This window comes from Coleofasciculus sp. G3-WIS-01 (genome assembly GCF_040223135.1).
Classification (GTDB): domain Bacteria; phylum Cyanobacteriota; class Cyanobacteriia; order Cyanobacteriales; family Coleofasciculaceae; genus Coleofasciculus.
This window is the reverse complement of sequence record NZ_JAVJZI010000072.1, coordinates 57,672-113,008: the sequence shown is the minus strand read 5'-3', so window position 1 is coordinate 113,008 and position 55,337 is coordinate 57,672. Positions and strand designations below refer to the sequence as shown.

Genomic DNA, 55,337 nt, shown 5'->3' with positions numbered 1-55,337 from the left:
GACTTGTATTTACATTACCACAATAGTAGAACGTTATCCGAATTATTTGACTGGCGAATTTATTCGCTACCTAGACGGTTCGCTCGGTTTCATCTCCCAGCTAAAGAGCGTGGGAGCCTTCACCCATCGCTTGAACGGTAAACGTAGGGGCGCAAGGCTTGCGCCCTCACCCTTGTACATTTGCCCTCACCCTTGTACATAATCTTTTACCAATGTTCCTCGCGCTGAAGTTCCTGCCAAAAATAGCTAGGTTTTATCTTAGGCAAAAGCGGTAATCCTGTCCGTAAAGCGGCGATTTTTTCACCATGATCATAGAGACAGAATGCAAAATAAAACAACGCATAGTTTCTAGCAATGCGTCTTTGTAAGACGGCATCTTGTTGCAAATTGAGATAGGGAGGTATATCACCCCGATTGATGCTCGATAAATTTAGCGGTGCTGATTTAGCTATTCTGTTATAGATATCAAAATACGTTTGAGGTAAGTCTTTATAAGACTCTTCCCAAGTCCAATATTGACGGATTTCTTGAAGTAAAACTTCAGCTCTTGATTGAGCTATCTGGGGATTTTCCATATTAAAAATGATCGCTTCGGCGATTTCTTGACTATCGAATCCCGAAAGCAGTTTGCCACATCCAGGTTTGGCAAGAAGTTCTACCGCAATACCGACAGGAGTTGATATGATTGGAATACCACAAGCTCCCGCTTCTAGAAGGGTTAAGGGACCGCCTTCGATGCGTGACGTTATCGCATAGAGGTCGAGTTGATGATAGTATTTAGGGACATCTTCTCGTGGAACACTGACTTTATAGGAAACTTTACAACCTAGTTTTCTCAGAGCTGGGACGAAATTTTTCCAGCCGTAACCCATAATTAAAAAAGCGGGTTTGTAGCCCGATTCAACCATGATTTTTGTCGCTTCTAGTAGTAGCCGACTTCCTTTGCGATCGCTACGACTATTGGGACGTTGCGTTCCGAAAAACCCAATCACAAAATTATCACGGTTTTTTTGATTTAGAGTTGGATAAAATACTTTTGTATCTACTCCATTACAGACAATACTTGTGGTGGCTTTTTCGGGTTTTAGCTGTTGTACTTCTGATTCTAACCCTTTAGCAACGTAAAATATGTGATCAACTAACTCCAACTGTTTTGGTATTTCTTTAAAGTTCCAATGGTGATAGCTGGTTAGGATTGGACGTAGATCAGCCGCTTTTTTGATATGATCATACGAGAAGGATTGAACATCAATCATAAAATGAATCAAGTCCACGAATTTCAACATTTCGGGACAGGTATCAATCAGTTCGATAAGCTGATTCATGTATACCCAGAGGATTTCAATTCCTTGAGGTTCCAGAACCGAAAGAGCCTCTTGTGCTAAGATTTCTATGCTGCTGTAAGGCAAGTTGATAACAAAGAGAATTCTCATGGGCTTAAGTTAATAAAACAAAAACACTCTGTATTTTACCCTTGATGAGGATACAGTAGAGCTACTCACCCCTAGTCTTAATTAGAAATTTCGATGACAACTTAGGGAGTTGGATTAGGATAACGGCGATGAATAGCATCAATTTCTTTTAAAATTGCCTCATCTAGTTCAACATCAATACTGCTCAAATTTTCTTGTAATTGTTCGAGCTTTGTTGTGCCAATAATCGTAGTGGTGACAAACCAACGGGTTCTCACATACGCTAATGCCAGATGTACGGGTTTGATTCCATAGTTATGGGCTAAATTAGCATAACTCCGTCCCGCTTCTAGGAGATTAGGGTAATCATCAGGGCAATAAATTCCTTTAAATAAATCTAGCCGAGAATTTTTGGGAATTTCTGAGACATATTTCCCTGTTAAAATACCAAACCCTAAAGGATTATAAGCCAATAATCCTACATGATTAAACCGACACATTTCAGCTAACGTTGTATGAAACTTACGATTAATTAGGCTAAACCCATGCTGAATCGAAACGATTTTGGGTAAATTTAACTGTTGAGCAATATGACAAAATTCACAAACCCCCCACGGGGTTTCATTACTAATCCCTAAATAACGAATTTTACCCGCTTGAATTAGACGAGCAAAAACTTCTAATTGTTCTGCGATCGGTACGGTGTCCCTCTCCCGTTGAGGATCATAGTCAGGCTCCCCGAATAAAGGAACATAGCGATCGGGCCAATGGATCTGATACAAATCAATATAGTCAGTTTGTAAGCGTTTTAGACTACCTTCTACTGCTTCTGTCACATTAGCGTGATCGATACGATTTTGACCGTTTCTAATCCATGTTAACTGGGGATGAACTCCGGCTATTTTAGTGGCAATAATTAACTGAGCACGTTGTTGATGAATTAACCATTGACCAATATAGTCCTCGGTTATTCCAGGGGTTTCCATGGTATTCGGGAAAGGATAAGTTTCCGAGGTATCAATAAAATTGACTCCCTGAGAAACCGCATAATCTAATTGTTGGTGGGCTTCTTCTAGGGTATTTTGTTTTCCATAAGTCATCGTTCCCAAGCCAAGTTGAGATACCAGTAGGTCACTATCCCCTAGTTTGTTGTATTTCATTTTAATTTATGCAAAAGCTATATAATTTGGCAATGATTAAGTAATCGGAAATCATAGATGAATTTTAACAAGGTATTGGCTCGAAAACAAGGTATAGCCAGAAGCAGGTTTCGGCAAATTGTCACGACTCAGATCGGATTGCTATAGTGGTATAATAAAGGTGATCTTAGTTGGGATAAATTTTATGGCTGATCTCACCAATAAGGAAATCGTAGCGGGTTTTTTTGAAATCTACAATACTAAAGATTACGAAGCCATACATCAGTATTTTGCTCCAGATTACATCGATCATGGATTACCCCTTCAGAGTGTAGAAGCAGCGATTAAGATACTGAAACTTATCCACCAAAGTTTTCCCGATATTCACGTCGTTATTGATGAGCTGATTGAAGAAAACAATAAGGTTGTCTTTCGAGGACGCTTTAGTGCTACCCACTTAGGTGAATTTGTTGGTATTGAACCCACGGGAGAGAAAGTCGAGTTTGAAGCCTTAGAAATCTTCAAGATTGAAAATCAGAAAATTACCGAATCTTGGGGATATTGGCCCCTGTCAACCATTATTAATCAAATTCGTGGCGACTGATTACTTCTTAATTTCAGCACCTTTACCCGTTTTAGCGAAATAAATTCCTACTATAATTGTCAAAAAAGCGAAACAGTTAAGTACCCCCAATTTTTCAGCAAAGATAATCCAAGCTAATAGAGCTGTTACCACAGACTCTAACAAAAAAAATACGCTCAAAAAACTAACGGTAAAGTGTTTCATACTATAAATAGCTAAACCGTGACCAGTTGCTTCAGAAAGCGCTGCTAAACCAATCACAGCAACCCAACCCAAAGGAGAAATTGGCAAGATTTGCTTGTCAAAAATTAGTACCACTGGAAGCATAAAAACTGTACTTAATGAAGATCGCCACATCAAAATCGTTGCGGAATCAAAATGCTGACGGACTTTTTGACTAATCAAACCACCAATAGAGTAAAATATCGCCGAACAGACAGCAGCTATATCACCAATGAATTCCCCACCCGAAAACGATACATCTCTTGCTCCCAACGTAATTGTTCCCAACATTGCCAGACTTAAACCAGTTAAGAAACGACGATCAAAATAGTGACCTAAAAATAACCAACTCCCCAAAGTCGTGAAAACCGGAGTCATATTAGAAAGAACGGTTGCATTAGCTGCAGTCGTTTGGGTTAAAGACCAAGTCCAGATAAAACGTCCAGATAAATGAAGCGTTGCCACAATTACTAACAGAAATCCCCCTTGTTTAAAAAATTTCCAGGGTTGAAAGTTAGGTGCTGGGGATGTTAAATCGGTTGCGGATTCCGAATTTTGAGATTGAATTTTTTTGAAGCCATTCCATATTCCAAAAATAATGGTAACAATCCAAAGGCGATTAAATAATGTCGCATTAGAACTAATTTCGCTAACAGAAATTTTAATAAAAATAGCTGTAAACGATACGGCAAACAAAGCAACAAATAATAATAAAAAATTAATTGCCTGAGAAAAATTGGTTAATTTTAAATCTGATAATTTCAGTTGAAGTGTTCTCATTGATAGAATAAGAGTATTATTGTGCATATAAAAATTAAAATGTCAATAGTGCTTTGCCTCATGCGGATATTTATCAATAATCATTTGAGTCTGAAACCTGAGTAGATAAGTATAAATAATTTTCCTGTTTTTGGGGATTAAAAGTTTCTGTTTGTTTATCGGTACTATCATTTTTAAATACAAGGCGATCGCTGATCACATAGTTCAACGCAGCACCCAATAAACCACCAGCCAATGTATTGATTTTTGGATCAACATTGAAATAATCTAATAGCGGAAATAGAAAAAGAATTCGAGAAGCTATCACCGTTCCCGCCGCTACATGAAACAGGGGGATTTGCTTAAATAAAACATTTTTAATCGTCCATTCTCCTTCTGTCCATACCCAAAGGCGGTAAATGAAAAAACTCAATAACACAGACAGTTCAATTGAGACAGCATTGGCGACATTGTGGAGTAGAAGAGTATTCCATCCCCAATAGTCAATCAGTAGAAAAATTAAGATTAGATTAAATAAGGTTGTCACACCTCCGCCGATCATGAATTTAACAATTTTTGACGAAAATCCTGTTTCTGGCATTGATTACTCCACAGCCGACCTAATCAACTAAACATACCATTATTAATGAGAAATTTCAAGGCATTTTTACATGAGAGACGTTCTGGCTCGAAGCTTTCGTGTAGACAACAAAACCCGATAAATCTGGCACTTCAATCTTCTGAGTAAAATCGGGTAAATAATGAAGATAAAATTTACCGTACTCGCCTCTTTCCTCAGCCCAAGCTGGTATCGCTATCATGGTAAAATTTTCAGGGATATAAGCCAAAAAATCGTCTTTACTAATCGGATATCCAGCTAAATACCGATCAAACGGACCCGAATCAATATGATAGAGTTTATTTTCTGCCATGAGAACCGATAAGGGATGCCAAGGAAAATACACTTGACCCGGATTATTTTTAGAATAGTCATACACAACTTGATGAACATTATTGAAAAAATTAGGTAATGTTTTATAAATATTCTGAATGGGTAGATTTACATTATAGATTGTTAACATAATTACTAGAGCCACTAACCCTGTTTGACTGACACGTTGTAAAATTTCTCTGCCTGATTCTATGGAGAAAGTTGTGGCTTTTTGTAATAAAACTAAATTAGCCGTAAGCGTTAAAAAGTAAACCGTATACATTCCATTAGCATCTCCGCCAACTTTTACTCGACCCAATAAAGAAGTTGGAATAAAAAATAAACTGACCATGAAAAATAAAAGCCAAGGATTTTCTTTGATCCAATCTTTTATTTTCTGAAGGTCATTGGGTACAGTTAGTAAAATGCCAACGCCGACGATAACACCTTGTAAAAGACAATAGCCCGCTAATTCTTCTGCCGCTGATAAAATAACCGATAGTTTATTATCGCCGTCTTCCCAAGGTTGATGACTGGGAATGGTAATCATATTAAATAATAATCCTTGCGGATTAAAGGCAACGATTAAAATGCCAGAAATGACGACTCCGCTCGTGACTAAACAAGCCAAATACCGTTTAAAAGTTTTAGTGTCATAAGCCAGAATTATATAGAGTGGCAAAGAAATTAATATCGGGACAGCAATTTGCTTAGTCCACACCGCGAAAACAGCAAAAATGGCACTGATCAATAACTTGTATAAAGGAATTTCACTTTTGTTTTGTTCTTTGTAAATGATGATACAAGCTAAGGCGGAAAATCCTAAAGCTGGACAATCCGCACAAATCCTAAAAGCATCATAAGATAATGCTCTTATATCTGTTGTAAAAAAGAAAAAGGCAATTAAGGCGAGTATAGATAAGGATAACTTTTGCTTTTGCCAAGTTTCACTAACATATAACCAAATTACGGGAATAAAGAAAAATCCTAGTGACATTAATTTACCTAAAACAAGCGCCCATGTGGGAGAATTAGCGATTGTCGCAGGCAAATAAGCCAAAGCCAGTAATGGTCCATACATATCACTAATCAGGGGTCCAACACTATCTTCAGGATTATACAAATTGAATTTATATTTTCCAAAAAATGCCATAGTTAAACGATCCGCATTCCACTCAGGCTCTGACGATGTATATTGCCCTGGCGCAGCAAAAGTATCCAGAATAAAATGATCAACCAAGAGGATAAGGCAAAATAATCCAGATATTATGATTGTATAGAAAATTAATTTGTCTTGATAAAATTTGCTATTTTTTGAGTTTAACAACATAGGTATAAGGCTCTAACTAATTTCTTTGAGCTAAAAGCATGATTGATACCCCAAAGGGAAGAAATAAACGACGAATCAAATGGCGCTCAAAAGCAAATACGTTAATTAACAGTTGATTCATCAGCGTTGGTGGCATAACTAGCTCATCCTCGTTTTTATTGAACAACGTTAGCAGGAGTCGTCCTCCAGTAATTAAAGGAAAGAGGAAAAAATTAAAGTAACTACTGAAATGCAGACAATAACCCGCACAACGAACAACTTGCTGCAAATTCCGTCGCAGGTATCTACGCTTATGATGCAGGAGTTCATCCTGTCGAGTCCAAAGCCAAGGATAAGCTGGAACAGTAATTAACAACCAGCCAGAAGGTTTAAGTTTTTTAGATAACGCTTGCAACGATCCTGTATCGTCTTCCAAATGCTCCAAAACATCTAATAGTACAATCAGATCAAAGGTTTTATCAGGGAAGGGAATATCGTCAGGTAAGCAACCGGGTTGAATTTTGCCGAGTTTAAGATCACTGGCAAAAAGGCGTGCTGTTTCATCTAACTCCATCCCATAAACTTCACCATAGCGAGCAAGCATTTCTAAATTTCCTCCGGTTCCACATCCGACTTCAAAAATTTCTGCGGATTCGGGCAATTTTAATGTCTGGATTACTTGTTCGATAATCAACCGTCGTGCGACAAACCACCAATGTTTGTCTTGGAGTTCCATCATTTGCTGGTACATTTGAGCATCCATGGCTACATCTATCTCATTGGTATTGACGTTCTTATACTTTTGCTTTTCAGCACTTTGGTAAAACCGTGATGATCTTGAATTAAATAGAGGGGACGTTGTTTAACCTCTTCATGAACTCGTCCCAAATATTCCCCGATTATGCCTAACCCGATTAACTGTACACCACCGAGAAAGAGAACAACGACAATTAACGACATATAACCGGGTACGATAATTCCCACAATTAGGGTAAAAATAATCAGAAACGTGGCATACAAGAATGCAAAAACCGCCAATGAAAATCCCACATACGTCCAAATTTTTAGGGGAATGTTGCTAAACGAGATAATTCCATCTAGGGCAAAATTCCAAAGTTTCCAATAATTCCACGTGGTTTGTCCTTGGTAACGGGGTTGGCGATCATAGAGGATGGAGCATTGTTTGAAACCAACCCACGCAAATACACCTTTCATGAAACGAGTGCGTTCCGGCATCTGTTTCAATCCTTGGACAACCCGCCGATCTAATAAGCGAAAATCTCCCACATTGGCAGGAATATCCACATGACTTAACTTGCCTATCGTATAATAAAAAGCTTTAGCAGTTAAGCGTTTTAGCCAACTATCATCTAAGCGTAAATGACGCTTAGCATAAACGATATCATACCCCTCGCGCCACTTATTAATCAGTTCTTCAATAAGTTCTGGCGGATCTTGAAGATCAGCATCAATGGGGATAACGGCTTTTCCCTGAGAGTGATCAATCCCCGCTGTCAAGGCAACTTCTTTGCCAAAATTCCGGGAGAGACTGACGACTTTAATCGCTGGATTTCGCTGGTGATGAGCAATCAAATATTGTAGGGTATTATCCTGGCTGCCATCATCAACACAGATAATCTCATACGTCAGGTTGAGTCGATTGAGAACGGAAAAGAGCCGCTCAAATAGGTGGTCAATATTTGACTCTTCATTGTGAAAAGGCACGACAACGGATAATTCGACAGACTCTAAAGTTGATTCCATCGTCGCTCTAAACTCAGCCAAGGCATCGTCGGCTGATAGTATTGTTTGATCGGCAATTAATTTCTCATCTACCGTTAACACTATTTTGTGTTCTCCAGGAGGAATGATCACCGGAACTTTAATGGTTACGTCACAGTCTTTTGTTACCGTAGCAATTGTTTCAATTGTTATCATTGTCGTTTCACTATCGAAAAATTAAATGTTTTCTGTTCGTTATTTAAAACAAGCGATTGATTTGTTAAAACACCTGGTTTAAATAATTAATTTTAGCTTCATTATCGGGTTGGATTAAAGAATTATAGAGAACCCCGCGTTGAAAGGAATCAAGTGTTGACGGAGAAATAGGTTTAAATTCAAACAGTCGATTGCCAATCATTAACGGTTCAATTATGCGGACTAATTGACCATTTTTGGCTTCTAACAAAATAATATCATGACTATCAACAAGACGGGGGGGTTCCCATTGGAGAAAATAATCAAACGCCTTGTTTTTAGGACTGAAATCGAATTGACCTTGATTGATGATTAAGTCTTGCCAATTGGGCTTTAACCGATAAACTTTGGGATAAAGTGTGTACTTTCGCCAAAAGTACCATCTCGGCTGATCATCAGTTTTCGGTAATTCATCAAGACGCTCCCATGTTTTAGGAAATTTATAAATTTGCCTCAATGTCATCGGTACACCCCATTGAATAAACGAATGTAACTGTTTTCCTGTATTTAAAGGAGCATCCACTAAAATAATCGTGTTTGGCGTAATATCTGGACAAAGGTGAATCACGTCTGTCCAAAATGCTCGTTGATAGTCCCAACTGAGCTGATTTTCGTGCTGTACTGTTATGCAAAATCCGACTAATAAGGAGAAAAATACCGCTAACCCGCTATTAACGATAGTTTGAGTTATCTTATGTTTAGCTATATTAACGATTAGGTAACAAAACAAACCCACCAGAATAGCGGCTCCGATCGCGGCTGTCATATGTACCCGCGAATCCCGTCCATTAATTGCCGTGGCGGCACGGGTAAAATTTAAGGGATAAGCCAGAATTAACAAGGTTAGTCCCAAAATGGTTAATTTTTTAATCGGTAACAAAACTGTAATAGTTCCTTCCGTATAAAAATCCGGATCAGGTTTAGTTTTTAGGTTCGATAAAAGTAAAATAAACCCGATAAGAAATAAAGGGACAATGATTAATAATTCTCCGTTTAGGTTGAGCAACGTCTGAGCCGGACGATAGAAAAACATACTCAAACTGACAAACGGACCAATCAGCATTTGACGAACCGGAGTGCTAATCAAGGTGAGAAAATCTAGCTGTTCAATCCTAGATTCACCTGTTATCTTTCGTGCGATAACAATTACGCCTAACATCGCTGCCAAAATTAGGGTATGTCTGAGCATCTTCTGGAACAGAGTTCTATCCCACTTGTTTTTAAATAGGGGAGCCGTAATAAAAACGGGAAATACCGTTTCATAGCATAAAAGTGACGAAAAAATAAGTAAGTATGACAATAGTTTTTTGTGGGACAAATAGCTGAGAAAAGCCAGAAGTAAAAGGGTTAAAGAAGAATAGAGAGAGATATGAGTTAAATAAGCGTGAGTAGTTTCTGCTGGAAACAGGGTAAATCCTAGGGTTCCAGTTATCACAAAAATCGGTTGATTCCAAAGGGACTTAAGAAAAACACCCATTAAAATATTGTTAATTAAAATGACCCCATAATTAATCCAGTAAAGCCCATGGAAATCTCCAATGAATTTGCCTAATAAACCAACAGAAAACTCAATAATATAAAGAAGGGGACGGGCTTCGGTGGCATTGAAGTTGAAAATATGCCAGGTCATGAACTCACCAATTTCGTCCATATTCATGGACATTGGCTGAGCGATTAAAAAATAATCATCTTCATACAATCCCAGATTATTATAGTGCCAAAAGTGGGCAACAAAGGTGATCACAGCTAATCCTAAAATGTATCGGCTCCCTTGTTCTCTCCATGAAAATGACAATGACATAGATAGCTTGCTCCAAAATGTGTCTTGCATCGTTTACCAATACTTTTGAACCAAGTATTCTAAGCCAAACCGAGAGGAAAACATTAAGGATTTGGGTTCTTTGGCTCCAGGTAACCGCCCCTGTTCCAGCAGCGCTTCAGCTTCAGTTTTATTACCAATGCGAACCAATCGAGAATGTTCTTGCCATTGCCCAGACTGGAAATAGCGATCGCACATTTGGGTTTGGACGACGAAAACCAAGTCCACCTCTCCAGTTAGCGGATTTCCCGACATACCAATAAACTGAGTATTCCGCTCATCTAAAGTCATCGCCACGCCGACTTCTTCCCACAGCTCTCGTTGAGCATCTTGATAGAAGTTAATCTCCTCAACCCTGTCAGAAAATGTCGCCAAACCTGCCACAAAATTGAGAACACCGGGACAATCAACGTGAGCCGATCGCTCGCCAATATAGACAGTGCCATCCGTCGTCAGGGGGACAACGGCGACGCCAATTCCCCGGGCAAAATAAGCATAGGGATCGTGATACTTTTCTAGCCCTTGCTGCATCAGCTTTAGCGCCGCCAAGGGATGACGATCTAAATCCAAACGATAACGAGGATAGCTAGTCGGACCAACCTCTAGAGTGAAGATATCCTGATGGCGAAACCAAAATCCAGCGACTCCAGCGCCGGACCAACGCAGTTTGCGATCGTCATAGTCTCCCGGATGGGTGCCATCGGTGAGGATACCGGCGTGAATTTGGGGGTTAATCACCCTGTCGAGGTAGGCGTGAAAGCGAGTGTCAATGGCGTCATTATCGAGACTTTTGGGACCATGCCCTTCCCGCACCTGAATTCCCCTGACGCCTGTCACGTCATCGGGTTCAACGAAGTGAAGCACGTTGCGCTCAGCGATTAGCGCCTCCGCTAGGGCTTTCCCGTGAGGTAAATTAGCAACAGCCGCCACCACCTGATCTCGATACTCAAGATATTCAGAAGCTGGAGACTCAGCCAGGTTTTGCTCGTTCATAGTTCATAATGTTTCCCCAAGAGCGGGTTTAGTGTAGGGGCGGGTTTTACTACTATCATTTAGGGTTGCACCCAGATATGACTCGCGCCCGCCCCGACAAAGTTGTCGCCATAAGTTATCTGTCAAAAGAGCCCCTACATCCTTGACAACCAATGGGGTGGGTTACGCTTCGCTAACACACCCGACGGCTAGAGGTTGTGGGGAAGTCTTAAGCTGATAAAATTGACGAATTTGGGCAATGATGAACTCTTGCTCATCGTCAGTCAAACTGTATGCCGAAGGTAAAGAAATCCCTTGCTCATAGACGGATGTACTCACCGGATAATTCATCTGGGGATCAGCCCAGCCTTGATAGCACGGTTGGAGATGGAGTGGACAGAAAAAGAGTCGGGTTTGAATCCCTTGATCGGCTAAATAGTCAGCGAGTTCAGCCCGGTTTTCGGCATAAAACGAGGTAAACCAATGGACGGGTTTACAGCGTGGATCAATAAAGACAGGCTGTAACTGGGGGACATCGGCTAAACCCATGATATAGGCGTGATAAATTTGCCGTTTGCGCTCAATAATGGCAGGCAATTTTCTCAGTTGAGCGATACCGACAGCCGCCTGCATTTCCGTCATGGCAAAGTTAAAGCCAATATGTTCATGGACAAACGTGCCTCGATGGGAGCGACCATGATTTTTCAGGCGGCGACAGGTTTGGGCAATACTATCACTATTGGTGAGAATAATCCCGCCTTCACCACAGGTTATGGTTTTGTTGCCATAGAAGGAAAAAGCACCAGCGTCTCCGTAGTAGCCGACATGGCGATTGTTGAACTCAACTCCAATTGCCTGAGCCGCATCTTCAATTACCTTTAATTCAAATCGGTTCGCAAAGGTCAATACGGCGTCCATATCCGCACTTTGACCATACAAATGCACGGGCATAATTGCTTTCGTCTTGTCCGTGACTAACGCGGCGGCGGCGTCTACATCAATGCACAGGGTATCGGCTCGTACTGGACAAAAGATGGGCTTAGCGCCTGCCATAATTACGGCATTCGCGGACGCCACGAAGGTTAAGTTGGGAACAATAACTTCATCCTCATGACCAATGTCTAAAGCCTTTAAGGCGCAATACAAGGCGGCGGTACCATTGCAAACCGCGATCGCGTGTTTTGCCCCGGTTAATTCTTTAATCCCAGCTTCAAACTTGGCTGTAACTTTATTTTCGGTTAAGTACGTTGACTCGATAACCCGTTTAACTTCGAGCCATTCACTATCATCGATCCACGGTTGAATTTGAGGAATCATCGGTTATCTTTTTCCCAAATATTTGTACGAAGAGACTTGCTCTAGCCTTTTTCCGACGAGAACGGATTAAACTTATCTAGCCAATCCATAAAATTTAGACTTACCTTATGAGTTAGTGGCAGCCAGGGTGTGAAGATCAGGATTTTCCGGATCAAAGGGAACATCTAATAGGGCAACTTGCTCACTGTCCTCTAAATAACGCAAGGTGTGCAGCATGTAGGGTTTGATCTGAATGCCTTCTCCTGAGTTCAAAATAAATTGTTGTTTTTGCTGAGGATCGTGGCAATTTTGCAGCTCTACCTCGGCTTTCCCACGCACCAAAAAGATCACTTCGTGGGTTCTGGTATGAAAATGACCACCCCGAACTTGACCTGCCTGGGTGGCGACAAAATTTACTTCTTGCCAAGAGCCTTGATTCATCAGCCCCAAAAATGAACCTCTATGATCCAAGTGATTCAGGTAACAGGAAATTTTCTCGGAGTTCACCGCTATTTCACCTTTCTAAATAGCTAATTACAACGATAGATATGAGGGAAAACAACAGGTAACAGCCATGCCATCACAACTATGATCAACACGCCATAACGCATCTCTACATTCTGAAAGAAAGTAGTGTTCCTGATGTGAAAAAGTCCTCAGAATCTTGGAAAAGACTGCTTCTGAAGCCCACACTGTATTCGTAAGATTACTTATTTGGAGTTGTTACCGAGCTGGGTGCAAAAGTGATTGTTAGGCAAAGTCACAATTAAGATCAGGCGATCTAGCGTTTATGCCACGGTTAAGTATACATTAATTGCATCATACACAACCAGGACGGATTATTTTTTTACAAAACTTAACAAAGTAGCTCTGACGACAGAAATTCCCTGTTTTCCGGAATCCCGATGTGAGGGCGCAAGCTTGGGTTCCTAGCAGTTTAGTGTACCCTTATCGGATTCCCAATCTGGGAGAGAATCCCCACTATCGAGATGGCTTGTACCGTTTAATTTTTAATTGTGTAACGACTTGAGGGACTTAAGGCTGGTGGGCAATGCCCACCCTACGGTATATCATAAGTTTTGTAAATAGACCTCAAACCCTTACAAAGGAGGAAGGACGAATGACGTAGCTTGCTTCTCAATGGTAGCGAGTTCTCCACCGCCCGCCTTTAATTGTGTCCACGTACTTAGAGATAAATTTCCATGAAATGGTATAATGAACCGCCTGTCTGGAATGAACAAGAGCAAGTAATTACAGTCACGTCAGGACTAAAAACAGACTTCTGGCGCAAGACGCATTACGGATTTATCCGCGATACGGGACATTTTTATTATCAGGACATAACCGGTGATTTTATAGCTGTTGTGAAAATCACTGGACAGTATCAGGAACTTTATGACCAAGCGGGGTTAATGATCCGCGAGAATGATCAGACGTGGTTAAAGTGTGGAATTGAGTTTGTCTTCGGTGTACAATATGCCAGCACGGTGGTCACGCGAGAGTATTCGGATTGGTCTGTGGTGGGTATTCCGGAAAATCCTAAGTCCTTATGGTTAGAACTAAAACGTAGCGGCGGCGCTGTCGAGATCAACTATTCCCTTGACGGCGAAAATTTTACGATGATGAGATTGGCTTATTTAACTGAAACAGAAACAGTGCAAGTGGGTTTAATGTGTGCGTCACCGGAACGGGAAGGGTTTCAAGTTGTCTTTGAGGGATTTCAAATCAAGACTCTTTCACCATAGCGGTTCAAACTAATCTAGTAGTTTTGGAGGACTAATTTATGTTGAATTTAGATAGAATTACGTTTAATCCACGTATCATGGCAGGAGTTGCATGTATTCGGGGAATGCGAGTTCCGGTTTCATTAGTTTTAAATTTAGTGGCAAATGGTAAAACAGTGGAGGAAATTATCGAAGATTATCCCTATTTGGAACCTGAAGATATTCAACAGTCATTGCTGTATGCTGCATGGCTGGCACGAGAGCAGGTTTTCCCTATCGTGGGTGAGAAAGTCGGATGAGATTTTTAGCGGATATGGGTATCTCGCCACGTACTGTTAATTGGTTAAAAGCTGCTGGTTATGATGCCATACATTTAGTTGAAGAGGGTTTGGAACGATTAGCCGATGATGAAATTCTTGTAAAAGCTCGTGAGGAAGGGCGAATTCTTTTAACTGTTGATTTAGATTTTGGTTATTTGTTGGCGGTGAGTGGGGAAACATTACCCAGCGTAATTTTATTATCATGTCGCCTAAGAAGAATTAATACTAAGTTACCGGATAGCCGATTTCACGCCTTATCAGCTCCCTTGCCGGTTTTGGCTAAATAGATACCCTCAAGAATCACAGCAAAGGCTAATAGGTTGAGAAGACTTAAACCTTCCGAGAAAAGTATCCAAGCAAAAACGGCAGTCATCACAGGTTCAAGCAACAGAACCACGGTTACAAATGCGGAAGAGAAATACTTAAGACTATAGACAATTAACCCATGTCCTAATCCTTCACAGATAGCCGCCAAACCGAATACCGCTAGCCACCCTTGCCAAGACATTGGAAATACTTGGTCTTCCACCATCAGCACAACGGGTATCATAAACAATGTACCCAACAAGCAGCGCCACAGGAGGATATTTTGAACCGCTAATCGACTGCGAAGTTGTTCTAGGATTAAAAAACTGGCAGCATAGAACATGGCAGAGAATAACGCCGCCGCATCACCAATAAACGCGGTTTCACTGAACAAGCTATTTTCTGATAGAAAGAAATCCTCTAATCCTAATCCAATTGCTCCAGCCAGTGCAATTCCTAGTCCAAACACAAATCTCCGGTCAAAACGCTGACGGAAGAACAACCATCCTCCTAAAGCCGTGAATAGGGGAGGCATATTAGACAAAACCGTCGCATTTGCTGCATTGGTTTGAGTCAGCGACCATGTCCACAAAAATCGACCCATGACATGAACAATAGCGACACCGAACAGCAGCATGATTTCACTGATGTGATAGCGTGAATTGGTTTCAGACGGCTCATCCAACTCCTTGTTTTGGAGTTGCTTAAAGCTATTCCACAACCCAAAGATAATTGTTGCTATCCAGAGGCGATTGAATACCGTGGCATTGGCGCTAATTTCCTGAACCGATATCTTGATAAAGATGGCAGTTAGCGACAAAGCAATTAAGGCGACTGATAATAAAATTAATGCCGTCCAATTTGGCGGTGAGTCTATTTTTGATTGGGTTGATTCGAGGTTATTTGTTGTCATTATCGCTACGCATTTACCCGTTCATGATAATTGGGGTTTGCTGAATAAGAGGACAAATGTTATACCAAATCCACCTTTATTACCCCCTTTTGCCAAGGCGATTGAAATCGCTGCTACACAAACAAAGTCCGCCTGCGCGGACTGGGTTATAAAGACTGATGTCATTTGCCAATTGTCTTGCCAAAAATTAACAAATGACAAATGACAAATGACAAATGACTAATGACTACTTTTTCAACCAGCTAAACATTGCCCGTAAATCTTTACCCACCTCTTCTATAGGATGTTCAGCTTCTTGACGGCGCATGGCGGTGAATCCAGCTTTACCTGACTGGTTTTCTAAGACAAACTCACGGGCAAATTGACCGGATTGAATTTCTTTCAGGATTTTCTGCATCTCGGCGCGGGTTTCATCGTTAACGATGCGAGGTCCACGGGTATAATCGCCATATTCAGCGGTATTAGAGATACTGTCACGCATATTGGCTAGTCCGCCTTCCACAATCAAATCCACAATTAGTTTGACTTCGTGGAGACATTCAAAATACGCTAACTCTGGCTGATAACCCGCCGCCACTAAGGTTTCAAATCCCGCTTTAATTAAGGCACTCAATCCCCCACATAACACGGCTTGTTCACCAAATAAATCGGTTTCCGTTTCTTCCCGGAATGTGGTTTCTAAAATACCCGCACGAGTTCCACCAATCCCTTTAGCATACGCCATGGCGCGATCGCGAGCTTGACCTGTGGCATCCTGATACACGGCAAATAGGCAAGGGACACCTTCTCCCTGTTCGTAAGTCCGTCGCACTAAATGTCCTGGTCCTTTGGGTGCCACCATAATCACATCCACATCAGGTGGGGGAACGACTTGACCAAAGTGAATATTAAACCCATGGGCGAAGGCAAGGACGTTCCCTTTTTTCAGATTCGGGGCAATTTCTACATTGTAAACGGTTTTCTGTACCTCATCCGGTAGCAAAATCATAATCACATCCGCCGCTTTCGCCGCCTCAGCAACAGAATGAACCGTTAATCCGGCTGACTCCGCTTTCGCCACCGACTTACTGCCCGGATACAAACCCACAATCACCTTGATGCCACTCTCTTTGAGATTCAGGGCGTGGGCGTGACCTTGAGACCCATACCCGATAATTGCGATAGTTTTATCGCTAAGTAGGTCTAAGTTAGCATCTGTGTCGTAATACATCCGGGTCATAGAAGTATCTCCCTTACTACAAGCATTTTCGTTTGACTGCGAACTCTTGATTTTACCCCAAAACCTGAAGGGGCGGCTAAGAACGCCAAAAAGGAGACGGGGTATAGGGTGACCGGGTGTGGAGTGTTAGGAAAATCTCAGCACTCTTATCTGAGAGCTAAGTGCCTTTTCTGTTATCAATCATTCACTGCTTTTCATCCCGATTGTATGGGTTACGCAAATATAAGACTAAAGTAAAGAAAATTGTCAATGGCATCGATCGGAAGTCTCAACCAGGCTAAACTTGAGTAAGTCTAAACAGATTTAGCTATGTACGCCATTAAGCGAGAACTCAAACTGAATAAGAAAGAGATATCTCGAATGCGCGGCATGGCTGGGTTTAAGAGAGTTGTCTACAACTTCGGGCTAGAGCTCCTGAAAGCTAGCTGGGATGTCCCAGGAGTAAAGATGGGTGACTCGAAGCGGATAGACTTGATCAAGAAAATCTTTACATCCATGACGATGCAAAAACCGGAAAATAGCTGGATGAAAAAATATCCATCCACTATTTATCAGTCAGCATTTAGGGATCTAAAGAATGCCATTTATCGGTGGAGAAAGGGATTGTCGGGTTTTCCTAAAAACAAGTCAAAAAAGAAGGGAGACTCCTTCACGGTTTATAAAACAGCTGGAGTCTATCCGGAGAAGGGGAAACCCGCCCTCCCCTTTAGCAACCGAGTGACAATTTCAGAAGGAATTCACATAAAACTTCCCGGATTAAAAACATATCGACTCAAAGAGCGAATCAAATTTATTTGCAGTTCTCAGACATTCACTGTATCAAGAGCGGCAGACAGATGGTTCGTTTCTTTTGTTTTAGATGCCCAGAAAATACCCCCAATTATTCATCCTGTTCTTCGAGCAGGTGTAGACCTGGGGGTTAAGTGTTTGGCAACTGTTTCCGATGGTACGAAATACGAGATGCCTCTTACCACTAAGAAAGCGAAAACCAAGCTAGGTAAGCTCCAGTGGCGAAATCGCCACAAAGTCCTCGGCAACAAAAAACTTAAGGTCGCTGCCTCTAAGGGAGCCAGAAAGTATTACGTTAATCTGTCTCGTCAGCATCTGCGTATTTCCAATATTCGCCGAGATACGATCCAAAAGATGACAACGGATCTAAGTCGTAGAATCTACAACATTAGGATAGAAGACCTTAATGTTTCTGGAATGATAGCTAATCACAAATTAGCGGAGGCTTTGAGCAACAACTGTTTCTATGAGATTCGTCGTCAGCTCGTCTATAAACAAGCTCATTACGGAACAAAATTGGAATTGGTAGATCGATGGTATCCTAGTTCCAAAACTTGTTCTTGTTGTGGGAATGTTCAGGAAATGAAACTGGATGACCGAATCTTTGACTGTAAAAAATGTGGGCATTGTCAAGATCGAGATGAAAACGCATCCATTAATCTAGAAAATGCCCCGCCTGACAAAATACGCTTGGCTTGAGCGGAATTGACGCCCGTGGACAAGAAGGAGCCGACTCCCTTGGCTGAGACGGGAAGAAAACATTAGATTTTAGCTTTAGCTAAGTTTGAGTAAGTTTTTCGGAGCAGTCCTGAGAAGACCCTCGCTTTGAGCGACGGAAGTGTCAACTCCCTCACTTTGACTTAAGTAGCTTTTTTATTTTTACGAGTTACTAAAAAAGAAGTATTAATTTGAGGATCTTGCAATAGTTTATCCAAACTATTTCTATAAAGTAATCTCTTCAGAAATAGCCTTGATCCCCCTAGAAAAAATTCGGTTTTTAGCCAAATCTTTATGGCGATAAAAACTTCCATTTTTTTGAGCGCTACAAATCCCCAATGTAATATTGTTGACGATTTTATATCTGATAGGTTAGGCAAAGTATGCCGATATTTATCGCTAATGCAAGCATAAATTTCTTCTTTAATTATCAGGTTTGTTTCTAGGCGATTCTCTAAAGTAAACTTGCAGTTAAATGATCCATCCCAAACAGTCCGGTAAGCCAGATATTTATTTATAAAAACGGCATCACCAAACTGGGCAATTCTAATCCAGGAATCAATATCATCATAATTAGTATCGAATTTTGCATCCCATCCTCCTGATTTAAGAAAAGCTAGACGGGAAAATGCCACTTGTACAGGAGTGCCAAATGGCAATAGTTCCAAAAGCATGGCGTAATGAATCTCGTCTTGGGGAATATATACAAGCGTTCCCTTGCCAACTTGCCGACTTCTGCTGACTTCTTTTTCATTCCTATCAACCTGAATGGCTCGACAGGAGCAAATTACAGCCTCTGGACGCCCGGAGATCGCCTTAGCCATTTCTTCAATACACTTAGGGGCAAGGTAGTCATCATCATCCACCAGTTTCACCCAGTCTCCTGTTGCCAATGCTACACCCTGATTGACCGCTCCTGAGTGACCCAGTTTTGTAGAATTTCGGTGATAAATTAAACGAGTGTCCCCCCTGTATAAGAGTTCTTTGTGTCGCTCCTGGACATAAACCTCTGTACCATCAGACGAGCCATCATCCACCACAATCACCTCGCAAGGCATCGTTTGAGCCAAAGCACTGTCAATTGCCCGCCTGAGCAAGGTGAGGCGGTTATAAGTCGTGATGACAATGCTAAATTTCATAACTGTTCTCCACCAAAATTATTCTGCTTCGATATCATAATTTAGAGAAATCTCCGCAGCGGCTGAGAATCGCTATTGTCTAGATTTTGGTTTGACCTGTTCTCTATTCTGCTGAGAAACAGGACAATACGATCAGCCGTGGATATTTATAATTTTAAGCTATCGAGTCCTAAGAGAGATAGAGGATATGGGGAAGATAAGATGGGGGGATGGGGCGGGTGCGAGTCATATTTGGTTGAGGTGAAAAACGATAGTAGTGAAACCCGCCCCTACACAAATCGATGAGGGCGGGCGCGAGTCATATTCCTTTTAAAAGACTGTCGAAGTCCAACTTCCATGCAATCCGTAAGGAATATGATGCTTCAGATGCAGTCGTGCGATCGCGCCTTGGTTTAAATCTCGACTGTCTAAAATCACCACATCGGAGCGATGATGACTCGAATCATAGACCAAGGTTAACACCCAACCCTCATCTTCTCGCTTCGCTTCAGGATGGGGAACAAAAATCGGTTCGCTGACAAAGCCATGGGGGGCTGCACTCCAAATTTGTTCCTCACCTGTGGTTAAATCTAATTTAGCAATGGCTTGCAGTGGAGCATTGCCTGTGGGATTATGAGCCACTCCCATGTATACATAACGGTAAGGGCGTCCAACGTGATCGGGATGGACACAGGGAAACTCACAGGAACGTTCTAATAGTCGCTGTCGTTGTACCGTAGAATCCGCTAAATTAAGCGTAAACCGAAACAGTTGTCCCGGCGCGATCGCATCAAAATCCACGTCCCGATAATCTATCTCCGAGTCCACTTGAGTTAACGACTCATAGCAGATAGAATCCACACAAATTTGCTCCCCTTGCTCAAAGGCATTCGCATGGTGAAAAATAAACCCAGCTTCAGATTCTAAGACTTGCATCGGTTCATTACCATGACGCGGAATTACTAAAATCCGAGTCGGTGCGTTGGGTTTAAAGTCTACACATTGACCCGCCCCTTTTAATCCCAACAGGAAAGGAAAGGGATTATAGGTGACAGGATTTTGGAAAAAGATGCAGTAATTCGGCGTAATTACAAAGTCATGGATAAAGGCAAAACCCGGAACCGTGCGACACTGACCACGTTTTAATGTGCCAGCTTCATCTAATTCATAAATGGTGATTTTGGTGGAAAAACCCGGTTTAATCGCAAAATTCACCAAACAAGGCGCACCCCCATCTTGGTTGCAGTTTGGGTCAATCCAAGGGTGGGCGCCAAACGCCTCTCCGGGTGCCAAAATACCGTCTAGAGTGTCTTTCCCTAGGGTTTCTAAGGTTTTGGGGTCTAACCGATAGGGTTCCGCCGCTTCCCAAAGGGCTAAAAGTTTACCGCCCCAGTAAATCACATTCGTGTTGGCGATATTTTTGATATCAATATCAAAGGCATTCGCCAGCCAACCTCCGGGCTTTTGGGTGCCAAAAACACCGCGATAAAGCATTTTTCTGGCTTCCTGTTCTTTGAGGTAGCCTTCAGTACGGACAAAACGATTGCGGAAATAAGCACGACCTTGATCAAAGGCGATCGCACAAATCATACCATCGCCATCAAATGGGTGATGCAGTGGTTGACCATGAATATCAAGTAAACCCGGACCATTGCGAAACAACGTGCCATTCAGCGCTGGCGGAATTTCGCCTTCAATGTCCTCAATCCAGTAATCATATTCATTCGGTTGGGATTCATACCCCCGTTTCCATCCTTCGCGGTCATAGGATAGTGAAGACTTTGATTCAAAAAATTGTTCTGTTGCAATCATCGTTTATTCCCTCGTTATTTAATCGTGTTGTTTGTTTGTAGTAGGCGCTTTAGCGCTTTTGACAAGAGGACTAAAGTCCTCACTACAAACTCGGATAAACTCTGGCATGACGTCGGGTAGGAATGGCTGTTCGGATAGAGAACCCGACGTATGATGTTCAAATACTTCTGCTGGCGGTAATGATTTTGATTCGGTTTCGGATTTGATTTCAGCTTGCGGATCACTCGTCGGTAACCACCCTAAGAAAGGCAAGGGCAATAAACTAGAGAGGTTGGTAATTGTGAGTAATAACCACAGGCGATCAAAGTTATGTTCTGTCACCCCTAGCCAATGGGTTAATAACGCCCCCAATTCGTGAGATAGTAGTCCTGCCAAATTCCATATAGACATCAGCAAGGCAAATAAAGTCGCTTCCACTCCCGACGGGCAAAGTCTGGCTGAAAGCACCAGTACGGGCATAAACGTAATCTGTCCAATCACCGTCAGAATCAGACTGTCGCCTAAACTAAACCAGTGATCATCGATGCCTAACGCCCGATTCGCATGGGTAACCAGGATTAGAGTTGTCATCCCCAAAACAGCCGACAGGACAGTTGTCCATCCCATAATTGTGCGGAAAGGGATACCCTTTAAAAAGCGTTGAAAGACCCAAACCCCCACCAGAGACGCCAAACTGGTGACTAAACGCACCCGCCCTAAAAATTCCGGCTCAAATCCGAGTTCATTGGTGGAGAAGAAGAAAAAGGCTGAATCGGCTGTGGGTGTGGCTTGCCAGATAAAGATAAACGCGGTGGGTAACCAAATTGCTTTTTGGGTAACCGCATGGCGCAGTTGCTTGATTTGCTGGGTGACGGTGGCGATGTTCATCCCGGAAGTGACGGATTCTTCAGCAATTAACCACGCCACACCACAGACGAGTAGGGGAAAGGTGGCGGTGATGCCAAAAACAGTTTGTGTATTGAACGCCTCCAGTAGCCAACCACTCAGATAAGCCGTAATCAATCCCCCTAGGGCAGAGATACCCCAAGTTAAGGATTGCAGGGAACCGGAGTCGCTGAGGGATTCCCGCCTTGCCCGTTCCACCACTAGCGAGTCTACGATGACATCACTAATGGCTACGGATAGGGAACTTAGGAGAATGGCAAGGGTTGCAGCCCAAGCTGTATCGACTACTGTTGCCAAACTTAACCACGCGGCTGTTCCCATTAAGCCCGACAGGACTAGATAGGGGCGGCGGCGATAGCCAAATAAGGGGAGTCCGTCGGACAGAAAGCCAAATAGGGGTTTAATTACCCAGGGTAAGGCAGCAATCCCCAGCAGCGCTGCGACTTGGGCTGGACTCAAACCCAGTTCATCTTTGAGGAAGAAGCTAATCGCTAAACGGGCTAGCCCTAGGATACCTTGGACAAAGTATACGATGAGAATGGCAATCAACTCTGGGGTGGGTTCATTGCCAAAAAAGACCTTTTCTTTGATTGCTTGTTTAAACCGATCAAAGCCGGAGGCGGATACAATCATGAACTTTTTTTAAGATTTATCTCTTTTTATATCTTACACGCTGTCTCTGGGTTGCCTCATCTGTCTATGGGCGATCGCCTCAAGGGGTGACAAGATAGCTAAAAAGGAGACAGGGTGTCGGGTGTGGGGAAACAGAAGGAGGTTGACCCTTCAAGCTACTTGTAGTGGACTGACACAGCTAAAATGGTGGGATAGATTTGACGTTTAAACCAGGGAGAGCAGGGGATGTAGGGGCGGGTTTTACAGATAACTTATGGCAACAACTGATAACTTAACTAAACCCGCCCTTCTAGGGGAAGCACAGACCCCGTAGCTGAAAATTAGGATGGGCAAGGGTTGTGGCTTAAGTTGACACGGATGGATAATATCGTGCCCCTACCCTAAATGGCCTGTGTGCTTAAGTCCTACATTTATCTTTTTGAGCCGCACCAATGTGCGGTAAAAGGGCGCACGCCGTGCGCCCCTACAATTCTAATCCACTAATTAAGGTGTGCCACGCCACTACTGGATTGACACAGCTAAAATGATGGATTAGGTGTGACCATTGAATCGGGCGCACGCCAATGAGAGCCACTATAGACATTGACATTAAGATTGAAATGTCGAACAGCTTAGTGCTTATCGAGTCAAGGATTCCACGTTGTCGCCTAAGCCAAACTTGAGAAACTGGAGGAAGTTCTGTGCAAATTACCATCCATTTACCCGATGAAATTGTCAACACAATCCAGGAGAAGTGGAATAACGTTCCTGGAAAAGTCGTGGAGTGTTTAGCTATTGAAGCTTACCGTCAGGGAGTGATTACTTCGGCGCAAGTCGGAAGAATGCTAAACCTCTCTTCGCGTTATGAGGTGGATAGTTTTCTCAAACAAGCAGGAGCCTATTTACATTATGATGAAACTGATTTTGAGCAGGATTTGTTAACGATGAAAAAACTAATGACTCAGGAGACACCAGAAAGTTAATGGCAGTTGTATCAGATACTTCACCGTTATGCTATCTGGTGTTGATTGACTTAATTGATTTGTTGCCTCAACTCTATGATCAGGTGATCATTCCTCATGCTGTACTCCATGAGTTATCTGCACCTCAAGCACCTGAACCTGTTCAAAGCTGGATAAATCAACCTCCGGCTTGGCTAAAGGTTCAACGAATTGATCATCAACCCAATGTTGAGCTAATTGAATTAGACTTAGGCGAGCAAGAAGCGATTACTCTAGCTGAAAAAATTGGGGCTAATTTGATTATTTTAGATGATCGGGATGCACGGCAGATGGCTTTGCAGCGTGGTTTAAATGTGATTGGATTGCTCGGTGTTTTGGGGGTTGCTTCACAGCGAAAATTGATTACGTTTTCTGTGGCGATTGAGCGTTTACAGCAGACGACATTTCGGGCTTCACCAATTTTAATTGAAACGCTGCTATCGCGATATCAGTCTATTGAATAGAGAAAATATCTGTATTTATTCCGTTGCTGTGTTAACGGCTCAAATGGAAACGCGATCGCTAATGCGGTTATGATGATTGACAAGACAACTGGCGATCGCATAAACGAGTTGGACGTGGGCAATGGAGCATGAATTTTACGAGCGAGGGCGACAGAAGGCGCAACAAGGAGATTTAGAGGGAGCGATTCAGGATTTTGAGCAAGCGTTGCAGATTAATCCAGAATTTGCCGATGCTTACTACAAACGGGGATTGGCTCGCTTTGATTTGGGGGATTGGCAAGGTGCGATCGCAGACTATTCTCAGGCGCTACAGGTGAATCCTGAACATCTGGATAGTTATTTGGGGCGCAGTTTGGCTCAGTTGGCGCAGGGAGATGCTCAAGCTTCCCTGGAGGATGCTCAACAGGTTCTCCAGATTGATAGTAATCACGGGGCGGCTTATAAGCTGCAAGGTACAGCCTACCGTCGGTTGGGGAAAATGAAAGACGCGATCGCATCTTTTAAACAAGCCGCAAAACTGTACCTGGAACAGAAGGATAAAGACAATTGCCAGAATTGCCTAGAGAGTATCAAACAAATTCAGGCAGCGCAAATCCAGGCGGCGAGTGCGGCTGAAACGCAGAAATATCTGACTCAGGTTATCACCAAGCTAGAACGGGGGAACTATCGGGAAGCCTTAGAGGATTGTCAGTGGCTGTTGCAAGTTGCGCCCAATGATGCTAGAGCCTATTGCTATCGCGGAATTATTCGCAGTAAATTGAGGAATTTACAAGGAGCGATGCAAGATCTCGGTCGAGCCATGCAGCTCGATCCCCAGGATATCCAAGTTCGTCACTATCGGGGGCGGGTTCGCATTGAACTGGGGGACTATCGGGGCGCGATCGATGATTTTACCCAGTTACTTGAGCTACAACCAGAAAATTCTCAATTTTACGTCTGTCGAGGTCAAGCTTACTCAAAACTAGGCGATTATCGCCAAGGAATTGAGGACTATTCGCGAGGGTTGACGATTCAGCCAAATGATCCACAAATTTATTATCATCGGGCGGCGGCTCGTGCTGATTTTCAGGATTACCAAGGCGCAGCGGATGATTATCAACAAGCGGCGAACTTGTATTTTGAGAAACAGGATTGGCAGAAGTATCATCAGGCATTAAATCAGCAGAAGCAGCAAATAGCAAAGGCTGAAGCTGAGATTAAAAAACGCTCCGCTAAACTGAATCGGAAAGATATCTTTATCAATCAAGAACGACAAATTTGGTCGAATGCGCGGGTGGATCGAGAGTTACAACAACAACTCCTGCGGATGGTGGGGGGATACTGGGATGTTGCTGCCCGTTTGATTGAAATAGCTAAGAAAAAATATCCGGGGATGCCGGAGAATTGGTATCTGCAAAAGGTAATCGATGATTTAGAGCGCGATCGCTAATTTAAATATCTCCACAAAATCCGTGTTCATTGATAAAGGGTTCAGACTATTTTTTCCTGTCCGTTCTGTCCTGGTATAGAGTTAGCTATCTTCCCAAAAATTACCACACCTAATTTTTCTATAACCTATTCTAGGTATATCTATCTAACTAAAAATAAATATCCTGCTACTTAAGCATTTGTTGTAAGCGCTTGACTCGCTTGAGGCACGCTTAGTGCCTACTACAAACTGTGGCATAATGCGGGAAGGGGTTGGCTGCTACAGTCAGTTGGACAAATTTAAGGCATCTTCGGGTTCGAGTAATCTCTCCATAGCTGTCCAGCGGCTTCTGAGACGCTCAGAGATCTATTTTTATGGTTTTTCGCATCCCTCGAACGGTTCGTACTGCGTTACCCGATTTGGCACATCTGCGAGTCGTGGGAGTTTCAACCATTGCTGTGATCATTACCCTTCTGGGCGTGCGACACTTGGGTGGACTAGAACCGCTAGAACTGGCGGCGCATGATCAGTTTGTCCGCCTACTACCTCTGGAAACTGAACCTGACCCCCGGATCTTAGTTGTCGCGATTACAGAAGAAGACCTAGAAAATCAAAACCAGTGGCCCATCTCAGATCAGGTTTTAGCACGGGTTTTACGGCGATTGCAAGCCGCTGACCCCGCCGTTATTGGTCTAGATTTATATCGTAATCTTCCCGTGGAACCGGGTCATCAGCAGTTAGTGGAACAACTGCAACAACCGAATTTAATTGCCATTCAAAATATCGATATCCGCGCCGGAACCCCACCCCCCCCAGAGGTATCACCGGAACGCATCGGTTTTAATGATATACCCCTTGACCCGGATGATGTGGTTCGTCGCAATTTATATTTGGCTGAGAATGAAAGTGGCGGGCTTTTCTCATTTTCCCTGCTTCTGGCACTTACTTATCTAGAACCCCGTGGGATTGAACTGGAAGCTAGTCCCAATAACCCAGACATTCCCCAGCTTGGTGAGGCTGTGTTGTCACCCTTAACGGAAGATGCGGGGGGATATCAAAAGGTAGATACTAGAGGGTTCCAAATCTTACTCAATTATCGCTCCCCTAATCAGGTGGCGCGACAGGTTTCCTTGAGCGATGTTTTAAATGGAAAGGTTGATCCGAGTTGGGTGCAGGATAAGATTGTGATTATTGGTTCAACAGCACCCAGTCTCAAAGACTTATTCGCCACACCCTTTAGTCCCGTTTTAGACGAAAACCCGAAAATGTCTGGGGTTTTAATGCAGGCTCAAATGGTTAGTCAATTCCTTGATGCGGCGACGGGTGAACGTCCTTTATTCTGGTTTTGGTCCCAACAGGAGGAAATCCTGTGGATTATTGGCTGGATTGCAATTGGTGGAATATTGGGGCGGGTGACGTATCATCCCCTGGCGTTAATTATTGGGGTAACGGGTAGTTTGGGGGTGTTATCCAGTGCTTGTTTTTACCTACTCACCCAAGGTGGCTGGGTTCCCTTGGCGGCGCCAGCATCAGGATTTGTGTTAACGGTAGCGATTTTTGTCACCCATCGCTCTTATGAAGCCCATCAACAGCAGCAGATTGTGATGAAGCTGTTGGGACAGAATACCTCTCCGGAAGTGGCTCAAGCTCTTTGGCAAGGTCGCGATCGCTTGCTAAAATCTGGGAAGTTACCGGGGATTCGCCTCACCGCCACGATGTTCTTTGCTGATATTAAAGATTTCAGCACCATATCGGAAAAAATGACCCCAGAGGCGTTGTTGGAGTGGTTAAATGAAATTCTGGGAGTAGTGACTCGTGAAGTCCTCCAGCGTCAGGGGATTGTGAATAAGTTTACTGGGGATGGGGTGATGGTAGCGTTTGGTGTTCCCATGTCTCGTCTGCACAGAACTGAAGTTGCCGAAGATGCCAAAGCGGCGGTAGACTGTGCTTTAGCGATTAGCGATCGCCTCGAACAGATGAACCGGGATTGGCAACGCCGAGGTTTACCTGTGATTGAAATGCGGATTGGCATTTTTACAGGTCCAGTTGTAGTGGGTAGTTTAGGGGGGAAAGACCGTTTAGAATATGGAGTTATTGGCGATAGTGTTAATATTGCTTCCCGGCTAGAGAGTTGTGAGAAACATCGTCAACCGACTCCCTGTCGGATTCTCATTGGTCAACAAACCCTGGATCAACTGCAAGGGGAGTTTGAGGTTGAATCCTGGGGACCTTTAGCCTTGAAGGGGAAACAGCAAACGGTGAATGTTTATCGCGTTTTGGCACGAACCACGGTATCCGAGTAGAATGGCACTGAAAATTTGCCTTTTGGCATCGCCTCCACCCTTCATATACCGTAGGGTGGGCATTGCCCACCAGCATACCAGTCAATACCCTTCGTCTCAGAGTAGGAGTGCAGAGTATACAAGGGAGTTCAAATGTTAGAGCTGAATTAGATTAAACGCAATCAATTAGACACCTAGCTAATGCTAAATTCAGATTAACTACCGCCGTTAAAATTCAGTCCGCGTAGGCGGACTTTGTTTGTGTAGCAGCGATTTTAATCGCCGTGACTTGGTTAGGGCGGGTTTAGTTACATTTGGGTAAGGTAAGAAACGATAATTGTGAAACCCGCCCCTACAAATCATGCCATCGAGGGTCACGAAGGGTCAAACCTTTTCCCGAAAACCGCCTTGCCATCGCGTTAGGGGAACACAGTCAATATTTAGTTGGTCAAAGGTACGCGCTACAACAAAATCCACTAAATCTTCAATGGTTTGAGGATTATGATACCAGGCGGGAATTGCTGGCACAATCTTTACCCCAGCTTCGGCTAGGGTGGTGAGGTTACGCAGGTGAATTAAGCTGAATGGGGTTTCACGGGGTACGATTATCAGTTGACGCCCTTCTTTTAACTGCACATCGGCTGACCGTTCCAATAAATCCGAACTCAAACCATTAGCAATTTTTGCCACTGTACTCATACTACAGGGGATAATCACCATTCCCAACGTCCGGAATGAACCACTGGCAATGGTTGCACCCACATCCCCCCAGCGATGACAAATCAGCTTACCTTTTGTCGGTACACCCGCTTGCTGACGCCAGAATTGTGCCTGCTGTTCAGGTTCTGGAGGCATACGGGTATTTTGTTCAGCTTGCCAAACCATATAGGCTGATTTTGATGCCACGAGTTCAATGGTATAGTCGGCTTCTAAGAGAAACTTCACGGCACGTACTGCATAGATTAAGCCAGAGGCACCAGTAATACCGAGGATTAAGGGGAACATTTGGGGATTGGTTGAAGACACGCGATTTTAACGAGAAGATAGTTGTCAGTCTTTACCAGTGTAGAGGCGTAGCAGGCTAAGTTTCTACATAAAATAGAATCATTTTGTCGCCAATGTTCTTATTCGGAATTTTAGCCTAAGCCCTGAACTAAAGCCCTGAACTAAAGTTCGGGCTAAAAGCTAAAACCCGTTAAAACGGGTTCAAATACTCAGTAAGCTTTAGCTTACTTTAGCTTTCAGCCGGAAATTTATTTCCAGGCGCCCAAGTCCAAGTTGGCAACATTCTGTTTAACTCAGTGACATTCATATTATGTTTTTTCAACTGTTTGCGGTTGAAGAGAGCTTCCTAAAAAGGGTGAAATAGATTTGACCATTGAATTGGGCGCACGTCAGTCTTATGTGTCAACTTAAGCTCTTGCCAGAACGCAATACCTTGATGCGACGCCACCCTAACCCTCCCCTTATCAAGGAGAGGGAACGTTTCCTGACAGGTGTAGGTTTCTTATTTTATGGTTGGGACAAGACAAGGATGACAAGGAAGGAAAGAAGACAAGGGGGAAAAACCGTACAAAATTTTGTTCGATCAAGCTAACTTCTAAAAGCCGAAACACCCTATTTTTCGTTCTCACTCTTCCTGGTCTACTGGTCTACCTATCTTCCTTGTCTTACCTAAACCCCAATCTTAAAAAACCTACCCTTGTGAGGGGAACGTTTCCCCCCTTAACAAGGGGGGATTAAGGGGGGTTAAAGGTCAATCTATTGATTTAACACCCAGCGCCGGAAGAGTTCAACGATAATCTGCCAAAACTCACCGTTTTGGTGAATCACATCATGGCGTTTTAATGTCTCCAACGCTTCCTCTAGTTGTTTTTCCTCTAAGGGTGCAAGTCCTGATTCTCTGAATAATTCTGCTAATTTTATCCTTAATTGTTCAATCGTTAACCCATCCGGGTGAGGCGCTAACACTTTGAGGATTGCCTGTTGACCCGCAACTCCTCGCGCCGCTTGACCCCAAACGCCATCAAAATAATACCGTCCTCGCTGATAAAATGCGGGGTTATTAATCACCGCTTCCACATCCTCTACCGTAAAAACAGGGTCAAGAGAATGTCCCTGTTCAAACACAAAATCATTGTAACGGCGCACAAGTTGGAATCCCACAAGCTGAACTAAATAGGGTTGACCTGCGGTGAGACGATAGATTAAGTCAAGGGCGTCTGGGGTGTAATCCAGGGGAAAATCAACCGCCTCATTATCCGGCACATCTGAAACAGTCGAATCTGGATTTTCTAGGCTGGGATTGGCTAAAATTTGACGAGTTGCAGCAGGTTCTAAGAAACCAACGTGAATCGGAATAACGCTGGCAAAAAAGGGTTGGAAATAATCGGCGGTCATTTCTTCTAAGGTGTGCAACCCGGCAAAAGCAAAGGCGACTTTAGCATTCATTTGCACCAATCCCCGCAGATAACCAATAAAATCATTAGGGATTTTTCCCGCTTCGATGAGTTCCTCGATTTTCTCGAATTCATCTAGGGCAATAATTAACCCCTGTAGAGACGCGCCATGGCGCGTCTCCATCTCTGTGCCATGGCGCGTCTCCGTCTCTGTCCCCTGCAACATCTCGACCACTTGTTTAAAATAACGTTCAAACGTCCGATAGGGAAGATTGAGCAAAGCATCATCATCGGGAGGGGAACAACCCATAGCATCAGAAATGGCATCACTCATTGCCATTAACACTTCCCCGACACCTTGGGGACTGCCTAAACGCAGTAGGTTAATATAAACGACTTTTACCCGTGAACCGGAACAGTTTGCCACATTTAAAAGAATCGAGGTTTTCCCCATGCGGCGATGACCATAGAGAACAACGGATTGGAGTTGTTGACCCATAACCCAGAGTTCTTCTAATTGTCTAAGGATATCGTCTCGCCCAACAAAGCGATTCCCTTCTACGGGGTCACCGACAACATAAGGATTAGTGACGGGTTTGGTGATGGAAATCTGCCCAATTTCAGTCGCGATTTGTAATAAAGCGTCTTGCCAAGTTTGGGTAATATCTTTAATCAGTTCCCTTTCAGCTTCGGGTAGGGTTTCGATACGATTAAGGATAGTTTCTAGTTCTCCTAATGTCCGAGTAAGGGCAAAGGCACGGGTGGAACGAGAGACGCTACGCTCAACCACTCGCACATCTTCCACGATTCGACGGAGAGCGTTTATGGTGTTCCAAGTTATGGGACGTAGTAAGGGTTCATTGGGGGAAGTAGGTAGTTCTAATGTGGCGATTGTGGCAGGTTCTTTGGCTTCAGAGAAGGTAGTGAGAGTTTGGGCGAGGGTGAAGAGTTCCTCACCATAGAGAAGGGAACGGACAACGGCAAAGGCTTCCGTTGCTTTGGCGGGTTCTTTTTCATGGAGATGCCAAAAACCAGCCGCTGCAGCACGGGCAGGAGTATCTAATCGAATACCTGTATATCGAGTACCTGTATCCGGAAAAGCTGAAGCAAAACGTACTAACTGCCAATCAAAAGGGGCTTCAGCTAACCGAGAGACACGCAAAATTAGTTGTTCTGATGGGGTTTTCGCCAGTATCTGATGAACGCTTTCCACAACGGGAATAAATTGTAGGGTATATGCCAATAGCTGATTAATATTGTGCAAACCTGTTTCCCAATCCTGTTCAAGCCAATTCTGCAAACGCAACCCGAGGTAAGGTAGGGGAAGTATGGTTATGCGCGGAAATAACCAACTTCCATTTTGGATATTTTTTAGGTTTAAAGGTGAACCAATCAGCCAGTTTTCTGGACGCAGGATTGCCACACCAAACGCCACGCCAAACGCCACACCAAACGCCACGCCTCCCGCCACGCCAGTCACGCTCAACGCCACGCCAAACGCCACGCCTGACGCCACGCCAGCCACGCTCAACGCCACGATTCCCACCAAGCCTCCCTCCACGCCTGACGCCACGCCAAACGCCACGCCTCCCGCCACGCCAAACGCCACGCCTCCCGCCACGCCTGACGCCACCAACGCCAAGCATGACGCCACGCCAAACGCCACGCCTGACGCCACGCCTGACGCCACGCCAAACGCCATACCTCCCGCCACGCATGACGCTACGCCCAACGCCACAAACATCACACCTCCCACCACCTCACCCAAATAAATCACAAAACATATCTGCAGAAGCAATCCAAAGAAAGTAACAGGAATAGCAATAGTCAATATCAACCCCTGAATAAGCAACTGACGCTGAATCGGATTCTGGCGCAATTGTTCTAAGCCCTTACGCCAATTCATTTCTTTTGAAGGAATATACCCACCACCAAAGGTATCCACATACCAGCGCAATGCTTGAGGAAAATAAAACACCCAATACAACAGACGTAGATAATCTAAAGGATTCCATAACGATAAAGGGCGTTGCAGTTTAGGCGCTAAATCTAAGCGAGGAACAGAGATTTCATTATCTTGCTCATTCTCATCTTGCTTGATTTCATCGTGGCTAACTATATCTTGGCTCATAACCCACCCTCTAAATACCGAGAATACATTCGATAACACAACTGCATCAATCGCCGGGGATGTCCCCCACTCTCCTCAACTAACTGATTAATTTCAGCTTCAGTAAACCGTACCGAATTCCTCGCTAAACGTGCGTCAATAAAATCACGGGCGGTTGGTTCATTCCAGGGTTTTATGATTTCTTCTTGACAAACTCCTGCCAGAGGCGAAGTTTTGCCATTATCCCAACTATCATTAAACAGTTCATTTAAAGATTCATTCGCCGCCAAAACCAGCTTCAGTGGTGCATGACTCCCCTCAGCCAAACCCCGTAGATAATCCCGCACACCGCGATTAAAGCCATCCCAGGTCATTTTTCCCACATTATCTAAAGCCAGCAGAACTTGACGCGATTTTAAATGGCGACTTAACCTTGCTCCCTTGCTTTCCGGGATACCAATCTCATCACATAATGCACCATAGAAATCATCTTCATCTACAACTGTATTTAAGTCGAGAAAGACAGGCTGACGCGGCGAATGGAGATAACTGTCCGCCAGTCTGACAATCTGGGAAAGTAAAGAAGATTTACCGACACCCTCTGCTCCGATTAAGGCAACACTGCTCCCACTATTAATCACCTCGAATATCTGCCGAATTTCCCGTTTCCGGTTAAAGAAGTCTTGCGGATTATCGATTCTGCCTTGTTGGGGAGTGAAGGGATTAATGGTTGGGTTGTCAGAATCTACAGGAATCGAACTTTCTTGTAACACTTCAGTAGAGGCTGACCCCTCTGATTCTAGCGGTTGAACTTGAACCTCTACACCATAAAGATATTCAATTTGCTTTTTAAAATTTCGTTTATTAATTTCAGCATTAAAAGACTCTTTAAGTCTTTTGCATAACTTTGCGCCTAATTCTCTAGTGTATTGATCATCAAAATAGTTTTGGGCGGCAATCTGTTTATAACCATTACCTTGCCAAATCCCAATCACAATTGCCTCTTCCGCTTCAGTCAAAACAGACTGAGAGTTATCCCCCAGCCGCCTGTTGATGAATTCTAGCGCCTCTTTTGAGTCCATTAGTTAAGATCGAGGTTCATTTGCCAATTTTATCGAACCTATCCCAATTCTGCTAGTTTGTAGTTGCGCTGTCTTCGCCATCAATGTTTCAACATTGAGAACAAACTGATAATAGGGCGACCCAAGTCAATTGAGTGGATTGGTTTTATTAATTGGTGGAAGCGGGTCTCCCCTACAGGATTTCAACAGACTTACTTGAGTTCATTCTCTGCATCTAGCTGATTGTAATAATCCTCCATTTCTGTATCGAGTTCACGGCGGTAAGCTTGGATATAATCCAGCATCTGATCAAATTGTGGATCGTCTTTATACTTACCCGCCAATTTCACCCAAGGATGATCTGATTTAGGCAATTCAAGATCAAGCTTATCCATTTAATCATTACTCCAATTCCAAAAGATTAGTTACTACAGGCGTGAGGGCGCAAGCCTTGCGCCCCTACAGGTGGTTAAATGACAAATGACGAATAACAAACCAACATTATCCTACATCTCCCTACAAACACTAACGTTCTAAATTCCCCTACTTCTACCTACCTAAAACACCGATCGCCCAAGCCATCATGGTTATATCGATAACCGAGGTAAACACCATGATCAACCCCAACCCCCAAACCCAACCCAATCTAGAACCCCAAACAAACACCATCGAAACCTTCACACCCACACCCCTAACCCAAATCAACCCCACAACCCTAGTCCAGTACGGCGGGATCACCACGGCGGTTATATTAGCGATCGCACTCCTAATTCTGGCGTTGGCGGAATATAATAAGGTTTTCTTTCCCCCTCGCCGCTAGCCGTTAAGGGTAAACTAAGAAAAGCCTTGGCAAGCATTGCCTCTGTCAAACCTGATAACGACTTGATTCATGACTACTTCGCTCAACGAGCTAGAGACCCAATTAGTTGCCCTCAAACAAGAAGCCACTCCTGCGATCGCAAAAACGGATACGCTGGATCAATTGGAACAGTTGCGCGTAAACTACTTGGGGAAAAAAGGACAGTTATCCCAAATCTTGCGCGGGATGGGGAAGCTATCCCCCGAAGATAGACCTCGAATTGGGGCGCTAGCGAATGAAGTCAAAGAAGCCCTCCAGCAATCCCTTGACAACAAACGCCAAGATTTACAAGCTGCCCAAATTCAGGCACAATTAGCCGCCGAAACCCTTGACGTAACGATGCCAGGGGTTTATCGTCCTCAAGGTCGGATGCACCCGCTCAATAGTATCATTGACCAAGTTCTGGACATCTTTGTGGGTCTGGGTTACACCGTCGCCACCGGACCAGAGATGGAGACAGATTACTATAATTTTGAGGCATTAAATACCCCCCAAGACCATCCGGCGCGGGATATGCAGGATACCTTTTACCTCCCCGATGGGAACCTGCTGCGAACCCATACCTCTTCGGTGCAGATTCGCTACATGGAAAATAATGAACCCCCCATCCGAATTATTGCACCAGGACGGGTTTATCGCCGGGATACGGTTGATGCGACACACTCCGCTGTTTTCCATCAAATTGAAATTTTAGCGGTTGATGAGGAGATCACGTTTGGGGATCTCAAAGGGACTTTAAAAGTCTTTTTCCAAGAATTATTTGGTGAAGACGTAGATGTTCGCTTACGTGCTAGTTATTTCCCATTCACAGAACCTTCTGCGGAAATCGATGTGAAATGGAGAGGGAAATGGTTAGAGATGGGCGGCTGTGGAATGGTTGATCCCAATGTGCTGAAAACAGTTGGTTATGACCCAGAAGTTTATACCGGGTTTGCGGCGGGGTTTGGCGCGGAACGCTTTGCTCTAGTTATGCACCAAATTGATGATATCCGCCGCTTATATACCAGTGATTTGCGCTTTTTGCAACAGTTTTAGATTAGGAAGCAATGTAGAGACGTGCCATGGCGCGTCTGGAAGCAATGTAGAGACGTGCTATGGCGCGTCTGGAAGCAGGGGAAGTGGAGGGAGTATTGAATGTGTAGGGGCGGGTTTCATTATTATCGTTTCTTTCCTCACAAGGGATGTGAATAAACCCGCCCTGACTGATCTCAGAATTTTCTGACTAACACTCCAGGTTCTTTCTGAATGGGTAAAACGTCTAAAATATCAGCTTGGGCGCAATAGTTTAAATCTTCGTGACAGTTTAACCGGAGTAGGCGTTGACCATGACTGGCATGGTGAAACATTTCTAACATGTTGTCTTTCCACTGAGCATAAAGGGCAAGAGCGCCGATGACTTCATCATTACCCGCAATATCGCCAAGAGAATGATCGGTGTGAGTGATGAGGCTATCTGCGATCGCACCGGCACAAGCGGTATCTTCTAGGGAGTAGGAGCCTTCCCAGCCTGAACCCACGAGCCAAACAGTTTCGGGCTTTTGCTCAAGCAGATACTGCACCACCGTCTGACGATTCACCATTGCGGCGGCTAGCACCACAGGGGCGTTCTGCACGCGCTGTAATGCGCGAGTCCCATTCGTCGTCGTGATAAACAAACGGCATCCCTGGACGCGCTCTGGCGTGCAGTCTAGGGGAGAATTGCCTAAATCAAAGCCAGCGACTTTTGATCCGCCCCGTTCTCCGGCGCGAAGGCGTTTTTCTGGGAGCCATTTTTCGCTCACTTGCATTAACTGCTCGATATCGCTGAAGGCTTGAACCGCTTCAGCACCCGCGTGCAAAGCTGTGGCAATGGTAGTTGTAGCTCTTAGCACATCAACCGCGATCGCACAGTCTGGCATCCTATCGGTTGGGGTAAGTTCGGGGGTGTGGTAAATAAATAGCTTCACTGGCTCAGTGCACCTGCTTTTTCAAATGCCGACTCCATATTGTACCCACTTAAGGTCATAGGGTTAATGATAAAAGGCTTATTTGCCGGAAATTTCTCGATTTTTCCGGTAGTTTTTAACCTTTTTTTCGCGCCATGCGTTCAATCGTGTCACTTAGACTATTCGCACCTATCCTTTCCCGCTCTTGCTCCAACCACCGAACAGCCGTTTCGGTCAGCGTCATGGTGAGTTTACGCTTGGATTCGTTGTAGATCTTCTTCCTGGACATCCTGACACTTTCGCTATGGCCGTGTACAATACGAATATAACACAGATTAAGCGGATTGAGCCAATGCTATTAGGTTTTAAGACCGAATTAAAACTTAATAACAAGCAGCGAACAGCACTAGCTAAACATTGTGGCGTTTCTCGCCATGCTTGGAATTGGGGTTTAGGTTTAACCAAACAGATACTTGATCACAACCAGGATAACCCAGAGGATAAAATCAAGTTTCCTACTGGGATTGATCTACATAAGTGGTTGGTAGCGCTGGTTAAACCCATCTGCCCCTGGTATTATGAGGTGAGTAAATGCGCCCCCCAGTATGCGCTTAGGCAATTGGCTCAAGCCTGGAAAGATGCGTTTGAGAAAAATAAAAAGCCGCCTCGGTTTAAGAAAAAAGGGCGGGGTGATAGTTTTACCCTGGATGGGTCAATCAAGCTCGACCACTTTAAAATTAGAGTCCCTAAAATTGGTTGGTTGAGGACCTATGAACGGCTACCAGTCTGTTTTCAACCCAAATCTGTAACCATATCCAGGACGGCTGACCGATGGTTTATCAGCTTTAAGCTGGAACATGAGCCAGTTAACCGACCCAAGCCTCACCTTGTAGTGGGTGTTGATCTCGGCATAAAAGCATTAGCCGTCTTGTCTACCGGGGTTGTAGTGGAGGGGGCGAAAGCTTATCGAAAGTACGAGAAAAAACTCTCTCGCCTGCAATGGTTGAACCGCCACAAGCAAATCGGTTCAGCTAACTGGAAGTCTTCCCAAATCAAGATAGCCCGTCTGCACCGGAAAATAGCCAACATTAGAAAAGACACGTTGCACAAACTCACATCCTATTTAGCCAAAAAACACAGCCGAATAGGGATAGAAAAGTTGAACGTGTCTGGAATGATGGCTAACCATAAACTAGCAAAAGCTATTCAGGATATGGGTTTTTACGAATTCAAACGCCAGCTAGAGTACAAGTGGAAGCTGTACGGAGCAACACTGGTTGTAGTAGACCAATGGTATCCCTCGACTAAAACTTGTTCGAGGTGTCATACCGTTAAGGATGAAATGCCTTTATCTGAGCGATTTTTCCGGTGTGACAACTGTGGACTGGAAATCGACCGAGATTTCAACGCCTCCATTAATTTGGAGATAGCCGCCAGTTAGGTGGCGTTAGCCTGTGGACTGGTTAAGTGCCGTCACTGCCAGGATGAAGCAGGAAGTAAACAGCATATTCTACCAGGTATTGGTAGATTTGTGTAAGTTTTATGTAACGGTTTAGGTTTTTATTAGATCATCTAACCATTGCAATCATTTTGAACGATTATGGCAACGATTTACACGCTCCATCCGGAAACGCCTCAAATACGCCGAATAGAGAAAATAAGGGACGACCTACGAGACGGTGCGGTGATGTTATATCCCACAGATACCGTCTATGCCATTGGTTGCGACCTGAATGTCAAATCGGCTGTGGAACGGGTCAGGCGTTTAAAGCAACTCTCGAATGAGAAGCCGTTAACGTTTTTGTGTTCCTCGTTATCCAACATTTCTGAATATGCTTGGGTGAGTGACCCAGCTTACCGAATTATGAAACGCTTGATTCCTGGACCCTATACCTTTGTGCTACCCGCAACCAAATTAGTACCCCGACTAGTGATGAGTCCCAAGCGCAAAACCAGTGGTATCCGAGTTCCGGATCATCCGGTTTGTCAAGCCATACTCGAAGCGCTAGGCAACCCCGTGATTTCCACGTCGGCTCATTTACCCGATGAGATGGGACATTTCCCCACTGTGGGACTTGAAAGTGCCAAACTCTTTGATCAGTTTGAAGGTTTAGTGGACATTATTGTCGAGGATGGCTCGGAACCCGGTTTCCAGGTATCTACCATTCTGGATATGACTGGGGATGAACCGACAATCCTGCGCCAAGGTTTGGGATGGGAAGCCGCAACGGCGTGGGCTGTACCCGCTAGCCAGAGTTGGGAATAAGGTGAGACTGATGGGTGTAACCCTTTAAAGTTAAACCCAATCCAGTTAGGCTTTCGCTGCTCAGCATTCGGACTACAGGAGACAGACGGCGGATTTCGGACGAAAGTCCACAAATAAATCCAGTTTGTCAATTGTCTACTCTCACTCACTCCAACAGCCATGGAAATAATAGACCCTTGTCAAGTGCCTAAATGCAGGTGGAGCAAGGGTTAGCAGCCATAATCCTAGTCCCTAAATCGGTAAGGGTGTCTGCCGTTTACTCATGATCTCTTGTTTAGTGACACACCACTCAACCAAAGACTAAGCATAACGTTTTACATTCAAATTGTGGACAGCAACAGAGTATTTATTCCAAATAACCACTCGTTCCTCTGCTGATGTCTGGGTAATTCGTAACTGTAGTCTTTAGGGGCAATACCATGAACGTTAAAACTGTAAAATCTATCACTCAACCTTCCCCAAACCACCTCGATAATCCGGAAGTTTTCGGCACAGACACTCAAAGTTTAATTGATCTGTTGCTAGAGGAAATGCGGTCGGCACTCTATGGTTCCAAACCTTTAGGTCAAAACAATGGTGGTTCGGGTTCTGAGTCCAAACCTCTACCCAGTCGCGCTCAAGTGGTGGCAAAACGGATAGCGCTGGAGGTACAACGAATCTGTAGCAAGAGCGATCGCATTCAAACCTCTGGTCAAGTCCGCTCGTGGCAATTAACCCTGGCACGTCACCGCTTACACAAGTGTTTAGGCTACTATAAATTGGGTTCTAAGCAAGGGCGTGTTGAATTACACAGCACATTAAGTGCCATGGTTTATCGCCATATCGCCCAACCCCAATCCCAGTTAAAATTCTCGGCTCGCTATAATTTGATTGAGGACTTTTTACAAGACTTTTATGCTGAGTCCCTCAAAGCATTTCGCCGGGAAAATGAGGTAGATGTGGACTACACGCCTCGCACTCAAATTGAACTGGCGGAGTATATGGCGTTTACGGAACAGTATGCTAAGCGGCGAATTACGTTACCGAACCGTTGCAGTCAACAGCTTATCGTCCTGAGAGCGCAAAGTTTTGCCAGACGCCAACCTAGTGAAACTCCTCTGGATATTGAGCAGGCGGTGGAATTTGCCAAGGGGGAAGAAGCCCAAGAGCTCAGCCGTTCACCGGCGATGCAACAAGTGCGGGCTCACTTGGTCGCTCAAACCACTGATCCGAGTGAGTCGGTACTGCGCGATCGCGTGGTTACTGAACTGGTCAACTATCTTGAGCAACAAGGTCACTCCGACTGCGCGGATTATCTGGTCTTAAAGTTACAAGACCTCGCCGCACCCGAAATCGATGAGATTTTAGGGTTAACCCCCCGCCAACGTGACTACCTACAACAGCGCTTTAAATATCACGTCGAAAAATTCGCCCGGTCATCCCACTGGAAACTGGTACACCAATGGCTGGGAGCTGATTTGGATCAAAAATTAGGCATGTCGTCTGACCAATGGGAAACCTTTTTAGCTGAACTTGATCAGCAACAACAGCAACTACTGTCTCTTAAACAAGCCCACAAGAGTGATGCTGAGATTGCAAAAGCCCTCAAGTGTACACCCAAACAACTGCAAAAGCGCTGGACTAAGTTATTAGAATTTGCCTGGAAAACTCGCAATTCCGAAGTTTCTCTTGCCCAGTAAGGAGTGGAACAGGTGAATATGGAGGAGGTCGAACAAAAAAATTTGATTCTCTTAGCTTGTCATTTTAACGGTTCAAATCTAACCGTTATCCCCCTCTAACTCCTCCAGTTTAGATGGGGGATTCTCCTGAGAGTATCGATTCAATACGGAGTTGCGGCTCATTGTAGGAGCATATTTCAGACGTAGCCTATTACCTCCAGGACGCAGGGGAAAGATTAGCTAATTTTATGCTGACAAGAGAAAGGACTAATGGAAAATGGGACCGCTTTACAGGGTGTCTACAGATGATGACTAATAATTTTTGCTAAGGTAGTGTTGACAATTTGAAATGATTAGGACGTATTTCTGGGCAAGCTTACTGTCTTGAGCAGTTGAGGAGAGCCTCTCATTCATTAGACTCATTTATTAATAATATCAGCAAACATGGTGGTTAAAATGGCTCCAGTTTTAATATCATCCCCAGTAACAGAACAAGATCAACAAGCTCTCCGGCAGATCTGGCAAACCTTGGGTCCCGATAGTTGTCCTCGTTCCTACAATTTCCATTGTCATACTACGGCTTCTGATGGTCAGCTTCATCCCAGAACGTTAATTGAACAAGCCATTGCAATCGGTCTGAAAGGGTTTGCTATCACTGATCATCACACAATCGGTGGTTATCAAATCGCTCAAAACTTTCTAGATTCCCTCCAGCACTCTTTACCCACTCAGGCAATTCCTCACCTCTGGACTGGCGTAGAAATCACTGCTCGCTTATTAAATACGGATGTTCATATCTTGGGCTATGGGTTTGATCCCCACCATTCCAGCTTAAAGCCTTATCTCCAAGGCAAAGCCCCCCAACATCAGCAGGCTGAAGCAGCAACTGTAATTGATGTTTTGCATCAGGCAGGTGGATTGGCGGTACTGGCTCATCCCTGCCGTTATAGGCGTTCAGCCCATGAACTCATTCCCGCCGCCGCCGATTTTGGAATTGATGGAGTAGAAACGTATTATGCTTACGCTAACCCCGATCCTTGGCATCCGAGCCCTAAGCAAACTCAGCAGGTGAAACAGTTAAGTAGCACCTATAATTTGCTCAATACTTGTGGTACAGATACCCACGGTTCAAACTTGCTACGGCGTTTGTGACGGCAAGTCACAAATGATCAGCTCGATCAACAATAATTTGTAGGGACACGACATGATAATTTGTAGGGACACGACATGTCGTGTCCCTACTATGTATAGGGGTAAATCCTCAGTCAATTCGGACATTTTGTCAATAAACTTGTAGAGACGCGCCATGGCGCGTCTCTACAATTGCATGGCGCGTCTCTACAATTGAGTCGAGGATTTGAACCTTTAGCATTTCATCATTCAAATGGGTCGCAAACGTGTCACCTTCAAGGTAAAAGAACCCCCTCCCGTCTCTCCAAAAGCACGGACCCGGATAATATAGGTTCCGGTTTCAGTAATCCGGGAAAATAACAACGAATTCGTCGTGCCATCAGGACCATCATCATTTTCGGCAATAGTCGAGCCATCAGAGGCTAGGAGTGTGACAATTGTGTCAAAGCTATCTGAAATCAAATCAATAGCCACTTGGTCACCAGCACTCAATTCGAGGGTGTAGTCCCGGGCAAACCCGCCCTCACCCGTAGGAATATCTTGCTCAGTGAGGGTATCAGAGATTTGATTACGCTCAGGAATCGGAATGGGATTATACAGTTGATTTTGCGCTCTCACTGCCGCCGCAGTTAAGCCCACTGTCAACCAGGTTATAGGAACAAGCAGAGCAAAGCTAAAACGAGCGGCAAAGGCATTCATCATAGAAAAAAAGCATTCATTTAGGCTAAACGAGTCAACAAATTCGCAGGCATCCCCAGGCTCAACGAATTAGTATGAATTATAGGCACTCTACTGTAGTTATTGATGATTGGGCAGTTATTGATGATTCGGCACTCATGATCATCACCGTCGAATATTGAAACAACACCACTCTTGACGCTTCCATAGGGTAGCCACTGTCCAGTTATGTTGTTCTAGGGTATCAGCAATGGGTTTCGCCTGATCCAACAATATCCCGCTAATAATTCCCCAACTCTTAGGACTTGCGATCGCACTAATTCCGGGAATGAGATCCATAATCACTTCTGCCAGGATATTACAGAGAATACCATCAACCTTTTTCCCATTCAAAAGATGAGACAATAGATCAACACTACCTTTCTTCACCACTAAGCGATCAGCACTAATCTGATTCAGTTCTCGGTTGCTGCGGGCGGAGCGCACGGCTAGGGGATCAATATCCACCGCCAAAGCTTTTTTTGCCCCCAATAATACAGAGGCAATGGACAAAATACCCGATCCACACCCAACATCCGCAATAACTGGGTGGCTATTATCATAACCGATTCGCATTTCCAAGGCTTCCAAGCATAGCTGCGTGGTAGGATGGGTTCCTGTACCAAATGCCGCACCCGGATCGAGACGCAACAGCAGTCGCTCGGTTTGTTGAGGTACAGATAACCAAGCCGGATAAATCAAAAAGCGATCACCAATTTCTGTTGGTTCCCAATACTGCTTCCAACTGCTTGCCCAGTCTTCTTCATCAATCAAGTGCCACTGGGTTAGGGGGATTGGCAATCCTACCGTCAGCGCATCTTGGCGCAACCATAGGGAAAGTGCTGCCAAATCCAACAGATGTGCCTGATTTTGGGGTAAGTGCGCTCGGATCAGTTGAGAGTGTCCTTTGCTTTCACAGGACATCCCTCGACAGCCGAAACTCTCCAGTCGCCAGAAGATTAAATCCTCCAAGGATGGATCACTCAAAATTGTAATTTCCCACCAGCTATTTGCCATACGATTTCAGATTTTAGATTTCAGATTTTAGATTGAGGGAGAGCCGTTGAAAACCAACAGATACCGGAGAATCGTTGTTCTACTGTCTGAGTTATCCAAAATCCAAAACCCAAAATCCAAAATTGACGTGACTACAGTGTTACCGTATAAGCGTCCCGAATACCAGGAACTTTGGTGATTTCGGTCAAAATTCCCTCCGGTAGGGGATCATCAATGCTCAAGACCATTACAGCATCACCTCGGACAATTTTGCGACCGACCTGCATACTGGCGATATTCACATTAAAACTACCCAGCAGCGACCCAATTTTACCAATAATTCCCGGCATATCGCGGTGCAGGGTAAAAAGCATGTGGTGACTCGGTGGCACATTAATCGGAAACTCGTCAATACTGGTGATATGAATTTCACCATCGCTCAATAGCGCTCCCGTCACCGAATGTTCACCCAAGGAACCCTTAGCCGATAGCAGCAGCGAACCACCAGAATAATCTTGAACCGAAGCATCGCGGGTTTCAATCACCCGAATTCCTCGCTCTTTTGCCTCAATTGAAGCATTGACGTAGTTCACCCGCTCACGTAAGGCTTGGGATAATAGTCCTTTCAGAGAAGCTACCACTAATGGCTGACTATTATTTGTGGCTAACTCCCCTTGTAACCGGACATTCAGCAGTTCAATCCGCCCACCCGCTAACTGACTGACTAAATTTCCTAGGGTTTCTGCCAAACGCATGTACGGTTTGAGCTGTTCTAACACATTAGGCGATAATCCGGGAATATTTACAGCTGAACGGGCAGGTAATCCTAAGAGGACATCACGAATTTGTTCAGCCACATCAATGGCAACATTAACTTGGGCTTCTGCTGTTGAGGCACCGAGGTGAGGCGTGAGGATCACTTCCTTGCCCAATTCTCGCAGGGGAGATTCTCCCAGGGGTTCTGACTCAAATACATCCAGTGCTGCCCCAGCTATTTTACCTGTCTTTAACGCTTCTGAAAGTGCCGCCTCGTCAATTACTCCACCTCTAGAGCAATTGATAATTCGAGCAGTCGGTTTCATTTTCGCCAAGGCTTCGGCATTAATTAGATGAGTGGTTTCCGGGGTTTTGGGAATATGCAGGGTGATGTAATCCGACTCCCGCAACAACAAATCCATATCCACTAGGCGACAGCCTAGCTGCTCCGCTCGTTCCAGGGAAATAAAGGGATCATAAGCCAGTAACTTCATCCCCATGGAACGGGCGACTGTTGCCACATGGGAACCAATTTTACCCAAGCCAACAATACCCAGGGTTTTTTTGTAAACTTCGGCGCCGATAAAGCGTTTACGATCCCATTGACTATTTTTCACCGACTGATTGGCTTCTGGGATATGGCGTGATAACGACAGCATCATCGCTAAAGCGTGTTCAGCCGCAGCGATGGTGTTCCCTTCGGGGGAGTTAACCACCACAATACCCTGACGGGTAGCCGCCGGGACATCAACGTTATCAACGCCAACTCCTGCACGTCCAATAATTTTCAGTTGTTTGCCGGCTTCGATGATTTCTTGAGTCACACGAGTGCCAGAGCGAATCATCATGGCATCATAGTCAGCGATGATACCAACGAGTTCCTCAGGCGATAGAGTGGTTTTCACATCAACCTGAGCCACTTGGGAGAGAATATCAATTCCAGCTTGATCAATGGGATCGGATACAAGTACTTTAGACATTGCCAGTAGAAGGGTTGAAATGAGCTACACCGATTGCGCCTTACTGTAAATTAATATAGGACAGCTTATCAACTACACAACAGGGCTATCGCCGGACAATCGCGATGACTGACCGCAGTAGGTTATTGTAACGGTAAAGGGGTCAGTACTTACCACATTGACTGAAAGATTTAAACTTCCCTGGGTTTAAGTGGGTGTTGGTGAAGAAGTGTTAACCGATGAAATCCTTATCCTGTCTGGAGTGTACCTGGCTGTATTAGGACGTTGCGATCGCGGCAGCTATGGGGAGCTTTTTTGTGGGCGGTGGTGTTGATCCGCTAGAACAAAAATAGTATAATGAAGCTTTCAGTTACTTTACTAACACTCCAAAGACAAAGATTTTGTTTGAGTGCCTAAGTTCTGAATTAGTTCGATTACCTAGAGTGCAAATAAAATGGAATGGACACGTATAGGAAATCCTAACTCTAACAACCTAGCGATAAGTTCATTAATTACTGGTGAGCGTCATCATTTTCATTATGTGCCACGAAGATCTTCATTGGTTAATCAAAATTGGCATAACCGTTCTTCTCGTGTGACTCCTTATCGAGATTGGCTAGAAATCTGGAAACAAAGCGGCGATCTTTATCAAGATTTGCATGGTGGAATTATCACCGAGTTTCCGCAATTAGCAGTGGCAGTTGGGTTACGAAAAAGATTAGCTAGAGAACCTATTCCTGTGGTAGCTTCATCTTTTAATCTTGGTCGTTGCTATCCCGGCTTAAAGCAATGGCTAAGTCAAACAACTTTAAGAAATATAAATCGATTTGTCGTTTACTCCCATCGTGAAAGGGAAACCTATAGTAAATGGCTTAGTTTACCTCTGGAACGATTTGATTTTATACCGTTAGCAGGACCTGAAATACCTCTGAATTATTCAGAGGAAAAAGATAAACCGTTTATACTGGCAATGGGATCTGCTAATCGTGACTACTCAACATTTTTCAAAGCTGTAGGAAAACTCCATATACGAACAATAGTTGTAGTGGCTAAACATGCTATAAGAGGCTTAACTATTCCAGCTAAAGTCGAAATTATGTCTAATGTAACTATTGATGAGTGCAGACGTTTAGCTCAAGAAGCTATTTTAAATATTATTCCTCTCATTGATAATGAAACAGCAGCGGGACAGAGAACCGTTATCGATGCAATGCGTATGGGTAGAGCTGTAATTGCTACAAAATGTGCAGGAACTGAAGATTATATTCAGGATGGTAAGACAGGTATATTAGTTAAACCTAATTCATGCGAGGCTTTAGTTGAATCGATTGAATTACTTTTTAATAATACTGATCTAAGATTTTCTCTAGGCAAAGAAGCTAGAGTTTATGCAACAAAGAATTTTTCTTTTGAAGCAAAAATAAAAGCTTTTACAAAAATTTTAGATCGTGTTGAAGACGAATTTTTTGGAAATAATAACTATTGAATATATTAATCGATAACCTGTACCAGAGGCACTAAAAATCTATAACTATACCATCTGAGCAGTAAATGATATAAGGTCTGAAATTATTCTATTACATCTCCCATGAACTACCTGATTGCTGTCCTGGAAAATCGCATTGAAGCCGAAGAAGCTTACACGGTTCTGGAAAAAAGAGGCTTACCGATGAATCAAGTCACGATTCTCGGTAAAGGTTATCAAAGTGCTGATGAGTTTGGCTTGATTGACCCTAATCTCCAGGCGATTAAGCAAGTTAAGCAACTCGCCTATTGGTTGCTCCCCTTTGGCTTTGCGGCGGGATATGCCTTTAATCTACTCACGGCGATTGAAATTCTACCTATAAGTCCCATAGGCAATCATATCATTGGCGGGTTCTTCGGTGCGATCGCGGCAGCTATGGGCAGCTTTTTTGTCGGTGGTGGTGTGGGTATCGCCTTGGGTAGTGGTGACGCACTCCCTTACCGCAATCGCCTCAATCAGGGGAAATATATAATTGTTGTTAAAGGTTCAGAGGACTTAATTCGCCAAGCTACTCCTTTATTGAAAAAGTTTGAGCCGGAAACGATTCAAGGCTATACCGAATGACAGTCTAAGGTGATATTAAAACCTTGTTGGGTAGACAAGAAAACAATTGGTTTAAAGATTAAGCCGTTCCAGTCAGACGGCTCAACTTAACCATTGAATTAAAAAAGGCGATTAACGGTGTTGATGGTTAAATCCTCACTTGAATTTCCTGAAATGAACCCTAATTAATAGTCCAGTCTTTCTAATAGGATTTTTACGGCTTGGATAATCGCATCTGGTCGATCCACCCAGACAAAATGACCGCTGTTTTCAACCGAAAGTTGCACGCAATTCGTCGAGAGTTTAGCCAAGTCATCGTGGATGCGATCGCGTAATTTATTCGCAGCTTTCAATGGCATCAAAACGGTTAGAAGTGAAGGAATAAAAAATGAAGAGGCTTTAAGACTAACAATCGGCAGATCCTTAAGATGACTAGCGCAGCGGACTTGGCGACCACTTGTATCTAAACTCAAGATTTCTCGTGTCATCGTTACCCAGTGTTTAGGACGACAGAAAGAACGTTTTACCGCTTGACGGGAATCAAGAGAAAACTGACGTAATTTAGGTTTAATTAATTCAAATACGCCAATTATATTTAGCAGACGAATGATGCCCAATGTTGCTCCCAAAACGGACATGATAAAGCCTGACGCAAAGAACAATTGTAATCCGCGCAGGATTAGGGGCATTTTTAACATCGCTGATTCATGTAACCCGTCGGTCAGGACTAATCCTACAACTTTTTCAGGGTAGCGATGGGCGTAAAGACGCATATTATAACTGCCAAAGGAGTTGCCTACTAAAATATAGGGAGGTTCTAAACCCGCCAGGGTCAACATCTGGTCAAGTTCGGTGACAATCTGATGACTGGTGCGAGGATGAGGGCTGTGATCGCTCCAGCCAAAACCCGCACGATCATAAATACAAACCCGCGAAAGTTGCGCCAATTCATCCACCAAAAAATAGCCCTCAACTCCGCCCAAACTATGATCGAGTACAACGGTTGGATATCCGGTTCCTGCTGTAACGTAATGCAAGCAGAAACCGCCCACATCCACCCGTTGACCCGGTGGTGGTGTATGATCTTCTCGCCAGCAGGCGATCGCTTGATACAAGGTTGTAGCCGTTAGGATTAAAACTCGCAGGTAAAACAGTGACATAGGAGTAAGTCAGAGTAGGATAGAGTGCTCAGTTCGGTTCATCGGCTAGTTTCTATTCCCAAACAAATAACTTTAGCAATTTTTTCAGGGATGAAATATAATAACAAAATTATGCATAATTCATAACTCATCATTCCCATGCTGCCACGAGAGGATTTACTCAAAGGCGTCGAAAATCGCGATACGGTTGCCCGTGTAATCGATCAAGCAGAGCAAGCCATCAAAACCTGGGAAGTGGTGTTGAGCGATTTCCTCTCACCGCCAGCGCTAGTGGAAATTCAGCAGCAGTTTGCGCGGTTGACAGAGGTACAACTTTTGCCATGGGGGGGATATCCTCAAGCTGAACGTCAACGTCTGGGGATCGCCCGTGAAGAATTACCTGTGGATCAGTCTCAAGTTGAGGTAGCAGCGTTAGATATTGAGGGCAATTTTCTGTTTGATCCAGCCACCCATCGGGATTTCTTGGGCGCGATTCTGGGTACGGGGATAGTTCGAGAAAAAGTCGGCGATATTATTGTTTTGGGTGAACGCGGCGCTCAAGTGATTGTGGTTCCAGAAATTGCCGCGTTTCTGGAGACGCAGCTGACTCAAGTGCGTTCGGTTCCGGTGAAAGCTCGACCCATTGAGTTGAGTCAACTCAAGATTCGAGAACCGAAGAAGAAAGAAATGACGACAGTTGAAGCATCAATGCGCCTGGATGCGATCGCGTCAGCCGGATTTGGCACATCCCGCAGTAAGATGGCGGATATGATTGGCGCAGGTGATGTGCGGGTAAACTGGAAAGAGATTAGCCAAGCGAGTTACTCGGTTAAATCGGGTGACTTAATCGCGATTCGGGGTAAAGGACGTTTGCAAGTTGGAGATGTTGCTATAACCAAAAAAGAGCGTTACCGTATCCAGTTAACCCGATTCATGTAAACCAACTCTCCCTAACAATTGCTCCAGCAGCATTAGGTTAAAAATTGATGACAGACTCAGTAAGCCATCAGCAGGAGGATCTTCCCGTCGAGATGCAATCATCTAAACTCAAGCCGAGCTTTTCTTGGCAAGGGATCTTTTCTTTGCTGATGTTTTTTTATATGTATCTGCCAATTTTGGTCTTGACATTTTACAGCTTTAATGCATCAGCATATAGCGCTAATTGGCAGGGATTTACGCTGGAGTGGTACATTAAGTTATTTAGCGATACGCGGGTGCTGAAGTCATTGCAAAATAGCTTGACAGTCGCTTTCGTTGCTGTGATCATTTCCGCCGTGATTGGCACATTGATGTCAGTGGGGTTAGCCCGTTATCAATTTACGGGGAAGGGGTTATATCGCGGTGTGTCTTACTTACCGTTGATTATTCCCGATATTGCGATCGCGGTGGCAACTCTGGTGTTTTTGGCGGTGATTGGCACGCCGTTAAGCTTGTGGACGATTGTGGCGGCACATGTGGTATTCTGTCTGGCATACATTGCCTTTGTTGTCTCTTCGCGCATTTCTAGTCTTGATCCGTATTTGGAAGAAGCAGCACTCGATTTAGGGGCGACTCCATTTCAAGCGTTTATTAAAGTGTTGTTGCCAGAATTGATGCCTGCCATAATCGCGGGATGTTTAATTTCCTTTGTTCTGAGTATGGACGATTTTCTGATTGCTAGCTTTACGGCTGGCACCGGCTCGACGACTCTACCGATGGAAATTTTTAGCCGCATTCGCACTGGCGTGAAACCGGATATTAATGCCTTGAGTGTGATTTTAATTGTCGCATCTGGGGCAATTGCGTTTGTGGGTGAGTTGCTACGCTATCAGGGGGAAAAGAAGCGGCTGCAATAGTTATTTGTCATTTGTTATTCGTGACTTTTTAGAAAATAGTAAACTATTGATTATAAAAAAATATAGACTATTTGTCAACTAGTAGGACTGTAGTCCCCAGAATTGGCGAAATGTATTAAAATTTTTAAATATAGAGAAATAGGATATAGCGTTTAAAACTGTCCGACGAAGCTGGAAATAAGGAGGGGAGAAGTGGAAGCTACCATAAACTGTGCTGAAGCCTGCGTCAATGGTTGCGTATTGGGTGATAAATGTCCCAATAAGGAATATGCGGCTAAAGCCTCAACGTTTATCAATGAGACGTCATTGGATAAAATGCATGAGATGGCTGAGGAGGCGCGACGGAAGAAACGGATGGAACCACCAAAGTGGGTGATTCCTGATTTTCCCGATTAGTTGGAATTGCATTCAACTCACATCTTGCACTAGTCTCAATCAGCAAATTTTATGTAGGGTGGGCAAGAGTTATAATAAGAGTATAGTTTGTTGCTCTTACCCACCACACAGCAACTTAGAGTTGATTAGAATTGAAAATTCACTAAGAAGGGATGATTGTGAGTGATGACAAGCATCTAGACATAAATTTTCTCAACTGAATTAAGGGCGTTTTATTCTTTACCTTTTTCAACAAAATTCTTTAAGCTCAAAAAGTTTTAGAGACGTTGCATGCAACGTCGGGGCGGGTTTAGTAAAATCTGGGTGCAACCGAAAAGATAGTGGTGAAACCCGCCCCTACAGAGGCTCGATGCGATGTGATACACCTTTCCCAGAGTAGAATATCGCTTTCATGGTTACTGTACTACACCATCTTAGAAACTGTTATGTCAGGCTTGGCATAACAGATCCCTATTTTTATCGGGTAGGATGTATTCGTTGCATAACTAAACAGAGATGGTATAACCAACAAGGGTAGGCGCGATCGCACTTTCTCTTGCCTTAACCCAAAAACGCCCCAACTGTGGCACTCTGAGAGAATAGAGAACATACAAATAGTCTGACTACAGAAATTATCCCGATAGGTTATGCAAACACTTCCAACCCCTCAAACCGCCCCCAAACCCCCAGCATTAGATACCGTTATCCACCGTCGCCAAACCCGCCCAGTGCGAGTCGGGAATGTCACGATTGGTGGCGGACATCCGGTGGTGGTGCAGTCGATGATTAATGAAGATACGTTAGATCTTGAGGGTTCAGTGGCTGGAATTCGCCGCCTCCATGAAATTGGCTGTGAGATAGTCCGAGTCACGGTTCCCAGTATGGCGCACGCCAAAGCCCTCGCCCAAATCAAGGAGAAACTGATTCAGACGTACCAAGAGGTTCCCTTGGTGGCGGATGTTCACCACAATGGGATGAAAATCGCCCTAGAAGTCGCCAAGCATGTGGATAAAGTGCGGATCAATCCAGGGTTATATGTGTTCGAGAAACCAAAGAGCGATCGCACAGAGTATACTCAAGCTGAATTTGAACAAATTGGCGCAAAGATTAAGGAAACCTTAGAACCCCTTGTCGTTTCTCTACGAGATCAAGGGAAAGCCATGCGAATCGGCGTGAATCACGGTTCCCTGGCGGAACGGATGCTATTTACCTACGGCGATACCCCAGAAGGGATGGTGGAATCGGCGCTGGAATTTATCCAAATTTGTGAATCCCTCGACTTCCGCAATCTGGTGATTTCCCTGAAAGCCTCCCGTGTGCCGGTGATGCTGGCGGCGTATCGGTTAATGGTACGGCGCATGGATGAGTTGGGGATGGATTACCCCTTACATCTGGGTGTTACAGAAGCCGGTGATGGGGAATATGGACGGATTAAGTCTACAGCGGGTATTGGTACGCTATTAGCGGAAGGGATTGGCGATACCATTCGCGTTTCCTTGACGGAAGCGCCAGAAAAAGAAATTCCGGTTTGCTATAGCATTCTTCAGGCTTTGGGACTGCGGAAGACGATGGTGGAATATGTCGCCTGTCCTTCCTGCGGTCGCACGTTGTTTAATTTAGAAGACGTACTGCACGAAGTTCGGGAAGCGACGAAACACCTGACGGGTTTAGATATTGCTGTGATGGGTTGTATTGTTAATGGTCCAGGGGAAATGGCAGATGCTGATTATGGCTATGTGGGTAAACAACCCGGTTATATTTCTCTGTATCGGGGACGGGAGGAGATTAAGAAGGTGCCGGAAGATCAGGGGGTTGAGGAGTTGATTAATTTAATTAAAGCGGATGATCGTTGGGTCGATCCCTAAGTTGGTCGGGGTACGATATATCGTACCCCTAAAATCACATTAATTGAAGGCAGAGGGCAGAAGGCTCCAAGGCAGAAGGGAAGGGTCGGCTAAAACTGTCAGAGATCAGGAATCAGTCCGTGTTGAACAAGGTTAATCAGTGGATAACCGATTATTGCAATGGCTTAAGTGAAGTGACTCAACCCTCCAATGGTATTGTCTTTGAGGTGAGACAGGGATATAAGAGCAAAGATAGCAAGCGTCAGAATGCTGACATAGACAATGCTACAGTAGCTTGGGCAAATGATTATCTTCCGGTATTTGCTATCTTTTCAGCACAGATAGATTCAGATATTGTATTGAGATATCGGAACAACCGTTGCGGAATTCTGATTGGCACAATGAATGGTGATCCACAAATCTCTCTATATGCCTTTTGTGAACAAGTGCTAGGGTATAACCTGGCAGATTTTTTTCAGAGGAAATCGGATGAGATTAAGCATGAGATCCATGAGGTTCTGGAAACATTACTGAGTGCTGAATAATGGATATTCAGGTTAACCAACGGTCAGATTACACCTTTAAATACAATCAAAAATTGGCAAGGCATGGATGGTTACGATTAACCCCAGCCTACTCAGTAAAATTAGTGTCAGAGATGATTAATAAGATTCCCAGTGAATCATTCATCCTTGACCCTTTCTCTGGAACAGCTACAACTGGTTTAGTGGCGGCTGAACAAGGATTACAAGCTCATTGTTTAGATATCAATAGATTTCTGATATGGCTGGGTAATGCAAAATGCCGGAATTATTCTTTCTCTGAACTGGATGACTTTAATCAGAGGATTAAAACAACGATTCATCAATGCAAATTTTTAATCAACCAAGAGTGCTGGACTCCTGAAATTTATAACATTACTCGCTGGTGGAGTACACATACCTTAAAAATTCTGGCAGCGCTTCGGCAAGCTTTAGTGAACGAATTTGGTGAACCGAAAGAGGGTGATGTTTCTTCGTTGGCATGGGTAGCTTTTTGTCGTTTGGTTATTGAAACCTCTTCCGCCGCATTTAATCATGTGTCTATGTCGTTTCATGATCAAGTGATTTGGTATGAAATTGAACAGATTGAACAGCTTTACCAAGTGATTATTGAGGCGATAGTTAATAGTATAAGTTACCCGTTAGCAGGTAAGGCAACTGTATTCTATGCTGATTCACGCTACTCTATATCCATCAATGACGTGAAGTATTCTCATGTAGTGACCTCACCACCTTACCCCAATCGGATGAGTTACATCCGTGAACTTCGTCCCTATATGTATTGGACAAAGTTTCTAGATACTGCCAAAGAAGCGGGTGAGATAGACTGGCAAGCTATTGGGGGAACGTGGGGTGTGGCGACAAGTAGATTACAGAGTTGGGAATTTAATGGAATAGAATTGTCAGGTTCGCTGAACAGGATTGTTTCCCAAATTGGGGAATCCGAAAATAAGAATGCTCGGCTTATGGCAAAATATGTCGAGAAATATTTCTATGATATGCACTTACATTTTGAGAATTTGCGTCAGAACTTACAGGATAATGCAGTGCTTTCATACATTGTCGGTAATTCTTCTTTCTATGGGATTCCGGTTAATACGGAAAAATTTTTGGAAGAATCCTTAAAGCAACTAGGATATACCAATATTGGCAGTCAAGTTATTCGCAAGCGAAACAGTAAGAAAGAACTGTTTGAATACTGTGTTTCTGCAACATGGAAATAGAACAGAAAATAGCAATGAGCCAAATAGGGAATCGTTGCTACCTATCCGTTTATTTTTTGTTTCTGACTTGGTAGAGACGTAGCATGCTACGTCTCTACCATCTGTACAATACAGTCGTTAACAAATTCTAGGTAATTGATCACCCACTAGCATATCAACAATACGTTCCGCACCAAAAGCGGTTTGCAGTAATACAACTCCGGTAGGTGAGTCAATCACTTCACCCACAATACAAGAATCCTCTCCGGCTGGGTGAGACTTCATTGCAGATACTACAGATTCAGCGTGCGATCGCGGTACAATAACTACCAGTTTCCCTTCATTGGCTAGATATAACGGATCTAATCCCAAAATTTCACAAACCCCCCTTACCTCTTCCCGAATCGGAATCGACGCCTCATCCAAACGAATGCCAACTTCCGAACTTTGGGCGAATTCATTTAACACTGTAGCAACACCACCGCGAGTTGCATCCCGCATCCCATGAATTTGGGGACAAACCGCAAGAATTGCATCCACTAACCCATTTAACGCTTGACAGTCGCTTTTAATTTCTGTTGATAATGCCAATTCCCCACGGGCGATTAAAATAGCCGCACCATGATCTCCCAATTGACCATTAATAATCACCGCATCACCGGGTTGAATATGATGGGCGGAGATAGAAACACCTTCTCTAATAACACCAATTCCGGCTGTATTGATAAAGAGTTTATCGGCAGATCCGCGATGGACAACTTTGGTATCTCCTGTTACCACTTGCACCCCAGCAGCATCTGCGGCTGTTTTCATACTTAGAACGACTTGCCGTAATGTTTCAACGGGTAGCCCTTCTTCCATAATCATGCTACAGGTTAGATACAGGGGTTTTGCCCCACTAACCGCTAAATCGTTGACGGTACCATTAATGGCTAATTCGCCGATATTACTACCAGGAAAAAATAGGGGATCGACGACATAAGAATCTGTGGTAAAGGCTAATCGATCTCCTTGACTAATTAGTTTTGCTAGGGGGATTGTGGCTTGATCTTCGAGTTGAGAGAGGATGGGATTATCGAAACTACCGACAAAAATATCATCAATTAAATCCCGCATGGCTTTACCACCACTACCATGTGCCAGGGTAATGGCGGTATCTTTAACTTTATTGGGGCGGCGTCGGATTTGTTCGATTTTTTGGAAGAGAGGATTTTGGTTATTGGTCATTGGTTATTAGTCATTGGTCATTGGTTATCCCTTACATTCGCTGCCACATTTATTATTGTTAATTAATTATAATAAACTTTCCCCTGAAGTATGTCAGACGATCGCAGATCACTCAGATATTGCCACAGTCAAGGATAAGACATTTTTATGTAGGGTGGGCAAGAATTACATCACTTTACACCTTTATATTATCGTTCGTTGCTCTTGCCCACCACAGGGTAACTACGTAACTGATGAATGAGACAAGTCGGAAATTCACCAGGTTTATGTGTGATGCTT

The 55,337-nt window shown here is 44.0% G+C and carries 51 protein-coding genes and 1 pseudogene (1 of these 52 only partly in view); 24 read left to right on the top strand and 28 right to left on the bottom strand.

Annotated elements, in window-relative coordinates; translation table 11 throughout:
* Positions 1-206 precede the first annotated feature (206 nt).
* Positions 207-1,433 carry a glycosyltransferase family 4 protein gene (locus RIM23_RS07855; RefSeq protein ID WP_446365956.1) on the bottom strand — a complete coding sequence of 409 codons (1,227 nt, stop codon included), beginning with the start codon at positions 1,431-1,433 and terminating at the stop codon, positions 207-209.
* Positions 1,434-1,534: 101 nt separating this feature from the next.
* Positions 1,535-2,572 (bottom strand): aldo/keto reductase, encoded by a 1,038-nt coding sequence (locus RIM23_RS07850; RefSeq protein ID WP_446365954.1) that lies wholly within the window; start codon positions 2,570-2,572, stop codon positions 1,535-1,537.
* Positions 2,573-2,756: 184 nt separating this feature from the next.
* On the opposite strand from RIM23_RS07850, the gene RIM23_RS07845 reads away from it, so the two are divergent.
* A complete protein-coding gene (locus tag RIM23_RS07845) occupies positions 2,757-3,155 on the top strand; it encodes an ester cyclase (protein ID WP_446365952.1) in 399 nt (132 codons plus the stop codon).
* Here RIM23_RS07845 and RIM23_RS07840 read toward each other — a convergent pair whose 3' ends face one another.
* The 9 genes from RIM23_RS07840 to RIM23_RS07800 form a co-directional block, all read right to left on the bottom strand.
* Complete coding sequence (locus tag RIM23_RS07840) at positions 3,156-4,136, bottom strand: DMT family transporter (RefSeq protein WP_446365950.1); 981 nt, start codon at positions 4,134-4,136, stop codon at positions 3,156-3,158.
* Between the two features lie 73 nt (positions 4,137-4,209).
* On the bottom strand, positions 4,210-4,716 hold the full coding sequence (locus RIM23_RS07835; RefSeq protein WP_446365948.1) for a GtrA family protein: 507 nt from the start codon (positions 4,714-4,716) through the stop codon (positions 4,210-4,212).
* 55 nt (positions 4,717-4,771) lie between these two features.
* On the bottom strand, positions 4,772-6,286 hold the full coding sequence (locus RIM23_RS07830) for a hypothetical protein (protein WP_446365946.1): 1,515 nt from the start codon (positions 6,284-6,286) through the stop codon (positions 4,772-4,774).
* Between the two features lie 106 nt (positions 6,287-6,392).
* Positions 6,393-7,118 carry a class I SAM-dependent methyltransferase gene (locus tag RIM23_RS07825; RefSeq protein WP_446365944.1) on the bottom strand — a complete coding sequence of 242 codons (726 nt, stop codon included), beginning with the start codon at positions 7,116-7,118 and terminating at the stop codon, positions 6,393-6,395.
* Between the two features lie 8 nt (positions 7,119-7,126).
* Positions 7,127-8,119 carry a glycosyltransferase family 2 protein gene (locus tag RIM23_RS07820; protein WP_446365964.1) on the bottom strand — a complete coding sequence of 331 codons (993 nt, stop codon included), beginning with the start codon at positions 8,117-8,119 and terminating at the stop codon, positions 7,127-7,129.
* Between the two features lie 238 nt (positions 8,120-8,357).
* Positions 8,358-10,133 (bottom strand): hypothetical protein, encoded by a 1,776-nt coding sequence (locus RIM23_RS07815; protein ID WP_446365943.1) that lies wholly within the window; start codon positions 10,131-10,133, stop codon positions 8,358-8,360.
* A gap of 33 nt (positions 10,134-10,166) precedes the next feature.
* Positions 10,167-11,144: an NUDIX hydrolase gene (locus RIM23_RS07810; RefSeq protein WP_446365941.1), complete on the bottom strand. Its 978-nt coding sequence runs from the start codon at positions 11,142-11,144 to the stop codon at positions 10,167-10,169.
* A gap of 162 nt (positions 11,145-11,306) precedes the next feature.
* Positions 11,307-12,440: a DegT/DnrJ/EryC1/StrS family aminotransferase gene (locus tag RIM23_RS07805; RefSeq protein ID WP_446365939.1), complete on the bottom strand. Its 1,134-nt coding sequence runs from the start codon at positions 12,438-12,440 to the stop codon at positions 11,307-11,309.
* A gap of 105 nt (positions 12,441-12,545) precedes the next feature.
* Positions 12,546-12,926, bottom strand: coding sequence for a polysaccharide biosynthesis C-terminal domain-containing protein (locus RIM23_RS07800; protein ID WP_446365937.1), 381 nt, complete (start codon positions 12,924-12,926; stop codon positions 12,546-12,548).
* A gap of 695 nt (positions 12,927-13,621) precedes the next feature.
* On the opposite strand from RIM23_RS07800, the gene RIM23_RS07795 reads away from it, so the two are divergent.
* From RIM23_RS07795 to RIM23_RS07785, 3 genes are read left to right on the top strand one after another with little or no spacing between them, the layout of a single operon-like run.
* The gene (locus RIM23_RS07795; RefSeq protein WP_446365935.1) at positions 13,622-14,164 is read left to right on the top strand and encodes a DUF1349 domain-containing protein; all 543 of its coding nucleotides are present in this window, start codon (positions 13,622-13,624) and stop codon (positions 14,162-14,164) included.
* 38 nt (positions 14,165-14,202) lie between these two features.
* Entirely contained in the window at positions 14,203-14,442 is a 240-nt protein-coding gene (locus RIM23_RS07790) for a DUF433 domain-containing protein (RefSeq protein ID WP_446336955.1), read from the top strand.
* Positions 14,439-14,750, top strand: coding sequence for a DUF5615 family PIN-like protein (locus tag RIM23_RS07785; protein WP_446365933.1), 312 nt, complete (start codon positions 14,439-14,441; stop codon positions 14,748-14,750). The genes RIM23_RS07790 and RIM23_RS07785 overlap by 4 nt, the downstream gene beginning before the upstream one ends.
* Here RIM23_RS07785 and RIM23_RS07780 read toward each other — a convergent pair.
* Positions 14,711-15,682 carry a DMT family transporter gene (locus tag RIM23_RS07780; protein WP_446365932.1) on the bottom strand — a complete coding sequence of 324 codons (972 nt, stop codon included), beginning with the start codon at positions 15,680-15,682 and terminating at the stop codon, positions 14,711-14,713. The two genes, RIM23_RS07785 and RIM23_RS07780, sit on opposite strands and share 40 nt — an antisense overlap.
* A 226-nt stretch (positions 15,683-15,908) precedes the next feature.
* Positions 15,909-16,901 carry a ketol-acid reductoisomerase gene (ilvC, locus tag RIM23_RS07775; protein ID WP_446365930.1) on the bottom strand — a complete coding sequence of 331 codons (993 nt, stop codon included), beginning with the start codon at positions 16,899-16,901 and terminating at the stop codon, positions 15,909-15,911.
* 170 nt (positions 16,902-17,071) lie between these two features.
* On the opposite strand from ilvC, the pseudogene RIM23_RS07770 reads away from it, so the two are divergent.
* Positions 17,072-17,182 (top strand): annotated as a pseudogene (locus tag RIM23_RS07770) (IS607 family transposase); the annotation flags it as partial.
* Positions 17,183-17,210: 28 nt separating this feature from the next.
* Positions 17,211-18,389, top strand: coding sequence for an RNA-guided endonuclease InsQ/TnpB family protein (locus tag RIM23_RS07765; RefSeq protein ID WP_446365928.1), 1,179 nt, complete (start codon positions 17,211-17,213; stop codon positions 18,387-18,389).
* Between the two features lie 161 nt (positions 18,390-18,550).
* Here the strand turns inward: RIM23_RS07765 and RIM23_RS07760 are convergent, their stop codons facing one another.
* The 3 genes from RIM23_RS07760 to RIM23_RS07750 form a co-directional block, all read right to left on the bottom strand.
* Positions 18,551-19,546, bottom strand: a complete 996-nt coding sequence (locus RIM23_RS07760; RefSeq protein ID WP_446365926.1) for a glycosyltransferase family 2 protein — start codon at positions 19,544-19,546, stop codon at positions 18,551-18,553.
* Positions 19,547-19,855: 309 nt separating this feature from the next.
* On the bottom strand, positions 19,856-21,337 hold the full coding sequence (locus RIM23_RS07755; protein WP_446365924.1) for a carotenoid oxygenase family protein: 1,482 nt from the start codon (positions 21,335-21,337) through the stop codon (positions 19,856-19,858).
* An 18-nt stretch (positions 21,338-21,355) separates the two neighbouring features.
* Positions 21,356-22,855 (bottom strand): folate/biopterin family MFS transporter, encoded by a 1,500-nt coding sequence (locus RIM23_RS07750; protein WP_446365922.1) that lies wholly within the window; start codon positions 22,853-22,855, stop codon positions 21,356-21,358.
* 680 nt (positions 22,856-23,535) lie between these two features.
* Between RIM23_RS07750 and RIM23_RS07745 the strand changes: the two genes are divergently transcribed.
* From RIM23_RS07745 to RIM23_RS07730, 4 genes are all read left to right on the top strand, one after another.
* Positions 23,536-23,817 (top strand): UPF0175 family protein, encoded by a 282-nt coding sequence (locus tag RIM23_RS07745; protein ID WP_446336948.1) that lies wholly within the window; start codon positions 23,536-23,538, stop codon positions 23,815-23,817.
* Positions 23,817-24,299 carry a DUF3368 domain-containing protein gene (locus RIM23_RS07740; protein WP_446365920.1) on the top strand — a complete coding sequence of 161 codons (483 nt, stop codon included), beginning with the start codon at positions 23,817-23,819 and terminating at the stop codon, positions 24,297-24,299. The genes RIM23_RS07745 and RIM23_RS07740 overlap by 1 nt, the downstream gene beginning before the upstream one ends.
* A 121-nt stretch (positions 24,300-24,420) precedes the next feature.
* A complete protein-coding gene (locus RIM23_RS07735; RefSeq protein ID WP_446365918.1) occupies positions 24,421-25,728 on the top strand; it encodes a tetratricopeptide repeat protein in 1,308 nt (435 codons plus the stop codon).
* A 353-nt stretch (positions 25,729-26,081) separates the two neighbouring features.
* Positions 26,082-28,010, top strand: coding sequence for a CHASE2 domain-containing protein (locus tag RIM23_RS07730; protein WP_446365916.1), 1,929 nt, complete (start codon positions 26,082-26,084; stop codon positions 28,008-28,010).
* 363 nt (positions 28,011-28,373) lie between these two features.
* On the opposite strand, the gene RIM23_RS07725 is transcribed toward RIM23_RS07730, so the two are convergent.
* From RIM23_RS07725 to RIM23_RS07710, 4 genes are all read right to left on the bottom strand, one after another.
* On the bottom strand, positions 28,374-28,994 hold the full coding sequence (locus RIM23_RS07725) for a flavin prenyltransferase UbiX (RefSeq protein ID WP_446365962.1): 621 nt from the start codon (positions 28,992-28,994) through the stop codon (positions 28,374-28,376).
* Between the two features lie 756 nt (positions 28,995-29,750).
* Complete coding sequence (locus tag RIM23_RS07720; protein WP_446365914.1) at positions 29,751-32,519, bottom strand: ATP-binding protein; 2,769 nt, start codon at positions 32,517-32,519, stop codon at positions 29,751-29,753.
* Positions 32,516-33,580 carry an AAA family ATPase gene (locus RIM23_RS07715; protein WP_446365912.1) on the bottom strand — a complete coding sequence of 355 codons (1,065 nt, stop codon included), beginning with the start codon at positions 33,578-33,580 and terminating at the stop codon, positions 32,516-32,518. The genes RIM23_RS07720 and RIM23_RS07715 overlap by 4 nt, the downstream gene beginning before the upstream one ends.
* A gap of 191 nt (positions 33,581-33,771) precedes the next feature.
* Positions 33,772-33,954, bottom strand: a complete 183-nt coding sequence (locus RIM23_RS07710) for a hypothetical protein (protein WP_446365910.1) — start codon at positions 33,952-33,954, stop codon at positions 33,772-33,774.
* 218 nt (positions 33,955-34,172) lie between these two features.
* Between RIM23_RS07710 and RIM23_RS07705 the strand changes: the two genes are divergently transcribed.
* Both RIM23_RS07705 and pheS read left to right on the top strand, forming a co-directional pair.
* The gene (locus RIM23_RS07705) at positions 34,173-34,379 is read left to right on the top strand and encodes a hypothetical protein (RefSeq protein WP_446365909.1); all 207 of its coding nucleotides are present in this window, start codon (positions 34,173-34,175) and stop codon (positions 34,377-34,379) included.
* A gap of 69 nt (positions 34,380-34,448) precedes the next feature.
* A complete protein-coding gene (gene pheS, locus RIM23_RS07700) occupies positions 34,449-35,453 on the top strand; it encodes a phenylalanine--tRNA ligase subunit alpha (RefSeq protein WP_446365907.1) in 1,005 nt (334 codons plus the stop codon).
* Positions 35,454-35,626: 173 nt separating this feature from the next.
* Here pheS and RIM23_RS07695 read toward each other — a convergent pair whose 3' ends face one another.
* Positions 35,627-36,364 carry a 2-phosphosulfolactate phosphatase family protein gene (locus RIM23_RS07695; protein ID WP_446365905.1) on the bottom strand — a complete coding sequence of 246 codons (738 nt, stop codon included), beginning with the start codon at positions 36,362-36,364 and terminating at the stop codon, positions 35,627-35,629.
* Between the two features lie 115 nt (positions 36,365-36,479).
* Entirely contained in the window at positions 36,480-36,632 is a 153-nt protein-coding gene (locus RIM23_RS07690) for a hypothetical protein (RefSeq protein WP_446365903.1), read from the bottom strand.
* 63 nt (positions 36,633-36,695) lie between these two features.
* Between RIM23_RS07690 and RIM23_RS07685 the strand changes: the two genes are divergently transcribed.
* From RIM23_RS07685 to RIM23_RS07670, 4 genes are all read left to right on the top strand, one after another.
* On the top strand, positions 36,696-37,784 hold the full coding sequence (locus RIM23_RS07685; RefSeq protein WP_446365960.1) for an RNA-guided endonuclease InsQ/TnpB family protein: 1,089 nt from the start codon (positions 36,696-36,698) through the stop codon (positions 37,782-37,784).
* Positions 37,785-37,943: 159 nt separating this feature from the next.
* Positions 37,944-38,609 (top strand): L-threonylcarbamoyladenylate synthase, encoded by a 666-nt coding sequence (locus tag RIM23_RS07680; protein ID WP_446354827.1) that lies wholly within the window; start codon positions 37,944-37,946, stop codon positions 38,607-38,609.
* 419 nt (positions 38,610-39,028) lie between these two features.
* Positions 39,029-40,288: a HetZ-related protein gene (locus RIM23_RS07675; RefSeq protein WP_446365901.1), complete on the top strand. Its 1,260-nt coding sequence runs from the start codon at positions 39,029-39,031 to the stop codon at positions 40,286-40,288.
* Positions 40,289-40,711: 423 nt separating this feature from the next.
* Positions 40,712-41,419: a PHP domain-containing protein gene (locus RIM23_RS07670; RefSeq protein WP_446365899.1), complete on the top strand. Its 708-nt coding sequence runs from the start codon at positions 40,712-40,714 to the stop codon at positions 41,417-41,419.
* A 228-nt stretch (positions 41,420-41,647) separates the two neighbouring features.
* On the opposite strand, the gene RIM23_RS07665 is transcribed toward RIM23_RS07670, so the two are convergent.
* From RIM23_RS07665 to serA, 3 genes are all read right to left on the bottom strand, one after another.
* Positions 41,648-42,100: a PPC domain-containing protein gene (locus RIM23_RS07665; protein ID WP_446355745.1), complete on the bottom strand. Its 453-nt coding sequence runs from the start codon at positions 42,098-42,100 to the stop codon at positions 41,648-41,650.
* 141 nt (positions 42,101-42,241) lie between these two features.
* On the bottom strand, positions 42,242-43,132 hold the full coding sequence (gene prmA / locus RIM23_RS07660) for a 50S ribosomal protein L11 methyltransferase (RefSeq protein ID WP_446365897.1): 891 nt from the start codon (positions 43,130-43,132) through the stop codon (positions 42,242-42,244).
* Between the two features lie 131 nt (positions 43,133-43,263).
* Positions 43,264-44,847, bottom strand: a complete 1,584-nt coding sequence (gene serA / locus RIM23_RS07655; RefSeq protein ID WP_446365895.1) for a phosphoglycerate dehydrogenase — start codon at positions 44,845-44,847, stop codon at positions 43,264-43,266.
* Between the two features lie 433 nt (positions 44,848-45,280).
* On the opposite strand from serA, the gene RIM23_RS07650 reads away from it, so the two are divergent.
* The gene (locus tag RIM23_RS07650; protein ID WP_446365893.1) at positions 45,281-46,312 is read left to right on the top strand and encodes a glycosyltransferase family 4 protein; all 1,032 of its coding nucleotides are present in this window, start codon (positions 45,281-45,283) and stop codon (positions 46,310-46,312) included.
* 102 nt (positions 46,313-46,414) lie between these two features.
* Positions 46,415-46,915 carry a hypothetical protein gene (locus tag RIM23_RS07645; RefSeq protein WP_446355750.1) on the top strand — a complete coding sequence of 167 codons (501 nt, stop codon included), beginning with the start codon at positions 46,415-46,417 and terminating at the stop codon, positions 46,913-46,915.
* 164 nt (positions 46,916-47,079) lie between these two features.
* Here RIM23_RS07645 and RIM23_RS07640 read toward each other — a convergent pair whose 3' ends face one another.
* Complete coding sequence (locus tag RIM23_RS07640) at positions 47,080-48,054, bottom strand: alpha/beta fold hydrolase (protein ID WP_446365891.1); 975 nt, start codon at positions 48,052-48,054, stop codon at positions 47,080-47,082.
* 138 nt (positions 48,055-48,192) lie between these two features.
* Between RIM23_RS07640 and RIM23_RS07635 the strand changes: the two genes are divergently transcribed.
* From RIM23_RS07635 to RIM23_RS07610, 6 genes are all read left to right on the top strand, one after another.
* Positions 48,193-48,972 carry a photosystem II S4 domain protein gene (locus RIM23_RS07635; RefSeq protein ID WP_446365889.1) on the top strand — a complete coding sequence of 260 codons (780 nt, stop codon included), beginning with the start codon at positions 48,193-48,195 and terminating at the stop codon, positions 48,970-48,972.
* A 47-nt stretch (positions 48,973-49,019) separates the two neighbouring features.
* Complete coding sequence (locus RIM23_RS07630) at positions 49,020-49,868, top strand: ABC transporter permease (protein ID WP_446365887.1); 849 nt, start codon at positions 49,020-49,022, stop codon at positions 49,866-49,868.
* Positions 49,869-50,060: 192 nt separating this feature from the next.
* Entirely contained in the window at positions 50,061-50,264 is a 204-nt protein-coding gene (locus RIM23_RS07625) for a hypothetical protein (RefSeq protein ID WP_446365885.1), read from the top strand.
* A 626-nt stretch (positions 50,265-50,890) separates the two neighbouring features.
* Positions 50,891-52,108, top strand: a complete 1,218-nt coding sequence (gene ispG / locus RIM23_RS07620) for a (E)-4-hydroxy-3-methylbut-2-enyl-diphosphate synthase (protein WP_446355764.1) — start codon at positions 50,891-50,893, stop codon at positions 52,106-52,108.
* Positions 52,109-52,227: 119 nt separating this feature from the next.
* Positions 52,228-52,632 carry a hypothetical protein gene (locus tag RIM23_RS07615; RefSeq protein ID WP_446365883.1) on the top strand — a complete coding sequence of 135 codons (405 nt, stop codon included), beginning with the start codon at positions 52,228-52,230 and terminating at the stop codon, positions 52,630-52,632.
* Positions 52,632-53,852: a DNA adenine methylase gene (locus RIM23_RS07610; protein WP_446365881.1), complete on the top strand. Its 1,221-nt coding sequence runs from the start codon at positions 52,632-52,634 to the stop codon at positions 53,850-53,852. The genes RIM23_RS07615 and RIM23_RS07610 overlap by 1 nt, the downstream gene beginning before the upstream one ends.
* A 117-nt stretch (positions 53,853-53,969) precedes the next feature.
* Here the strand turns inward: RIM23_RS07610 and hypE are convergent, their stop codons facing one another.
* A complete protein-coding gene (gene hypE, locus RIM23_RS07605) occupies positions 53,970-55,058 on the bottom strand; it encodes a hydrogenase expression/formation protein HypE (RefSeq protein ID WP_446365879.1) in 1,089 nt (362 codons plus the stop codon).
* 264 nt (positions 55,059-55,322) lie between these two features.
* Positions 55,323-55,337 carry the final stretch of a tautomerase family protein gene (locus RIM23_RS07600; RefSeq protein ID WP_446365877.1) on the bottom strand. Its footprint extends 198 nt past the window's final position, so 15 of the gene's 213 nt are visible here — the last part of the coding sequence; its start codon lies beyond the right edge, outside the window; its stop codon occupies positions 55,323-55,325.

Bases quoted from the DNA above. Each gene is read 5' to 3' on its own strand.
- RIM23_RS07815 (WP_446365943.1), bottom strand. From the start codon at position 10,133: ATGTCATTGTCATTTTCATGGAGAGAACAAGGGAGCCGATACATTTTA.
- RIM23_RS07785 (WP_446365933.1), top strand. From the start codon at position 14,439: ATGAGATTTTTAGCGGATATGGGTATCTCGCCACGTACTGTTAATTGG.
- RIM23_RS07760 (WP_446365926.1), bottom strand. From the start codon at position 19,546: ATGAAATTTAGCATTGTCATCACGACTTATAACCGCCTCACCTTGCTC.
- RIM23_RS07735 (WP_446365918.1), top strand. From the start codon at position 24,421: ATGGAGCATGAATTTTACGAGCGAGGGCGACAGAAGGCGCAACAAGGA.
- RIM23_RS07835 (WP_446365948.1), bottom strand. From the start codon at position 4,716: ATGCCAGAAACAGGATTTTCGTCAAAAATTGTTAAATTCATGATCGGC.
- RIM23_RS07740 (WP_446365920.1), top strand. From the start codon at position 23,817: ATGGCAGTTGTATCAGATACTTCACCGTTATGCTATCTGGTGTTGATT.
- RIM23_RS07635 (WP_446365889.1), top strand. From the start codon at position 48,193: ATGCTGCCACGAGAGGATTTACTCAAAGGCGTCGAAAATCGCGATACG.
- RIM23_RS07855 (WP_446365956.1), bottom strand. From the start codon at position 1,433: ATGAGAATTCTCTTTGTTATCAACTTGCCTTACAGCAGCATAGAAATC.
- RIM23_RS07750 (WP_446365922.1), bottom strand. From the start codon at position 22,855: ATGATTGTATCCGCCTCCGGCTTTGATCGGTTTAAACAAGCAATCAAA.
- RIM23_RS07730 (WP_446365916.1), top strand. From the start codon at position 26,082: ATGGTTTTTCGCATCCCTCGAACGGTTCGTACTGCGTTACCCGATTTG.
- RIM23_RS07755 (WP_446365924.1), bottom strand. From the start codon at position 21,337: ATGATTGCAACAGAACAATTTTTTGAATCAAAGTCTTCACTATCCTAT.
- hypE (WP_446365879.1), bottom strand. From the start codon at position 55,058: ATGACCAATAACCAAAATCCTCTCTTCCAAAAAATCGAACAAATCCGA.
- RIM23_RS07840 (WP_446365950.1), bottom strand. From the start codon at position 4,136: ATGAGAACACTTCAACTGAAATTATCAGATTTAAAATTAACCAATTTT.
- RIM23_RS07810 (WP_446365941.1), bottom strand. From the start codon at position 11,144: ATGAACGAGCAAAACCTGGCTGAGTCTCCAGCTTCTGAATATCTTGAG.
- RIM23_RS07790 (WP_446336955.1), top strand. From the start codon at position 14,203: ATGTTGAATTTAGATAGAATTACGTTTAATCCACGTATCATGGCAGGA.
- RIM23_RS07825 (WP_446365944.1), bottom strand. From the start codon at position 7,118: ATGGATGCTCAAATGTACCAGCAAATGATGGAACTCCAAGACAAACAT.
- RIM23_RS07850 (WP_446365954.1), bottom strand. From the start codon at position 2,572: ATGAAATACAACAAACTAGGGGATAGTGACCTACTGGTATCTCAACTT.
- RIM23_RS07675 (WP_446365901.1), top strand. From the start codon at position 39,029: ATGAACGTTAAAACTGTAAAATCTATCACTCAACCTTCCCCAAACCAC.
- RIM23_RS07650 (WP_446365893.1), top strand. From the start codon at position 45,281: ATGGAATGGACACGTATAGGAAATCCTAACTCTAACAACCTAGCGATA.
- RIM23_RS07780 (WP_446365932.1), bottom strand. From the start codon at position 15,682: ATGACAACAAATAACCTCGAATCAACCCAATCAAAAATAGACTCACCG.
- RIM23_RS07805 (WP_446365939.1), bottom strand. From the start codon at position 12,440: ATGATTCCTCAAATTCAACCGTGGATCGATGATAGTGAATGGCTCGAA.
- RIM23_RS07820 (WP_446365964.1), bottom strand. From the start codon at position 8,119: ATGGAATCAACTTTAGAGTCTGTCGAATTATCCGTTGTCGTGCCTTTT.
- RIM23_RS07705 (WP_446365909.1), top strand. From the start codon at position 34,173: ATGATCAACCCCAACCCCCAAACCCAACCCAATCTAGAACCCCAAACA.
- RIM23_RS07710 (WP_446365910.1), bottom strand. From the start codon at position 33,954: ATGGATAAGCTTGATCTTGAATTGCCTAAATCAGATCATCCTTGGGTG.
- RIM23_RS07640 (WP_446365891.1), bottom strand. From the start codon at position 48,054: ATGTCACTGTTTTACCTGCGAGTTTTAATCCTAACGGCTACAACCTTG.
- RIM23_RS07610 (WP_446365881.1), top strand. From the start codon at position 52,632: ATGGATATTCAGGTTAACCAACGGTCAGATTACACCTTTAAATACAAT.
- RIM23_RS07845 (WP_446365952.1), top strand. From the start codon at position 2,757: ATGGCTGATCTCACCAATAAGGAAATCGTAGCGGGTTTTTTTGAAATC.
- RIM23_RS07715 (WP_446365912.1), bottom strand. From the start codon at position 33,580: ATGGACTCAAAAGAGGCGCTAGAATTCATCAACAGGCGGCTGGGGGAT.
- pheS (WP_446365907.1), top strand. From the start codon at position 34,449: ATGACTACTTCGCTCAACGAGCTAGAGACCCAATTAGTTGCCCTCAAA.
- prmA (WP_446365897.1), bottom strand. From the start codon at position 43,132: ATGGCAAATAGCTGGTGGGAAATTACAATTTTGAGTGATCCATCCTTG.
- RIM23_RS07670 (WP_446365899.1), top strand. From the start codon at position 40,712: ATGGTGGTTAAAATGGCTCCAGTTTTAATATCATCCCCAGTAACAGAA.
- RIM23_RS07630 (WP_446365887.1), top strand. From the start codon at position 49,020: ATGACAGACTCAGTAAGCCATCAGCAGGAGGATCTTCCCGTCGAGATG.
- ispG (WP_446355764.1), top strand. From the start codon at position 50,891: ATGCAAACACTTCCAACCCCTCAAACCGCCCCCAAACCCCCAGCATTA.
- RIM23_RS07665 (WP_446355745.1), bottom strand. From the start codon at position 42,100: ATGATGAATGCCTTTGCCGCTCGTTTTAGCTTTGCTCTGCTTGTTCCT.
- RIM23_RS07725 (WP_446365962.1), bottom strand. From the start codon at position 28,994: ATGTTCCCCTTAATCCTCGGTATTACTGGTGCCTCTGGCTTAATCTAT.
- RIM23_RS07795 (WP_446365935.1), top strand. From the start codon at position 13,622: ATGAAATGGTATAATGAACCGCCTGTCTGGAATGAACAAGAGCAAGTA.
- RIM23_RS07645 (WP_446355750.1), top strand. From the start codon at position 46,415: ATGAACTACCTGATTGCTGTCCTGGAAAATCGCATTGAAGCCGAAGAA.
- RIM23_RS07680 (WP_446354827.1), top strand. From the start codon at position 37,944: ATGGCAACGATTTACACGCTCCATCCGGAAACGCCTCAAATACGCCGA.
- ilvC (WP_446365930.1), bottom strand. From the start codon at position 16,901: ATGACCCGGATGTATTACGACACAGATGCTAACTTAGACCTACTTAGC.
- RIM23_RS07690 (WP_446365903.1), bottom strand. From the start codon at position 36,632: ATGTCCAGGAAGAAGATCTACAACGAATCCAAGCGTAAACTCACCATG.
- RIM23_RS07685 (WP_446365960.1), top strand. From the start codon at position 36,696: ATGCTATTAGGTTTTAAGACCGAATTAAAACTTAATAACAAGCAGCGA.
- serA (WP_446365895.1), bottom strand. From the start codon at position 44,847: ATGTCTAAAGTACTTGTATCCGATCCCATTGATCAAGCTGGAATTGAT.
- RIM23_RS07765 (WP_446365928.1), top strand. From the start codon at position 17,211: ATGTACGCCATTAAGCGAGAACTCAAACTGAATAAGAAAGAGATATCT.
- RIM23_RS07720 (WP_446365914.1), bottom strand. From the start codon at position 32,519: ATGAGCCAAGATATAGTTAGCCACGATGAAATCAAGCAAGATGAGAAT.